The sequence below is a fragment of the Chryseobacterium urinae genome, from assembly GCF_030518295.1.
Taxonomy (GTDB): Bacteria; Bacteroidota; Bacteroidia; order Flavobacteriales; family Weeksellaceae; genus Chryseobacterium; species Chryseobacterium mucoviscidosis.
In genome coordinates, this window is the sequence record NZ_JAULSJ010000015.1 from 1 (window position 1) to 57,671 (window position 57,671).

The 57,671-nt window shown below is 34.7% G+C and carries 44 protein-coding genes and 1 pseudogene (1 of these 45 running past the window's edge); 16 read left to right on the forward strand and 29 right to left on the reverse strand.

The window, feature by feature from the left end; all coding sequences use genetic code 11:
• The first annotated feature begins 125 nt into the window (after positions 1-125).
• Positions 126-326 (forward strand): hypothetical protein, encoded by a 201-nt coding sequence (locus tag QWT87_RS11130; protein WP_302716139.1) that lies wholly within the window; start codon positions 126-128, stop codon positions 324-326.
• A 361-nt stretch (positions 327-687) separates the two neighbouring features.
• On the opposite strand, the gene QWT87_RS11135 is transcribed toward QWT87_RS11130, so the two are convergent.
• The 13 genes from QWT87_RS11135 to QWT87_RS11195 all read right to left on the reverse strand — a co-directional run bounded on the left by QWT87_RS11135 (position 688) and on the right by QWT87_RS11195 (position 20,441).
• Positions 688-1,014, reverse strand: a complete 327-nt coding sequence (locus QWT87_RS11135) for a VanZ family protein (protein WP_302716140.1) — start codon at positions 1,012-1,014, stop codon at positions 688-690.
• A 25-nt stretch (positions 1,015-1,039) separates the two neighbouring features.
• A complete protein-coding gene (gcvH, locus tag QWT87_RS11140) occupies positions 1,040-1,417 on the reverse strand; it encodes a glycine cleavage system protein GcvH (RefSeq protein WP_076395258.1) in 378 nt (125 codons plus the stop codon).
• Positions 1,418-1,528: 111 nt separating this feature from the next.
• On the reverse strand, positions 1,529-8,629 hold the full coding sequence (gene sov, locus QWT87_RS11145; protein WP_456237183.1) for a T9SS outer membrane translocon Sov/SprA: 7,101 nt from the start codon (positions 8,627-8,629) through the stop codon (positions 1,529-1,531).
• Positions 8,630-8,635: 6 nt separating this feature from the next.
• Positions 8,636-9,220: a Holliday junction branch migration protein RuvA gene (gene ruvA / locus QWT87_RS11150; protein ID WP_076395252.1), complete on the reverse strand. Its 585-nt coding sequence runs from the start codon at positions 9,218-9,220 to the stop codon at positions 8,636-8,638.
• A gap of 170 nt (positions 9,221-9,390) precedes the next feature.
• Positions 9,391-9,591: a bacteriocin-like protein gene (locus QWT87_RS11155; RefSeq protein ID WP_087710599.1), complete on the reverse strand. Its 201-nt coding sequence runs from the start codon at positions 9,589-9,591 to the stop codon at positions 9,391-9,393.
• Positions 9,592-9,844: 253 nt separating this feature from the next.
• A complete protein-coding gene (locus QWT87_RS11160; protein WP_076395247.1) occupies positions 9,845-12,139 on the reverse strand; it encodes an NADP-dependent malic enzyme in 2,295 nt (764 codons plus the stop codon).
• Between the two features lie 21 nt (positions 12,140-12,160).
• The gene (locus tag QWT87_RS11165) at positions 12,161-13,012 is read right to left on the reverse strand and encodes an ATPase (protein WP_076395245.1); all 852 of its coding nucleotides are present in this window, start codon (positions 13,010-13,012) and stop codon (positions 12,161-12,163) included.
• A 724-nt stretch (positions 13,013-13,736) separates the two neighbouring features.
• A complete protein-coding gene (locus QWT87_RS11170) occupies positions 13,737-14,486 on the reverse strand; it encodes a hypothetical protein (RefSeq protein WP_302716142.1) in 750 nt (249 codons plus the stop codon).
• Positions 14,487-15,109: 623 nt separating this feature from the next.
• The gene (locus tag QWT87_RS11175) at positions 15,110-15,508 is read right to left on the reverse strand and encodes a WG repeat-containing protein (RefSeq protein ID WP_302716143.1); all 399 of its coding nucleotides are present in this window, start codon (positions 15,506-15,508) and stop codon (positions 15,110-15,112) included.
• A 78-nt stretch (positions 15,509-15,586) separates the two neighbouring features.
• Positions 15,587-15,976: a WG repeat-containing protein gene (locus QWT87_RS11180; protein ID WP_302716144.1), complete on the reverse strand. Its 390-nt coding sequence runs from the start codon at positions 15,974-15,976 to the stop codon at positions 15,587-15,589.
• A 444-nt stretch (positions 15,977-16,420) separates the two neighbouring features.
• On the reverse strand, positions 16,421-16,855 hold the full coding sequence (locus tag QWT87_RS11185; protein ID WP_302716145.1) for a hypothetical protein: 435 nt from the start codon (positions 16,853-16,855) through the stop codon (positions 16,421-16,423).
• A 1,019-nt stretch (positions 16,856-17,874) separates the two neighbouring features.
• Positions 17,875-18,408: a hypothetical protein gene (locus QWT87_RS11190; protein ID WP_302716146.1), complete on the reverse strand. Its 534-nt coding sequence runs from the start codon at positions 18,406-18,408 to the stop codon at positions 17,875-17,877.
• On the reverse strand, positions 18,384-20,441 hold the full coding sequence (locus tag QWT87_RS11195; RefSeq protein WP_302716147.1) for a hypothetical protein: 2,058 nt from the start codon (positions 20,439-20,441) through the stop codon (positions 18,384-18,386). The genes QWT87_RS11190 and QWT87_RS11195 overlap by 25 nt, the downstream gene beginning before the upstream one ends.
• Before the next feature lie 106 nt (positions 20,442-20,547).
• Between QWT87_RS11195 and QWT87_RS11200 the strand changes: the two genes are divergently transcribed.
• Positions 20,548-20,916, forward strand: coding sequence for a helix-turn-helix domain-containing protein (locus tag QWT87_RS11200; protein WP_185209503.1), 369 nt, complete (start codon positions 20,548-20,550; stop codon positions 20,914-20,916).
• Positions 20,917-21,031: 115 nt separating this feature from the next.
• On the opposite strand, the gene QWT87_RS11205 is transcribed toward QWT87_RS11200, so the two are convergent.
• On the reverse strand, positions 21,032-21,298 hold the full coding sequence (locus QWT87_RS11205; protein WP_087710611.1) for a hypothetical protein: 267 nt from the start codon (positions 21,296-21,298) through the stop codon (positions 21,032-21,034).
• Between the two features lie 233 nt (positions 21,299-21,531).
• On the opposite strand from QWT87_RS11205, the gene QWT87_RS11210 reads away from it, so the two are divergent.
• From QWT87_RS11210 to QWT87_RS11275, 14 genes and pseudogenes are all read left to right on the forward strand, one after another.
• Positions 21,532-21,990, forward strand: coding sequence for a GtrA family protein (locus QWT87_RS11210; RefSeq protein WP_076395241.1), 459 nt, complete (start codon positions 21,532-21,534; stop codon positions 21,988-21,990).
• Between the two features lie 3 nt (positions 21,991-21,993).
• Positions 21,994-22,722 carry a lysophospholipid acyltransferase family protein gene (locus tag QWT87_RS11215; protein WP_302716148.1) on the forward strand — a complete coding sequence of 243 codons (729 nt, stop codon included), beginning with the start codon at positions 21,994-21,996 and terminating at the stop codon, positions 22,720-22,722.
• A 41-nt stretch (positions 22,723-22,763) separates the two neighbouring features.
• Positions 22,764-24,212: a sugar MFS transporter gene (locus QWT87_RS11220; RefSeq protein WP_302716149.1), complete on the forward strand. Its 1,449-nt coding sequence runs from the start codon at positions 22,764-22,766 to the stop codon at positions 24,210-24,212.
• 91 nt (positions 24,213-24,303) lie between these two features.
• On the forward strand, positions 24,304-25,263 hold the full coding sequence (locus QWT87_RS11225) for a DUF3810 domain-containing protein (RefSeq protein WP_302716150.1): 960 nt from the start codon (positions 24,304-24,306) through the stop codon (positions 25,261-25,263).
• A 551-nt stretch (positions 25,264-25,814) separates the two neighbouring features.
• Positions 25,815-27,335: a thioredoxin domain-containing protein gene (locus tag QWT87_RS11230; protein ID WP_302716151.1), complete on the forward strand. Its 1,521-nt coding sequence runs from the start codon at positions 25,815-25,817 to the stop codon at positions 27,333-27,335.
• Positions 27,336-27,440: 105 nt separating this feature from the next.
• A complete protein-coding gene (locus tag QWT87_RS11235; protein WP_185209507.1) occupies positions 27,441-27,620 on the forward strand; it encodes a bacteriocin-like protein in 180 nt (59 codons plus the stop codon).
• Between the two features lie 20 nt (positions 27,621-27,640).
• Positions 27,641-27,841, forward strand: a complete 201-nt coding sequence (locus QWT87_RS11240; protein ID WP_185209509.1) for a bacteriocin-like protein — start codon at positions 27,641-27,643, stop codon at positions 27,839-27,841.
• A gap of 80 nt (positions 27,842-27,921) precedes the next feature.
• The gene (locus tag QWT87_RS11245; protein ID WP_302716153.1) at positions 27,922-30,114 is read left to right on the forward strand and encodes a peptidase domain-containing ABC transporter; all 2,193 of its coding nucleotides are present in this window, start codon (positions 27,922-27,924) and stop codon (positions 30,112-30,114) included.
• Between the two features lie 70 nt (positions 30,115-30,184).
• Positions 30,185-30,364: a bacteriocin-like protein gene (locus tag QWT87_RS11250; protein WP_407933587.1), complete on the forward strand. Its 180-nt coding sequence runs from the start codon at positions 30,185-30,187 to the stop codon at positions 30,362-30,364.
• A gap of 28 nt (positions 30,365-30,392) precedes the next feature.
• Entirely contained in the window at positions 30,393-30,623 is a 231-nt protein-coding gene (locus QWT87_RS11255; RefSeq protein WP_302716154.1) for a bacteriocin-like protein, read from the forward strand.
• Between the two features lie 24 nt (positions 30,624-30,647).
• Positions 30,648-30,845, forward strand: a complete 198-nt coding sequence (locus QWT87_RS11260) for a bacteriocin-like protein (protein ID WP_076395219.1) — start codon at positions 30,648-30,650, stop codon at positions 30,843-30,845.
• Between the two features lie 79 nt (positions 30,846-30,924).
• Entirely contained in the window at positions 30,925-32,223 is a 1,299-nt protein-coding gene (locus QWT87_RS11265) for an HlyD family secretion protein (RefSeq protein ID WP_302716155.1), read from the forward strand.
• 491 nt (positions 32,224-32,714) lie between these two features.
• Positions 32,715-32,942: pseudogene (locus QWT87_RS11270) on the forward strand (Arm DNA-binding domain-containing protein); the annotation flags it as partial.
• Positions 32,943-32,960: 18 nt separating this feature from the next.
• Entirely contained in the window at positions 32,961-33,929 is a 969-nt protein-coding gene (locus QWT87_RS11275) for a tyrosine-type recombinase/integrase (protein WP_302716217.1), read from the forward strand.
• 61 nt (positions 33,930-33,990) lie between these two features.
• Here the strand turns inward: QWT87_RS11275 and QWT87_RS11280 are convergent, their stop codons facing one another.
• The 15 genes from QWT87_RS11280 to QWT87_RS11355 all read right to left on the reverse strand — a co-directional run.
• A complete protein-coding gene (locus QWT87_RS11280; protein ID WP_302716156.1) occupies positions 33,991-34,167 on the reverse strand; it encodes a histone H1 in 177 nt (58 codons plus the stop codon).
• Between the two features lie 130 nt (positions 34,168-34,297).
• A protein-coding gene (locus QWT87_RS11285; protein ID WP_456237184.1) for an IS1 family transposase occupies positions 34,298-34,995 on the reverse strand; the annotation gives its coding sequence in 2 pieces (ribosomal slippage) (positions 34,298-34,854 and positions 34,854-34,995; 699 coding nt in all).
• Positions 34,996-35,189: 194 nt separating this feature from the next.
• Entirely contained in the window at positions 35,190-36,944 is a 1,755-nt protein-coding gene (locus tag QWT87_RS11295) for a TonB-dependent receptor (protein WP_302716158.1), read from the reverse strand.
• An 8-nt stretch (positions 36,945-36,952) separates the two neighbouring features.
• On the reverse strand, positions 36,953-38,314 hold the full coding sequence (locus tag QWT87_RS11300; protein WP_302716159.1) for a PKD domain-containing protein: 1,362 nt from the start codon (positions 38,312-38,314) through the stop codon (positions 36,953-36,955).
• Positions 38,315-38,346: 32 nt separating this feature from the next.
• Entirely contained in the window at positions 38,347-41,574 is a 3,228-nt protein-coding gene (locus tag QWT87_RS11305; RefSeq protein ID WP_302716160.1) for a hypothetical protein, read from the reverse strand.
• 11 nt (positions 41,575-41,585) lie between these two features.
• Positions 41,586-43,691, reverse strand: a complete 2,106-nt coding sequence (locus tag QWT87_RS11310) for a fibronectin type III domain-containing protein (protein ID WP_302716161.1) — start codon at positions 43,689-43,691, stop codon at positions 41,586-41,588.
• Between the two features lie 70 nt (positions 43,692-43,761).
• Positions 43,762-45,198 (reverse strand): hypothetical protein, encoded by a 1,437-nt coding sequence (locus QWT87_RS11315; protein ID WP_302716162.1) that lies wholly within the window; start codon positions 45,196-45,198, stop codon positions 43,762-43,764.
• Between the two features lie 25 nt (positions 45,199-45,223).
• Positions 45,224-45,928: a hypothetical protein gene (locus QWT87_RS11320; protein WP_302716163.1), complete on the reverse strand. Its 705-nt coding sequence runs from the start codon at positions 45,926-45,928 to the stop codon at positions 45,224-45,226.
• 13 nt (positions 45,929-45,941) lie between these two features.
• Positions 45,942-46,655 (reverse strand): hypothetical protein, encoded by a 714-nt coding sequence (locus QWT87_RS11325; protein WP_302716164.1) that lies wholly within the window; start codon positions 46,653-46,655, stop codon positions 45,942-45,944.
• Positions 46,656-46,659: 4 nt separating this feature from the next.
• Entirely contained in the window at positions 46,660-47,358 is a 699-nt protein-coding gene (locus QWT87_RS11330) for a hypothetical protein (RefSeq protein WP_302716165.1), read from the reverse strand.
• Positions 47,359-47,373: 15 nt separating this feature from the next.
• Positions 47,374-48,093: a hypothetical protein gene (locus QWT87_RS11335; RefSeq protein WP_302716166.1), complete on the reverse strand. Its 720-nt coding sequence runs from the start codon at positions 48,091-48,093 to the stop codon at positions 47,374-47,376.
• Position 48,094: 1 nt separating this feature from the next.
• A complete protein-coding gene (locus QWT87_RS11340) occupies positions 48,095-48,541 on the reverse strand; it encodes a DNA/RNA non-specific endonuclease (RefSeq protein WP_302716167.1) in 447 nt (148 codons plus the stop codon).
• Positions 48,542-48,651: 110 nt separating this feature from the next.
• Positions 48,652-49,260, reverse strand: a complete 609-nt coding sequence (locus QWT87_RS11345) for a hypothetical protein (protein WP_302716168.1) — start codon at positions 49,258-49,260, stop codon at positions 48,652-48,654.
• Positions 49,248-54,467, reverse strand: a complete 5,220-nt coding sequence (locus tag QWT87_RS11350; protein ID WP_302716169.1) for a fibronectin type III domain-containing protein — start codon at positions 54,465-54,467, stop codon at positions 49,248-49,250. Before QWT87_RS11350 ends, QWT87_RS11345 begins: the two co-directional genes overlap by 13 nt.
• Before the next feature lie 67 nt (positions 54,468-54,534).
• Positions 54,535-57,671, reverse strand: the 3' portion of a protein-coding gene (locus QWT87_RS11355; protein WP_302716171.1) for a hypothetical protein. It continues 1,609 nt past the right edge of the window; only the last 3,137 of its 4,746 coding nucleotides appear in the window; its start codon lies off the right edge, out of view — the gene reads right to left on this strand; it ends in the stop codon at positions 54,535-54,537.

Here is a 57,671-nt window from a genome sequence, read left to right on the forward strand (position 1 = left end):
AACTCTCGTTTTCAGTGGGGCAAAGATAGAGACTTTAACCTTCTTCTACCAAATATATTTAACATAATATTTACACTGGAATGCTTATTGTGGGTAAATTTATATCATAAAACACTGGTTTATTTATGTTTATATGGGTATTCACAGTTTTCCACATTAATCGATTTGATATTTTTAGTTCTGGAAAAACCGTTGAACGGGCAGTGAAATCATGGAAAAAGACGAAAATATTGAGTTCTGAAGAAAAATTCTATTGGATTGAATGGGAAAATGGAGGGTTTGAGGAAGTGTTGGAGAGAAAGGAGTTTGTGGGGAAAAAGAGTTAAATAGGAAAAGTATATTTAAAAAGTGAGGTATTGACTTTTGAGATCGTCTCTTTTCTTTATTATATATGTATTTAAAAATCCAGTATAAGAGAATCTCTTGAGGCACCTACAAATGAAAAGTCTGTCGGTATCTTAGTAAGGCTTCTGAAATTCCTAGCCCCGATAGAAACGGCATCCTTTTGGGTTGCGGGCGGAGCGAAGCGGAGCCCGTAACCCAAAAGATACAGTGGATAGCGGGAAATAGCTTCTTACAAAAAGAAAGAAAAGTATAGATTTAGAAGGTCTTTAAAACAACCGTGATATTTCCTGAGATTTAATAGCCGTTTTCTGACCGCAATAATAACGGAAATATTTTTCGAAATTAAAGAAATCGCTTTTCTAAGAACTTATATATATAGTAGCCGATGAGACAACCAAAGGTGTCTGCCACAATATCTAAAGTTTCCATTGATCTTCCCAATCCCATTTCTTCCTGAAGGATCTCGGTAAGAAATGCATACAGCAGAATGATCTGGATGAAATAGTAAAATCTGATTTTTGGAAAAGCGGCAATGAAGAAAAAACCTAATGCCGCAAAAATGCTTAGATGCAAAATCTTGTCAATACCGCTGAACATAAACCAATACTCATGGTTTTCTTCTCCCGGTCTGAGAAGCATATAAGTAAGAAATGCCCAATAAATGGGCAATATCTTACTGAATATTTTTGAAATCTTATCCAATGATTGCCTGATATTCTTCCGCAGAAAGTAATTCTGAATGATCTGCACCTTCAGCAACTTCTAATTTGATGATCCATCCGTTCCCATAAGGATCTGAATTTAACAATTCCGGCTGGTCTTCCAATTCTGAGTTGAATTCGATCACTTTTCCTGAGATAGGCAAGAATAGATCTGAAACTGTTTTTACAGCTTCTACACTTCCGAAAACCGCACCTCCTTCAAGATCATCATCTACAGTGTCTACATCTACATAAACGATATCTCCCAGCTCTCCCTGTGCGAAGTCTGTAATACCGATTGTAGCAACATTTCCTTCAATCTTGATCCATTCGTGATCTTTCGTGTACTTTAATTCTGATGGTGTGTTCATTTTTAATTTTTTATTTGTACAAATGTATTCAAAATTCCAGAAGGTTCAAATATCGGATATAAAAAATGTCCCTCAAAAACTGAGGGACATTTAAATTTATTTTCGTTCTAATTAGAAACCGCCTGAGTCTCCGAATGTAAACGTGGCAGAAATACCTGCTCTGATTGTTGACAGCGGGAAGGCTGTTGAGATTTTATATTTAGAAGTCATCTGCTCATAGAATACTCTAAGATTAAGGTTCTGTGATACATTATAATCTGCTGAAACTTTAATGTTCATCAATCTCTGACCTCCTGTAACCTGAGAATCATCCAGTAAAATGTTGGTGATGCTCGTTTTGCTGTCTCTCAGCGAGAAATCTCCTCTGATGTTCAGGTCACTTCCTTTTGCTTTTCCTCGTCCTCTCACATTCGTCATTCCTAATCTGAAGTTTCTGATGATATATCCTACTCTCACAACATATTCGCTGTTTGAATCTTCTGTTAAGGTATGGTTTACTAATCCGAGTAACAATGTTCTTAATCTGTTGTACTGAATACCCAACTGAATATTATTTCTCATCGTCATGTCTACTCCGATCAAAGGTGAGAAGTTTTCTACGTAACCTACCTGAGCAAAAGTGAACGGATTGATATAATCATCATTAATATCTCTCTGCGTTGCATCGTAAGCATTAAGACTGTTGAAATAATCGATACTCGACTGAATTCCTGTTGCTGTATAAGTCGCCTGATAAGAATGTAAAAGATCAAACTTTGAGAACTGTGCGTTGATGATCGGGATATTTCTCAACCCTGAATAAGTGATCTTCCAGTTTGGAATCGGAAGTCCTGCTTTTTTAGGGTTCGTCATTTCTTTTACTGTTTTTCCTTCCACCGCAGCTCTGAATGCAGGAATCAAAATATAGGCATTTGAAATTCCATAACCGTCTTTGAATCCGTTCGGCTCTAAAGCACCCAGTTTCTGCTGAGATAAAGCCTGTGCATTCTGTCTGATTGCCTGATAAATTGCCGCTCCGTCTTTAAATGCCGTCTTCAACAAGACCACCGAGTTGGAGTAGGTTACCAAATCATTTGCAAATGTATAGTTCGGATTGGCAACTCCCGTATTCGGATCTCTGTAATTAAATCCTGTATGGGTAAAGTTTCGGTTGTAATTATGCAGTGCACTGATGTCTATTCTGAGATCGTTCATCGGCATAACCTGCAAATTAGCCCGCAGCTCGCGTGTCGACATTCGTACATAAGGATCTGTCATAAATTCGGAATCACTTACCCATCCGTTTTCCATTACCGTTCTTCTGATGTCTGCCTGAGAACCGAAAAGGAATCCGATGGTTGGACCTCCCAAAGTCTGTCCGTAACCATACCAGTTCGGAGCCGATAATAATCCAGGAAGCACTGTTCCATTATTTTCAGAATAATTGATATCTAACTGCTTCATGGAGGTTAACAAATACGCCATGCTCTGAAGCGGAGTCAGTCTGTTTTTAAACTTATATCTTTTATAAGCATATCTGTTTTTCTCCCACTGCTGCGTATATGCATTGTTTAAGGAATCTATTTCCTGTTTACGTTTCTGCAATTTTGCCGAAATATTTTTGAAATACTTAAACTGTCCAAAGAACTTGGTGAAATCTGCCGTTCCGGTTGCCTGAATGACATTTGTATTCTGACCGATTGAACCTAAGCTTCCGTCCGGACTTGCCAGTAACACGGTAGATCTTGCATTCCAGTTGTAGGTAAATCCGTAACCTAATTCCGCATCGATGAAATCGAGATATGGCAGATACTGGAATGGTAATTTATAGTTCAACTGAACTCTGTGGTTATATAGTACAGGTCTACCCGCTCTTAATACATTTCCGAAAATAGAACTGTTGTCCATTGTATTAACGTCCACATTGTCATTCAATGTTCTGGTTGCCGAGTTAATTTCCAGTTTTAAAGATTTGGTAAAATTAAATCCTAAACCATATTGCCATCCGAAATAGAAGTTTCTGTTTTTAATCGCTGCAAAGTCATCCCCATAGTTTCCTGTAAGGATGGCATCGATATTTCTAAACTGCAACTCGTTGTAATTTCTGTCGATTTCTGTTCTGAAAGAGAATCTTGTAGGAACAGGATTAAAGTTAAATTCTTTTACCCATCTCAGATATTTCGTAGACTTCGCCGTATCGCTGATCATTTTATTGAACGGACGGATTACCCAAGGTTTGAATGTGTAGTTGTAATCTACATACCCTCTCAGATACTGTCTGTAATTTTTCTTGGTATAAATATCTCTATAATAATCGTCGTTGTAAACCGCCGTTACCGATACGTTTTCGATATCGTAGAACTTAGGTTTCCTATTCGGATTCATTCTTTCTTTATGCATATTCACAACACCGATACTTCTTTGCTGTGTATAAGTTCTTGCTACTTTTTTAAGCTGCTCTTTGTTTGCTGCTTTCTTAAACTCAACATCCGTATCCAGAGGATTGTATTTCGGATCTTCAATAGTCTGCGAATAAGAATAGTTTACCGGAATTTTAACTCCTGTTTTTTCAGGTAAAAATTTATCTACATTTACTGCGGTATTGATGCTGAATGCAGACTGAGTCGACTGGTTTCTCTCGGCTGGTTTAGAATCAATGTTTCCAAATCCTACTGAAGTATAAGAAGCACTTGTATTCACGGTTGCAAAGTCTCCAAGGTTGAAGTTTAAGCTGGCGTTTCCTGCATACCCTCCGTCGTTTTCTATTTCGGAAAGACGGATTTCGTTTACCCAAAGAATTCTGTCGAGCGCTACGGATCCGGAAGACCCTCTATCAAAACCGTTTCTGACACCAATCATGATGGTTGTAATATTTCCTAAGCTTGGACGTCCCTTGATGTAAAGACTTTTAAAAGTATTCCCCGGATCAAAAACCTCATCTTTTAATCTTTGTACAATTTGCGTAGGGTGATTTTTATCTCTTCTTATTTTAGCATCAACAAAATCCTGAATATTTAAATCCACATCATTTTCCATCGGCCAGATTTCCATAGAAGCCGTTGCGTTCGCTGGAGTAATCTTTAATGAGGATTCATATTCGTAGTAGTTATCCGTAGCATCACTACCCAAACGGATGAAGAATTTAGTTTTCGGATCAATTTGCCCAATATTCAAATCAGAGTTTTTAGGATCATGAGCATGTACAAAAAGTTTTAATTTTTTGTATCTTCTCATATCCAGAGAAGTATTTTTAAATACACCTCTTGCTTCAGATGGAGCAAGGGATGTCGTTTTTAAATATAAAGAAGCTTCATTCTGTCTTTGTGCACCTGCATTACCGCTTAAAATCTGTCTGTCGATTCCCGGAGGCAGAACGTAAGGTGGCTGATTCAGTGCATTTTCTTCAATATTTACACTTCCCACTTCGAAGTTATTGTTGTCTGCAGGAGATGTTCCTTCATCTGTCGCACCAGAATTACCGGTTGTGGCAATATTTTTAGGATATTTTCTCCAGTCTGATCTCACCAAATCCATGGTTCCGAATCTTAACGTTGAAGTCTGGTCGAAACCTGTTAATAATAATCTTGCAAATCTTACATTATTCAAAATAGAAGCATCATGATCTCCTGCCGTATTTACGTACTGGGAAACCGGAATTCTGAACAAATACCATTTTACCTGAGAAGTCTGCCCATTCTGGAATGATGCCTGAACTGTTTTAACGTCTACGATATTATTCTGTCCTAAAGTAAGGCTTCCCGGCGTTAAGCTTACCTCATACTGGTTGTAGCTTTCTGTCTGATCTAAGTTGTAATCCTTATTAATATCTTCCGCATCCGGGGTCTGTGAAGCCACTTCTAAAGAATTGCTCTGAGAGTTCCCTTCCGGATTTCTGAAATACTTGTATCGCTGAACCAAAGATGATGCCTGAGTTCCTGTGAACTTTTCAGACATATAGAATACAAAATCATCTACTGCAGGATCGGAAACATTGGTAACCGGATTGATAAATGTATTTCCGAACAATGCCGCTTCCTGATCCGAACTTAAACCGTCATACCCCAAATCCTGAGCGGTTCTGTCTGCTCCTTCACTTGAGAATGCATAAAGAATCGGTGGCTGCTTTGGCTGTGTTCCCCAGTTTGAAGCCGTAGTAGTAGACGGAGCTGAAGGCGTTGGCAATCCGTTTTCGTACTGCATCTGTCCGTCTTTCAGAATATCTTCCGAAACGTTTCCTAAATGCAGTAAAAGTTTTGGATTGGTACCCAAAGTATTTCCGTCCGCATAAGGATCCATCATCCAGAATTCAACATATTCGATGTTTGAATTCACGAAATTGGAAACGCTGATCGGTCTCATGATTCCCGCCCATCTCTGTGCGGTTGTTTCTGTAGCCGGATTGGAATTGTAAGGCCCTTTCTCTGCCGGATAATACGAAATATCAAATGTATTCGTATACGTCTGTTCTCCTGCTACGAAATCTCTGTTGTTAAAAATTTCTGAGAACTGAACCCTTCTTGAAGCGTGATTGGAAACCGACTGCGGCGTGATTCCTGTCGGAGCTTTTCCTCCCACACCGTAAAATCTCGGATCGATATTATACCATGACAGCAAACCTCTTCCATAGCCTTCTGTTATGTCGTTATTTTTTCCAGCTCCTTGAAATACCAAATCAGATTGATTTTTTTCTGGCTTTGAAGCTAAACTCCACGCTGTAGGTTCTTTTAAAGTAATTTTTGAAGTGGTCTGTTCAAAATCATCAATATAAGACTGGTCGTTGATCCCTTTATTTAACCCTGGAAGTAAATAAGCTGCCTCCATTTTGAAATTCAGATTGGAAGGTGCTTCTGTATTTACCAAAGGTATTTTATCTGTTAATCTCGTAAGGAACGGAAGCTGATTGTTGTACATCAAATTGATTCCTGCCATTGTATTATTAACAGCTTCCTGACCATAGTTTACTTTTTGAGTAAGCGGAGATTCGGAATAGTTTACAACGGTTCCTCCCAAGATAAAGTTTTCATTGAATCTTCTTTCTAAATTCAATCCCATGAATCTCTTTCTTTGGGTATTGAATGTTAACTGGTTTTCCAGTGAAATATTAATTGCCTGCCCGGATTGTTTTACCTGCTCATTGATGATGGTAACGGTTCCCAACATATAATCTACGGTGTAGTCTATGCCTTCCGTAAGCTGAACTCCGTTCGCAGAAACTTTTACGGAACCTTGAGGAACGTTAACTGCTCCCAGAGAAATTCCCTGTCCCTGAACGCCTTTGTAACGACCTTCGATGGTATAACGCTGTGCCAAGTTACTTGATGTAGCAACCTGTTTTTGCTGGCTGTACAGATCTGAGAACACGTACTGTGGATCGTTACTTCCGATGACATTCTGGATATAGTTTCCAAATGGCTGAACTTTAGTAAAGATCACTCTTCCTGTTTCCGGACGTATGGTAATTCCGTTAACAAAGTCGAAAATACCGTCTCCTGTTGAAGTTCCGTTGTTCTGTAAATCTCCGTTCGCATTCAGTCTGTCCCAGTTTAATAATTTAATTAATGGAACATTGTTTACCTGTGGATTATTGGCAACCGGAAGATAATTTACTTTACCTCCGGATTGTGGATCTCTGTATAATACGTTCAGGATGAATCCGTCCTGATTAACCTGTCCTGCATCCAGAGAATAGATGTTTTTCATCATCAGATTCCACATTGGCGAAGTTGTTTTTACTGTTGTATTCGGCTTCAGAAGTTTCGCCATTAAAACCGTACTTTCCTCAGAGAATTCTCCGACTTTGTACACCTGATTGCTTCCGTTCACCGTGTAGGAGAAAGAAACCGCCAAAAGCTGATTATCGTTCAGTTTCTGGTTTAATGAAATGTATCCTAACTGCGGTTGTAAGGTATATTCGTTGGTATTTAATCTTCTTGCTTTTTTATTGAAGATAAAGTGTTCACCATCCTGATAAACTTCTGTTGTTCCTGTCGCAACAGGAAGGTTCTGCCCTTTGATGGCATTGTATGCGGTACTCGCATCTCTTAAACCCGGTAATCCGTTGATCGTGGAATACAGGTTGAAACCCGGTTGATTATTATCCGGAAGAACTCCCGGAGCGTCCCCCAAATCTCTGATCCCGACAATACTTTTCTGGTACTGCAAGTTGCTGTTTCCCTGATCCAGAACCCAGACTTCCAATCTTGTAATGCTGATCTTCGAATTGATCTGAGGATAATTTAATAAAGCGCCGTCATATTTATCTAAGAAATAATGTCCTAAAAAGTAGTGTTGGTTGTCTTCGTAATCAATTGCATTTAATTTAAATGTATTCATGACACCGCCACCCTGAACCGTAATATTCCTTGCTTCACCCTGTTGTTGGGAAAGTACGACTGTTCCGAAGGTTTTACCTAACTGAAATTCTGTTTTAACCCCGAATAAAGACTGTGAACCACGGATGAGACTGGTGGAAAGCGGCATATTAACGTTACCGAATTCTACTCTTTTGATGATTTTGTCCTCTCCTCCTGCACTTGGCTTATCTACATCCTGCAAACCTTTCTGCTGAAGGTCTTTCCAGCTTCCTTTTGCCTGCCAGACGAGATTCATTCTGTTCTCAAATGCGAAACCGCTCTGGGTGTCATAATTGGCTTTTAACTGAAGATTTTCTCCCACTTTCCCCAACAAACCAAGCTGAATTCTCTGGTCGATATCAAACGTAAAACTCTTTCTGTTTTGCGGTAAAATCAATGGATTATCAATCTTCTGATACAATCCGGCTAAATCGAAAGAAGCATACCCGGAAGGAATTATTTCGATTTTATTGCTTCCGAAAATGGTTTCAAAAAGCCTGTTGTTGATCTGTAATGAAGGAATTAAACCTTTTCTCGCCGCATCGCTTTTATCTTTCCGGAACATGAGGCTGTAACGGTCTGATTTTTCTTTATAGTAAGCCTTTGTCTGCGCTTCCATCATGAATTCTTTGTAATCTTCCGGAGACATCGCAGTCGGCTGTCCTGTTATGGTATTTCCTACTTTAGGATATACGAAATACATTCCTGTTTTTATATCGTAGTAGGCTTCATACTGTGTAGGATCTGCCAACTGATAATCTTTTTTGATAATTGCGGTATCGCTTACCTTTGCTGCAGGCCGTCTTTGTGCAAATGTAAATGTAGACACAAGCAAAAACGACAAGAACAGAATTATATTGAAATATTTATTATTCGCCACCAAATGTTAAATGTTTTTTAAAATTTGTTTTACCAACTCTTCTACTGAAATATTAGGATCCTGCTTCATGATTTTATCCGCAAGTTTCTCGCTCATTCGCTTAGGAATGCCCAAAACTTCTAATGCAGATAACGATTCTTCCTTGATTTTATTATTTGCAAACGTGGAAATGTTTTCTTCGGGATTGCTGAATTTCTGTACTTTATCCTTAAGATCCACAATGATTCTTTCGGCTGTTTTTGCCCCGATTCCTTTGGCTTTCTGAATAAGTGCGCTGTTTTTTGAGAGGATTGCCGAAGCGATCTCATCAAGACTTAAAGTAGACAGTAAAATAAGTGCTGAAACAGCTCCTACTCCATTAACGCTTATTAACAGATTGAACATATCTTTCTCTGAACGAGTGTTAAATCCGAATAGCAAATGAGCGTCTTCCCTGATGATCTGCTGAATAAAAAGAAAAGTTTCTTTATTGGTTGTGAGGGTTTGTGAGGTCATTAAACTGATACCTACATAGTAACCAACTCCTTGTACGTTGATTACTGCGTAAGTAGGCGTAAGTTCCTGAACAATGCCTTGAAGTGAAAATATCATTATTAATTTTTATAACTCCCAAATATAGTAATTTAAACTAAGTTATGTTTTCATTTCACGCGCGAATGATTTTTAACTTAATTTTTAACTGTAAATGCAATAATTTCTCAAAAAAACGAAACCTATCCAAATGGACAGGTTTCATTTTCTTACTTTAATTTTACAAAAATCTACACCGGATTTATATCCAGACACATGCTGATGTTGCAGGCTCCGTTTACGCAGGTGGGTGTACATCCTACCAAACATAACTGTCCCTGAGAAGGAAGGCAGTAATACCCTCCGTCCGGAGACTGCAATGGCTTTCCTCCGGGTCCGCCTCCTGCAATCTGTCTTAAATTTTCTCTTGAAAGTTTTTTGAAATTTTTCATAATGTAATTTTTGGTTCTCCTAAAGTATTTAATTTATCTACCTGTTGAACAGATATTTAAATAATTAATTCTGAAAATGTATTTTACAATTTATTTTACCCCTAGAAAATTTAGTATTCATAGGTATTTCAAAAGATTTTCAAAATACAAATTTACCTGTCCTAATATCACAAAATTGTGAAATTAGGACGCAAAAAAAAGCAGTACACCGTTATTTTGTGTACTGCTTTCTATCTTAAGAACAGATTTTTTATTATTTCTTATCTTTTTTCTCTCTTCTCTGGGCATCCAGAACGGCAATGGTTGCAAGGTTTACAATCTCATCTACGCTTGAACGCATCTGTAAAACGTGAACTGGCTGTTTCAGACCCATCAAAATTGGTCCTATTACCTGTGCTACTTTCATTCCTCTGATGATCTTGTAGGATAGGTTGGCGCTTTCAAGATTCGGGAAAATGAATGTATTGGCAGGCGTTGTTCCTAATTTTGAGAATGGATAATCGCTTAAGTGATCTGAATTCATCGCAAAATCCGGCTGAATTTCTCCGTCCACGATCATTTTCGGATATTTTTCGTGAAGGATGCTTACTGCTTTTGCTACTTTCTTTGAAGTTTCGGAGATGGCTGCAAAGTTTTCAAATCCAAGCATGGCGATTCTCGGTTCGATGGCAAAAGATTTTACGGTAAATTCTGCCATTTTAGCAATATTTACCAAATCTTCCGCTGTAGGATTCTGATTGATGGAGGTATCTGCAAAGAAAATTGGTTTCTTTTCAGACAAAATCATCATCATTGCTGCTACTTTATCAACCCCTTTATCTTTTTCAATTACTTCTAAAACAGGTCTTAGAACAGAAGTATAGTTTTTAGAGAAACCAACGATTAATCCATCTGTATCGCCATGTTTCAGCATCAAAGGACCGAAATAATCTCTCTGGCGAACGAATCTTTTTGCTTTGTATTCGTTCATTCCCTTTCTCTGGCGAAGTTTCCAAAGTGTTTCTCTGTATTTTTTTCTGTTTTCTTTCTGATCGTCGTCGCTTGGATCAATAATCGGAATATCAAGATTGATCCCGAAATGTTCCATCTGCTCCTTAATGTATTTTTTATTTCCTAAAAGACTCGGATAGGCAATTCCTTCTTCATATAGAATCTGTGCCGCTTTCAGAACGTTGTATTCTTCCGCATTTCCTAAAGTAATTCTTTTCGGATTGGCTTTTGCACGGTTCTGCATCATTCTTACCAGCTTCTCGTCTCTTCCCATTCTGTCGAGAAGGCTGTTTTCGTATTCTTCGAAATCGGTGATTGTCTTTCTGGCAATTCCGCTTTCTACAGCAGCTTTTGCTACCGCACTGGATACTTTTGTAATTAAACGGTTATCAAATGGTTTTGGAATAAAATATTCTCTTCCGAACTGCAGATTCTGAATGTTATACGCTAAAATTACCGCCTCCGGAACAGGCTCTTTTGCCAGATCTGCAATGGCATGAACAGCCGCCAGTTTCATTGCTTCATTAATTCCTTTTGCCTGAACGTCTAATGCTCCGCGGAAAATATATGGGAAACCAAGAACATTATTAACCTGATTAGGATAATCACTTCTTCCTGTTGCCATGATGACATCTTTGCGGGTTTCAAGGGCTACATTGTACGCAATTTCCGGATCCGGATTTGCCAATGCAAAAACGATAGGATTTTCATTCATGCTCAGCAACATTTCCGGCGTCATTACATTTCCTTTTGATAATCCGACGAAAACGTCTGAACCTTTTACGGCATCTTCCAATGTTTCGATGTCCGTCTGAGCAACAAAATCGATTTTTTCGGGAGTAAGGTTTTCTCTTTTGTGGTTAATCACTCCTTTACTGTCGCACATCAATACGTTTTCTCTTTTCAAACCAAGAGAAATATAAAGATTGGTACATGCAATGGCTGCTGCTCCTGCTCCGTTCACCACCATTTTTACTTCTTCGATCTTTTTATTGGCAATCTGAAGCGAATTGATTAATGCTGCTGCAGAAATGATCGCCGTTCCGTGCTGATCGTCGTGCATCAAAGGAATATCCAGTTCTTCTTTTAGTCTCTGTTCGATATAAAATGCTTCCGGAGCTTTAATATCTTCCAGATTGATTCCTCCAAACGTGGGAGCAATACCTTTTACAATTTCTATGAATTTATCAGGATCTTTTTCGTTGATTTCAATATCGAAAACGTTAATGTCCGCAAAAATTTTGAACAAAAGACCTTTCCCTTCCATTACCGGCTTTGAAGCTTCTGCACCGATATCTCCCAAACCTAAAACTGCGGTACCGTTTGAAATAACAGCTACCAGATTTCCTTTTCCTGTATAATCGTACACCGTTTCGGGCTTATCGTGGATTTCCATACAAGGAACTGCAACCCCCGGAGAATACGCCAATGACAAATCTCTCTGAGATGAGTGTGGTTTTGAAGGGATCACTTCGATCTTACCTTTAGGTTCGGCTTTATGATAGTCTAAAGCCGCCTGATTAAAGTTCTTTTCGTCGCGGTGGGTTTTACTTGACATATAATGAATTTTGTTATTTAATTATAATATATATTGAATGTGGTAGCTTACGAGACTTTCGATAGGCTTCTGAACAATCTGTCCCACATTAAGATTAAGCTCTGCCGCTGCAGAACGTAAAACATCTTCGTAATAATAGGCTATTGATCCGATGAAATTGATCTCGGCATCTTTGGCTTCTACATAAGGAAGCACCTGATAATCGAAAAAATTAAGCATTTCTTCATGCACCATTTTCTGTAAATACGGATGATCTTTTCTTTCCACTACAAATTTGTTGAAATCTGCTAAGTACGCATTGGGTCTTGGAGTGTGATACATGTTTTTCAATGCTTCCTCCACAGTCAGCTTATACGTTTCTTCAAACTCCGATGAGAGATCTGCGGGAAGTTTCTGCATAAAGAATCTTCTTACCAGTTGTTTACCGATTGCGCTTCCGCTTCCTTCGTCTCCTACAAGAAATCCGAGAGAAGGCAACTGAATCTTAATGGTTTCTCCGTTAAAATAGCAAGAATTGGAACCGGTTCCCAAAATACAGACAATGGCGGGCTTTCCTCTGTAAGCGGCATAAGCTGCTGCTGTGAGATCCTCTTTAACAATAATTTCTGCGCCGATGAATACTTTTCCCAGTTCTTCTATAATGATATCACAATTTTGCTGAACACCACATCCTGAACCATAAAAAAAGATTTTCTTAATCGAATTTTTAACGGTGGTAAGGCTTGTATTTTTTTCAATTTCAGGAACAATAAGTTCTTTGTTGATGAAGTTTGGGTTGAAGCCAATGGTTTCTGTTTTCAGGAAGACCTTTTTAAAATCGTCCAAAATTACCCAGTCGGATTTTGTAGAACCACTATCAACAATAGCAACCATATTTTACATTTTAGTTTAAGGATGCTAAATTATGAATTTATCTTGTAAGATGACGGATTCTGAACATGACATATGTGTTATTTGTGTTGTGAGAAGGTATTTAATATTTTGTACAGGGCAAAAAATATGGGGGAAATTGCTTTATATAACTTAGACGATCTCTTATATATTTCAGACGAGTCAATAAATACTCCGGACAATGTCTTATATATTCCGGACAAAGCTTTATATACTTTGGACAACATTATATATATTTTAGACAAGGCAATAAATACTTTGAACAATGTCTCATCTATTTCGGACGAAGCTTTATCCATTTTAGACAATACATCATTTACTTTTGACAAAGTTTTATATATAATGGAGGGTTTCTTTATATTTTAGAAATTATCTTATATGGTATTTATTTTAAGCCATTAAGATCATTAAGGTGTTAACAGCTATTAAGAAATATCTTTGATATTTTTAGAAAGGTGAATGACCTCAACTGAACGGAAATATACAATATCTAATTAATAAAGATTCTTCATTTCATAATGCTTCGCAAAATTCTATTCAGGATGACAAACAGAGTCTATGGATCTATAAATTGTTTTTGTTGGAGATTTTTTCTAAAATTTCTAATAGACTGCTTAGATCCCTACGGGATGACAAACAGAGTGGTGAACTGAAAAGAAGATTTTAAATGCCTCGAAAACAAATTAAATTTTTAAGTAAAAAGAGCCTATACAAATGTATAAGCTCTTTTGTTTTTAACGTTTTTTGAATTTATTCTTGAGATTGCTTTGTACTCGGGAGAGTTGCTTTCTAAAATAGTAAAGAGATAGTCTTTGGCTCTATTGAATATATCTATAAGGTTATCTTCCGAATTGTAAACTGTACTATTCCTTAAACTTCTGGCTGCATTCAGAGGGATAAATGCATCTGCAACTGCCTGTGTTGCCTGTAGCATCTGGCTTTTCTCCTGCTGTAAAGTTATTACCTTATATTCTGCTTCGTTGGGATTGTAGTTTGGAGTGTTCTGAAGAAGCGAGATCAACTGGTCGTAATTATTGGTTCTGAAATCGTATCCCATCTGTGAAACGGAATTTTGCTTCTGCTCCTCTTCCGTATTTGTAGTAGCTATAGGTTTTACTTTTCTTACTCCTTTCAGTTTTCTGGCAATAGTCATAAAATCTTCCAGCTGAGCCTGCGTAACTCCTTCCGTCGCTTTATACATTTTGCGAAGCTTTGTAATTTTCTTGCCTATGGGAGCAAAAAGCGTCTCACGATCGTCTACCGCCAAAGAGTATGGTGCTACAGAATTGTTTACAGCTTCCTGACTTGCAAAAGCGGAATTGTAAAGGGTCTGAAGATTTGCTAATGATAGTTTTGGATTGCTAGGATTGTATTTTGCTCCTAAATCTGCGATGTGCGAACACAATAGATTGGCATTTGCAATGTTTTTTGCATGCCCGTTTTCATTTTTTGACATAGATGTGCTTTTTAACTGAAGTAAATTTAGAAAAAATCTTCATATTCGTATGTAGATATATTTCTACAAATATGGTTGATACTTATTAGTAGTGAAAATAGTAATACTACTGTTACGAAAATAAAAGAATTGATACTAAATATAATTTTAATGACATCCTAATGCAGTTATTGGTTTTTTATCTTGAGATAATCTTTTACAAAAATGACAATAATATTTCAATTGATCATTTTTAGATTGACAAAAGAGTTAGTCTCACAGCTTTTTAATGTTGCTTAAGATTCTATTGTATAAAAAGTATTTTCATCAAGAAGTAGAGAAAGACTTTACCATATATCTCCATAATTTAATATTACATCATTGCTTAATTCATCATTATATAGACCAAAATTAACACGGATAGCAAAAATAGACCAAGGAAAAAGTAACCAAGAGATTTATTTCCTATTACAAATGCCCGAATGGAAATTGCTAACATTGACGAAAAGAAAAAGGCGACACACAGTATTATTATTAATGCTACAACAACCAAAAGTAAAAATACTATGCTCACAACTTTTTATAATTTATTATTTACAAAACCGCAGAAAATTTCCTGCGGCTTATTAATTTGTAGATAATTTTCAATTCATATTATTAAGATGTTTTGTAACTTCTTCGTACGAATCGTTTGGCTGTATTACTACTTTTCCTTTTGTATTTATAACCAGCCATTTTTTATTTATTGTAACAACTGATAAGCCATTGATAAATTCCTCGCAATAATCATATCTAATAGGAATTACAATTTCACCTAATTCATTAATAAATCCAAATTTATTACCTATTCTAGCCTTTGCTAGACCATCATGAAAATCTCCAAAAACCATATAGATAAAATCGGTTATTTGGATACCGTTGTAATTGAACAATGCAAATAAATTATTTTTTTCTACAACAATTAAATTTTCATTTAAATAGGATATTTGATCATATATACATGGAATAATTTCTTTACCATCAAGATTGAATAGACCATACAAACTTTTTACTGATCGCAAATCTCCTGAATCGTTTGACTTTAAAATTGTGTCGACATTTTTAGTAACCTTATAGAGGTTTTATTTTTTTTGTATATAATAAAAGCTTTCTGGAATTATTATTTTTAAATTTTTATCTATTATTCCCATATTATATTCTCCAAAATATTTTGTATGATATCCAAACAAAAAATGATCATTTTCTATGTATTGAATTAGATTGTATTTAAAGGGAATGATTACATTATTTTTTTTATCGATAATTCCTGCAGAATCATTTTTATAAACGACAGCATAATTATCCACTAATTTTTTCGCAAATTGATATTGAGGCTTTATAATAATATTATCCATTCTATCTTTATATCCCCATAATGTATCCTGATTAAAAACAGCCAACTCTTGGCTTTTTAAAATTAATGGCATAAGCAGAAGAAATAATGATACAAATAGAAGTCTATTTCTTTTCATAAATCCATTTTTTAAAAAAATAGTAAATAAAACCTGAACAGCCCAAAATGATCAGAATTGATCTAATAATACTATCAATTCTTTCATTTTTCGCAGTAAAAAACTCTGCTGATAAATAAAAGGCAATTGTAAAAAAAAGTACAAAAATATAATTAAGTCTAATAATTTTATTTTTAAATAAATAAAAAATAATCATTAAATAAAAAAAGATATATATAAAGAAATACGTTATTAGGATATAAAAAAGCCAATAAACATTTATAAAAATATCTATCAAACTCCTTATTAAAATAAAATTCATATTACAAATTACCACCCATGATACCACTAAAATAGTTAATAAAGTAACTTTTAGTATTTCTTTTATTTGCATCCTAATGAGCTTATTTTATTGGTTCTTCCTTTTTAAGTAATTCTTTTGAAAGTTGACCGTCGAATCTACAATTATTTCTTGTCTATTGATGTTGCATCACTAATTATTTCAGGGAAATTGGGATGCCGTATATAGATTTTTCCTTTTCCTTCTGAAAATTTAAACTCTATCTCTGATTTTTTTTCTTGATAAGAATCTGTTTCTTCATCATACGTCAATACTTTATACTTCATATCACAATCGTACATGTTTTTAAAATCACATTTTAAAGTTTCAATTATTTTAAATCGAATATATAACTCGTCTTTATTGTCTTTTCGAATCTTTAAATCTATAAATTCTTTTGTGATATTATATTTAATAGGCACATACCAATCTATTCCGTCGATTGGTAGATTATATGCAAAGAAACTTATTTCTTTAGGGCAATTAGTATTTTGAGAAAATGCTTTTTGATAAGCAAAAAACAAAGTAATTAAAATGAATATTTTTGTTTTCTTTTTCATATCTTGAATTTAATCCATTTTTTTAGCAAGTGCCAATTCATAGTACCCAATAAGATTGTAATAATAATAAAAGACATTAACATTTCTATTATCAAAATAATATAATGGCTACAAGCTTCAGAAGATTTAATAATTTCATAACATTCTAATTACTAGAAGCTTAGAAGACACAACATGGCATTACCTCTCATATAACATAACTTTAGTATAGTTTATTTTCATTAATTTATTTTTAAATTCCATACTTTTTTTAAAATTGCATACCACAATAATATCGCAATTAAATAGGAGATAAAATAAAAATTTTGATCAATTGGCTGGCTTTTGTAAACAAATAATACTCTTAATTCGTGATCATTTAGTATTACACCTAATATAGTACTACTCAAACTAATAAAAGCTAGATTTCTAGATCTTTTAAAATAAAATGTAATTATATCTAATAAAATAAAATGAAGAGTAATACAAAATAAATTATAGTATTCAAAAATGTGACTTGTAATTTGTATTATATATAGAAACAAAAATTTAGGATTAATGTTCATAATGCAAACCATTGTAGCCATTATTATTGAAAACGATAATAATATAAATATATAAGCTAATGACAGTAATATTGTATACAGTTTTAATGACATCCTAATGCAGTTATTGTTTTTTTATTCTTGAGGTAATCTTTTACAAAAATGACGATCATCTTTATATTTATGAAAGTGTTAATTTGATGAAAAAAGAGGCAACACTCAGCATTTTTATTAAAAAGATAATATGTAATTATTTTAAGATTCCCACCTAAGAGCATGTTTAAACAAAAAAAATACTTTTTATTTTGAAAAAATGCTGATCAGTATGAGCTTTCGAAATCTTTAATTTACTCAAAAGTATAGATAAAATTGTGAAAAAACGCTTCAAAATAAAGAATATTTGTTATTACGGTATAATCAATAAAACATTCACAATAAAATTAAATAATTAATGCGAATCTTTTTTTTAAACATGCTCTAAATGTAAACTTTCTATTATTTCTTAATTTGATTAAAATAATATCTGTACTGATTATGGTCAGGATCACCTGTAAAAAAACAAAATATAAAACTGCTGTCACTTATCTTCATCTGCATTTCTTGTATTTCTAAAAATTTATTATTTTTATTTAAATACTTATCGTATTTGTTATATTTATCATATATGCCAGTATATTCCATGATTATAGATGTTGAGTAATCATTTTCTTTTGAACTAATAGGATTCTTTATCAAGCTCCATTTTCCTTCTGCGTAAGGAATAAATTCAAAATTGTTGTTATAGTCATTACTGTCTAAGCTTAAAAAATTTCTGACTTTAAATTTACCGTTTGCATTTAGAACTAAAACTATTGAGTCACTTGGTAATTTATCTTTTTCGTGAAAATGTCTATCTATTAAGTAAGTTCCCGCAAGTTCTTTAGTTTTAGGTAGCCAGTAAACATTCGTATACTCTTTCTTATTATCACTTAAACAAGAAGTGATAATGAGTGGTAATAAAAGTGTTAATAAATTATTGTTTCTTCCCATGTAAATGTGTTAATTAAATTACCTCCTAAGTGAAGCCCTTCTCCTATTTCTTTGTCTGGTACAAAACCTATTGTTTTTGGTCCATTCTGTACAAATCTAGTTGCTGATTCCCAACCTAAAATATTATATATATAAAACTGTACTACAGCTACACCGTTACCTTTAGATATTATTTTTGCTCTAATAGGATATGAACCTAACATTTGTATCCCTATATTTTGATTTGATAGAGTAGCATAGTATTGTGCAAAATCATATTTAAAATATCCATTTAATATAGAACCGACACCAATGCTATTGTTAGAAAGAGAAGCTTTTAACTTATTAATTAAAGGAGTTTTGTTGTGCGTTACAGAATCTTCATAATCTCCTTTCGGAAATGTATATACCGCATTAGTAGTTGCATTATAAAGTGTATTTCCGTTTATAACATTAGAATTCCACGTAAAACTAATACTACTATAAGGATTTGGCATTAATTCAAACAGCCATATGTTAAACAAATCCTGCCATTTCATTGTATCTTTATTCATATTCGTAGTCTGTTTTATTTCATTTCTAAGGGAATCAATATAAGCATTTAATACAACTCTTGTTGCAGCATTATTAATATATGGATCGTCAATTACTTCATCATAATAAGTCTTTACAACTTTTGCCGTTTGATGGATACCTTGCGCGATAGAATTTTTAATATTTTGTTTAATTTTTTCCCAATTAGGCCAATTTGCCTGTAGTTGGTTTAATGTATTATTTTGATTTGCTACTAGTAAATCATGTGATAATGCTGATAAATTTCCTGCAAATTCAACATCTGAGCTATTTTGATAGTCTAATTGTCCTTTTAAAAACCACTTTTCCAACTGCTCCCAAGTTACATTAGGATTGTTTGCTGTAAAAGATTTAAAAAAATTAAAAAGAGGTTGAAACTGCTGCCAAGATACATTAGTATTTTGAATAAGAAAATTTAAAACTCCCATTCCTAAATCAGGATTATGCTCAGCTAATATACTACTTATCAGCGTCCAATTTTCCTGATAACTCCCTTCCTGCTTTAAAAAATTTATAATAGTAGCATATAAAAAAGTATCTCCTGTGTTATTTGATGTTTTCATGTAATCAATAAGTGATTTCAAGAAATTCAGATGAGGGACAGAGCTATCTTCATTATACAGCTTCGCAAGATCTATTCCTAATACGGTGTGAGCATCATACCATGAAAGCTGTGCAACACTGAGCTTTAATCTGAATACTCTATTCATTTCTATCAATTCTGCCTCGCTTCCTATATACGGAGCTGTATCGTAGGAGCCGGAACTTCCATCATTCGGGATGTTAGGATTGGTATTTGGACCGTCTGTCTGATTGCTGTAATTGGAACAGATATCTTTTATGGCAATAATTGTAGGCTTGGGAGCCGCATTATCGCCTGTGAGTGTACAAGTATTGTCTCCATACTCATGATGATAGCTACTGGAGCAGGTTCCTGTTTCCCATGTAATCTCATAACATCCTACAACATCGGTTTGAATTCTCGAACTTAAATTAAGCTTATCAATATTAAAAATTTTTATTTTCGACTTAATATCCACATCGTGTCCGGAAATAAAAAGATCCCTTTCTTGTTTTGTTAAAGCATATTGTATAAGAAATCCGGAGTAAGTTTTATCTGCATTTTCTTTAAGTACCAGATTTTCAATTTTATCAGAATTTGTTCTGTATACAGGAAATGTGTAGGTCTTTTTTTCTCCTCTTTCTGCTAAAAGCACCTCGTCGGTATTGATAATTGCTCCTTCAAGAACAGAATCCTGAACAGATTTCCCAATAATATTATTTGTTTTAAATCCTTTAGATTCAATTTCCGAAAGCTTTGAGAGAAGATTTACCTGCTGATTTACCTGCTCTTTTCTGAGCAGAGAGAATTTAGCTTCCGTTTTGAATTTTTCATTTTCCTGTATTGTATCCAATTCGTTTCTACAGCTCATCAGGAAAAATACAAATGCTATTAACAGCAAAAAATTAGTTTTTTTCATCGTGTTTTGATTTAATATTTTTTTTGCAATATTAAAATAAATACCTTGATGTACAACTCACTTTTACGGAAAAATTATTACTTTTACGAAAAAGATCAGTACTAATATGGAAAAGATTATCAAAAAAATAGCGGAGATCCGCAGTAAAAAAGGTTTCTCTTATGAGAACATGGCTCATGATCTGGATCTGAGCGCTTCAGCCTACCGTAAAATAGAAACCGGAGAGACAAAACTAACCGTTGAAAGGCTTGTGGATATTTCTAAGATCTTGGAAACTCCATTGAATGATTTGCTGGAAACTGATTCGCAAAAAAATTTTAACCAGGAAATACGTGAAAATGGAACGGGTTATCAAGCTGTCGACAATGATAATATTTATTACGAATATTCTGAGATTTCAAAAAAATTAATTGAAGTTTACGAACAACAGATCAAGGATCTAAAAGCAGAGATTGAGGCATTGAAAAGTAAGTAGGTTTGTGATGCTTCGACAGGCTCAACATGACATTGCGAATACTAACTGAAATAATAAAAGAGAGCCCACTAATTTCGTAAAGCTCTCTTTTAGTATTTTTTTTTCAGATGCATTGTTATTGTTTTATGTCTGTGGTCTTTTTATCGTTAAACTGAATCAGCCAGTCTTCAATTTCATCTTCCAGATAAGAGGTCTGAAGAATCATCGCGTTGATGAAGTCATCGGGAACAGGTTCGTCTGTTGCATTTTCAAGATTCCAAAGTTCATTGGACATATTTTCATACTCGGAATAGACACGTTTGAAGCGTGAATTTTCTCTTTCTAGAGCTTCAATATTTTGTTGCTGAAGCTGGAATTTTCTGTATTTGTTTTGACGTTTCATACAAATATTATTAAAATGTGGTCGTAAAAATTTTTGATCGTATGCTTCTAATCACGCATTACAAGATAGAAAAAACCATCAACACAAATAGTTGAAAATGAATTTATTATCAGGTCAGTTTTACATCATTCTGAAAATTAAATTTAGAAATAATTTTGAATCTAAAAAAATATTTAACATCTTTTTTTACCGGTTTAACATATAATTATAAATTTGCATATCATAAAAATCGGATGAGAGATTTAATACTACGTCAGAAACAGGTTTTGTTCTTCATCATTGCAGGAGGACTCAGTGCGGTTGTAGAAATCGGGAGTTTTAAACTCTTCAGCACTTCCCTTCCTCAGTTCTTTCCGCGCGAAACCAATTTCCACGGAATCCATTATCCGCTGAGTAATATTTTTTCTACAAGCTGCGGAATCATCACCAATTATTTCCTGAGTATCTGGTTTGTTTTTGAAAGAGGAAAGCATTCCAAAAGAAAAGAATTTGCCTATTTTATGATGGTTTCTTTTATTTCAACATTATTAAGTCTCGGTTTTTTCCAGATTTTCTACAGCTATATATTTAAGGATAATATAGATTTGATTATTTATACGCTGAGTCCGGAAATGATCAGTAAAATTGCTGCCATTCTGTTGGTTTCGGTTTTAAATTATTCCATCAAGAAAAAAGTAATCTTTAACGGATAGGCTGTGACGAAAGTTTTAAATTACCTCTGGAGATTCTGGATGCTGATTTTAGCATTTGTCTTCACCATCCTTTTCGGAATTCCGGTTTACATTTTATCATTCAATAAAAACCATTATAAATATGCTTACCGGTTTGTACGATGGTGGAGCTACTGCATTTTTTTCGGAATGGGTCTGCGGTACGATCTTACGAAGCTTTCTGATCAGAAATTAGACAAAAACCAACAGTACGTTTTCATATCTAACCACACATCGATTATGGATATTATGCTGATGTGTATTTTGTGTGCAGATCATCCTGTTTGTTTCGTAGGAAAAAAAGAACTGGTAAAAATTCCGATCTTCGGAACCATATATAAAAGGATCTGTGTAATGGTAGACCGTAAAAGCGCGAGAAGCCGCGCCGATGTTTACCGGAGATGTGCCGAAAAAATGGAAGAAGGAAACAGCATTGTTATTTTCCCTGAAGGCGGTGTTCCGGATGATACGTCCATTATTCTGGATGAATTTAAAGACGGTGCATTTACGCTTTCTTCGAAACACAACTCTCCTATTGTGGTCTTTACTTTCATCGGATTAAAGGAAATTTTTCCGTTTGATAATTCCAAAGGTTATCCCGGTAAAGCAAAAGTTTATTTCAACGGAATTTTAACTCCTTCAGAATCACCGAAAGACCTTAAATCGTCCTCTTTTGAGACAATAAAAAAAACTCTGTTAAAACACTATAATTAATAGAAATAATATATATTTGTTTTCAGAAATTTTCAACAAATATGTCAAATTATTCTAAACAAACCAATTGGGGACAATTTATCCCATTGGTTACTGTATTTTTTTTCTGGGGATTTGTGGCGGCAAGTAATGACATTTTGATCCCGGTTTTTCAAAAAGCCTTTAATTTATCTCAAACCGAAAGTATGCTTGTGCAGATATGCTTCTATGTGGCATATACAGTGGGCTCTTTGATTTATATGCTGGTCTCTGCGGGATTAAAGCAGGATCTGGTAAATAAAATAGGCTATAAAAACGGGCTTATCGTAGGGCTGCTTATTTCCGCAGCGGGAACTTTACTGTTCTATCCGGCTGCGAATATGCATTCCTTCCCTTTAATGATCTCCGGATTATTTATCGTGGGGCTGGGCTTCTCATTGCAACAGATTGTAGCCAATCCTTTAGCGATTGAAGTAGGACCTTCGGAAACAGGTTCTCAGAGATTAACAATGGCAGGAGGAATCAATAATCTTGGAACCACAATCGGGCCCCTTATAGTTTCTTTTGCGATCTTCGGATCTGCAGCAGCAGCGAATAATGATGTAAGTGTTGAAAGTGTAAAAGTTCCTTATCTTATTCTTGGGGTTGCGTTCGTTTTAGTTGCAATTATGCTTAAATTTTCTTCTCTGCCGGCGGTAACGCCTACCAATACTGAAGAAAGTAAAGAGGATCTTATAAAAGGAGATCACAGAAAATCAGCTTTTCAATATCCTCAGCTAATTTTAGGGATGATCGCAATTTTCGTGTATGTAGGTGTAGAGGTTTCCACAGCATCTAATCTTCCTGCGTATATGGAAAAAAGCTTAGGTTTCGAAACAAAAGATGTAGCACCTTATATCTCTTTATACTGGGCTTCTTTAATGATTGGCCGATGGACTGGTGCCGTTGAAGCTTTTGACGTAAGTGCAGGTTTCAAAAAAATCTTAAGATTTTTAGCTCCTTATCTTGCATTTGGAGTATTCTTACTGGTAAATGCCATTGCAAAGCACGATCTGTCTCATTTCTATGTTTACGGATTGATTATTATTGCAATGATTATCTGCGATATTATGAGTAAAGGAAATCCTGCAAGAATGCTTTTGATCTTTTCGGTTGCAGGTATTACCGCTTTACTGATTGGTATGTTTACAAAAGGAATGGTTTCTGTATATGCCTTCACCACTGTAGGTTTATTCTGTTCTACGCTTTGGCCTTGTATTTTTGCTCTTGCGATCAACGGTCTTGGAAAACACACCAACCAGGGTTCCGGATTCCTGATCATGATGATTATGGGAGGAGGAATTGTAAGCTTTATTCAGGGGTATGTTGCCGATATGACGAATATTCACTTCAGTTATATTGTAGGAGTAATCTGTTTTGCTTATCTTGCTTTCTATGCAATAAGAGTAAGCGGAATTTTGAAATCTCAGGGAATTGATCTTGACAAAATCACAAAAGGCGGTGGTCACTAAGAATACAAATATATTATATAAGAAAAGGTTTTGGGCAGGTTTATTACTTGCCCAATTTCTTTTGTTTTATGTCTTCTCGAAATCTGAAATTATGATTTCTTTTTTTGAAACTTTATTTGAATTTCAGAAAACGGTTCATCAGATGATCTTTTCATGGATTCCTTTTTCCTTTGGAGATGTACTTTATATTTTGCTGGGAATTTTTCTTGTGTATTGTATCATTACATCATTTAAAAAGAAAAACAGGAATTCTTCTTTTTTAAAAATATTAATGAGCATAAATATCTTCTATTTTTCGTATCAGATATTCTGGGGAATGCTCTATTTTCAGACTCCTATTATTAAAAAGCTACCAAGCCAGAAAGAACCTACTGTTGAAAAGGCAAAAGTATTGGCTTTAAAATATCTCGCGCGATGCAAGGAAACACGAAAACTGACTTCCGAAGATAAAAACGGAATTTTTATTCTGAAAGATTTAAAAGCCGTTCAGGAAGAAATTCTTCATCAGCAAACAAAACTTCCAAAAAACATTTCGGATAAAAAAGCTTCTGAAATTAATTCCTTCAAACCAAGTTTATTTAAGAGTGTGATGAATTTCACAGGAATTTTGGGATATTACAATCCGTTTACGGCTGAAGCGCAATATAATTCACAATTACCGAATACGCTTATTCCGTTTACTTCTGCACATGAAAGTTCTCATCAGCTTGGTTTCGCCAGAGAACAGGAAGCAAATTTCGTGGGATATCTCATCGGGATTCATTCGGAAAATACAGATCTGAGATACAGCACAGAATATTTTACCTTAAAAAGCCTGTTGAATTTTATCGCAGATAAAGATCCGGAATTTGTAAAATCTGTTTTGAAAAACTATTCTCCGGAGATGAAAAAAGACAGAGCTTATGAAAAGGCTTTTGTTCTGAAACATCAGGGATTGCTGGACGACTTTTTCGGCTTTACGAACAACCTTTTCCTGAAAAGCAATCAGCAGGAAGGTACGGTTACCTACTCCTATTTCATTGATCTTCTGATGAATTACGAAAAGGAATAAAAAACAAAAGAATCGTATCAGGCGATACGATTCTAAAAACACAAATGATGAAAAAAAATTTATTACCTTGACTTGTTCCCTCATTCAAGGCGATGTAAAAGTACGATATTTTTCAGAAATACAAAAGTAATTTTACTTTTTTTAAAAACTTTATGAAAACTTTATGAATTTTTAAGTTTTTTTGAGTTCATCTGATTTTTTTTGATTCAGAATAAATTTGTGAATGTGTTAAATATTTTTCCTATCTAATTTTTTTTAAATACTGATAAAATAAAAGCATCTGGATCCAAATGTTTTTATATTCAGATGAATTTCAGATTAAATCATGCAATGCCTTACACTGTTCTTCTTGATAACAATTCGAAGATGTTAAAGTTGACTGTCCGACTATCTTCAGAGAAAAATTTGCTGGATTTTATTAACAGTAAATAGTAAAATAGCACATATCATTTATAAAATTAAATATAAAACATTCATAAGCAATAAAATAACCATAAATCACGTTAAAATGAAAAAAGTATTTGTTTTTTTCAAACATCTGCTTATTTTAGATGAAAAATATTAATATGCTATTGGACAAACTCATTAACTATCTAAAACTCGACAAACAGGAGTTTCTTTTTCAGTTCAACTCACACCCAAATTATCCTTCTGCTTTAGCTTTCAGCGACACATTAAATTTCATGGGCGTACGAAATGATGCGTACGAATTAGATAAAGAATATTGGGATGAACTTCCTGAAGAGTTTATTACCATTGTAGATAATTCTTTTTCGCTCGTTAAAAAAAACGGCACACAATATTCCATTTATTCCGATAAAGCAAAGACTTTAAATAAAGAAGAACTGCACAAAAAATCCACAGATTTTGTTTTGCTGTTTGAAAAAGATAAAGTTGAGCAAAAATCAATGACAAGCTACAAACCTTATATTTATGCTATTTTTGCGGTTGTTTTAATCTATTCAGCAATTAATTTAGCTTGGTATGAAGCGGTTTTCAATGTTTTATCATTGGTAGGAGTGTATATTTCTTTAGAACTTTTCAATCAGAAATTTGGAAATACTTCTACCGTTATCGGAAGTATCTGTGGAGATACAGCAGGAAAACAGGCAGTAAATTCCTGCAGCAAAATCATTACTCAGGATAAGACAAGCATTTTAGGGCTAAAGTTCTCAGATTTTTCTCTGATCTATTTTGTTGGACTTACCATTTTAGGATTGTTTCTTCCTGCAACTTCACTTATTATTAAAGGTTTTACCTTTGCTTCGGTTATTGCAATCGGCTATTCTTTATATGTTCAGGGATTTGTTGAAAAAACTTTTTGCCGTGTCTGCCTTTTGATTATTTCTGTTTTAACAGCCCAGATTTTAATCAGTGTTTTGCTTTTTCCAATTATCTCTTTTGGTCTGAAAACCGCTTTACTTAGTATTATTTTATGGATTGCTGTATTTTCAATGGTTTTGTATTTAAACAATACACTTGAAGAAAGAGAAACCCTGCAAAAATCGAATGCAAAAAATTTAAGATTCAAAAGAAATTATGAACTTTTCAAAAGAGAACTATTAGAAAAAGAAAAAATAACATTTTCTGATAATGAAACCTTTTTTGTAGGAAACAAAGATGCCAAATTACATTTATCGATTGTTTCAAATCCATACTGTGGATTTTGTAAAGATGCTCATAAAATTGTAGAAACTTTACTTACTAAATATCCAAATGATATTTCGGTGCAGATGAGATTTAACTATTCTCCGGATAAACAGAACGAGAAATTCACGAATCTGATTTCAGATTTCATGTATACCTACCGAAATAAACCATCTCAGGAGTTTTTACAGCTTATAGAATATTGGTTTGAAAACAAAGACGAAAATAAAGTAAGACAAAAAGCAGGAACGAATTCCGCTCAGGAGGATCTTACTCCTCTTGTGGAAATGTCTGCCGAAAACAGAAATGCTGGATTAAATTTTACGCCAATCATTTTGATCAACGGTTATAAGTTTCCGGATAAATATGATCGTGAAGATATTTACTATTTTATTGATGAATTGTCTGAAGACGAAGAAATTTAACGGGTAATTAATTTTTGTAATGCAAAATTCACTAATTTAGGAAAAATTTAAAGCGGAATCCGAAAAGCTTAAAAAGAGTAGGAATTTAAAACAAATTATTATACAATGAAAAATCTAAAGAAAATTTCAAGAGAAAATTTGAAATCTGTAAAAGGAGGAATTACCAAAGAATGTGCTGATGGACAAGCTGCGTCTGTAAAATGCTATATTTCACAATCTGAATGTACTAATGATCCTGATTCCGGAGGTTTCTGCATTCGCTATTGTAATAGATACTGCTATTAATTTTAACTAATAATTAAAAAATGGAAAATCTAAAAAAACTTTCAAGAGAAAACTTGAAATCTGTAAAAGGAGGTGTAAAAGAAGGATGTCCTGGACCAAAATCACCATATTATCGTCCATATGCTACACAAGCAGAGTGTGAAGCAGCCACAGGAAAAACCTGCTCATATTCAGAAGAAAGCTATTGTTTTCCTGCAGGATGGAATGCGGATCTTCTATAAAAATTAATCAATTAATTTTTTGAAAGAAATAGTTGTCGTCGAACCGGCGACAACTTATTTATAAATAAAAACGTCAATCATTGAAATCTTTTCCTTTCTATCGTCAACCAGACTCCAAAGACTGCGGTCCTACCTGCCTTCGTATTGTAAGCAAACATTATGGCAAAAGTATCTCGCTCCAACAAATTCGTAACCTTTCAGAAACGACAAGGGAAGGAAGCAGTTTACTCGGATTGAGTGATGCTGCGGAAGACCTTGGTTTCCGCTCTTTAGGAGTTCAGATTAATTTCGAATCTTTAGCGGAGGAAGTTCCGTTTCCGTGTATTGTTCACTGGAATAAAAATCACTTCGTAGTTGTTTATAAAATAGACAAAAACAACAGAGTTTACGTTTCTGATCCGGGTTATGGACTGATTACTTATACCAGAGAAGAATTCATCAAGTTATGGATTGGTGAAAATGCCAATGAAAAAACAGAAGAGGGAATTGTACTTATTTTAGAAACCACCCCTGCTTTTTTTCAGACAGAATTTGATGATCAGGAAAGTAAAGCCAGTTTTTCTTTTCTTTCAAAATATGTATTGAAATATAAATCACTGGTTATCCAGCTTGCAGTAGGGCTTTTGGCAGGAAGTTTACTTTCTCTGATTTTTCCTTTCCTTACCCAGAGTATTGTAGATGTCGGTATTCAGAATCAGGATCTTAATTTCATTTATCTTGTCCTTTTAGCACAGGTGATGCTTTTTATGGGAAGAATGGGAATTGAGATGATTAGAAGCTGGATTTTGCTTCATCTTTCAGCAAGGATCAATATTTCTATTATTTCCGATTTCTTTATCAAACTCATGAAGCTTCCGATCAGTTTCTTTGATACGAGAATGACCGGAGATATCATGCAGAGAATTAATGACCATCACAGAATCGAGCAGCTTCTCACAAGTTCTTCGCTGAACACCCTGTTTTCATTAGTCAATCTTATTATTTTCAGTATTGTACTGTTGTTTTATGATTACAGGCTGTTTATCGTTTATCTTATCGGAGCGGCAGCTTACATCGGATGGATCAGTTTTTTCCTGAGTAAAAGAAAAGAACTCGATTACAAAAGATTTTCGCAGGTTTCTCAGGAGCAGAGCAAAGTAATTGAGCTGATCAATGGAATGCAGGAGATTAAAATGCATAATGCCGAGAAACAAAAAAGATGGGACTGGGAATTTCTACAGGTGAAATTATTCAAGCTGAGAATAAAATCTTTGTCTTTGGAACAATGGCAGTCCGTAGGAGGAAACTTTATCAATCAGATGAAAGATATTTTTGTGAGTTTCCTTTCTGCAAAATTAGTACTTGACGGAAATCTTACCTTAGGAATGATGCTTTCTGTTCAGTATATCATCGGGCAGTTAAACAGTCCATTGCTTCAGCTGATCGATTTCATTAAACAATTTCAGGATGCTAAAATTTCTTTGGAAAGATTGGGTGAAATTCATGATAAGGATGATGAGGAGAATAAGGAAGAGCAATATTCCCACGAAATTCCGGAAAAAGATATTCTGGTGGAAAACGTTTCATTCAGATATACCGGCTCCGATGTTCCGGTTTTTGAAAATCTTACATTGAGCATTCCTTTTCAGAAAACGACAGCCATTGTAGGAGCCAGCGGAAGCGGAAAAACGACACTTTTGAAACTTTTAATGAAATTCTACGAACCTTCTCAGGGAGAAATCCGATTGGGAAATACAAAGCTTAACAATATTTCCCCTAGATTCTGGAGAGACCATTGTGGAGTGGTTATGCAGGAAGGCTATGTATTCAATGATACTATTGCCAATAATATTGCTGTTGGGGAAGATTATGTGGATAAGCAAAAATTGAGGAGATCCGTAGAAATTGCCAACATCAAAGAATTCATAGAAGAATTGCCTTTAAGCTACAACACAAAAATCGGAAATGAAGGTTTGGGAGTGAGCGGCGGGCAAAAGCAGAGACTTTTCATTGCAAGAGCGGTTTATAAATCTCCTGATTATATTTTATTTGATGAAGCGACTTCAGCACTCGATGCAAACAATGAAAAAGTGATCATGGAAAATCTCGAACAGTTTTTCAAAGGAAAAACAGCAGTTGTGATCGCCCACAGGCTTTCCACTGTAAAACACGCTGATAAAATCATTGTTTTGGATAAAGGAAAAGTAGTAGAAGAAGGGAATCATGCGGAATTGGTTGCTCTGAGAGGAGAATATTACCGATTGGTGAAGAATCAGTTAGAACTTGGAAATTAAATTTTAGGTATATCATATAGCGAAATCCGAAAAGCTTACAGAGTAGGAATAATTTAGAAAATCAAATTTTATGAAAAAAATGAAGAAACTAACAAGAGAAAATCTCAAAAATGTAAAAGGAGCAGGTGGTCCCACATATCCGGACGACTCTATTTATTATTGCCACTGCGGCGGTACCGGATGGTACATCGTGGAGGAAAAATCATGTATGGATATTAATGGGAACTATTTTCCACCTATTTGCCAGTAATTCAATTTAAATCACATTTAAAATTACTATGAAAAATCTGAAAAAATTATCACGTAAAAATCTAAAAAATCTGAAAGGAAGCGGAGGCGGATTTTCGGGTGAAGGTTTAGGAGGTGGAGATTGCGGAGATTATTTCCCACAAGATCCTCCAATGCCGGGAGAACCATATAACTGCGGCTGCAATTACCTTGCATGGTGCGAAAAAATGTCTGCCTGCGTACACATGAATTTTTATAGTGCAGAAAATTGTCATCTTTAATACAAACTAAAACAAATTTTAATTATGAAAAATTTAAAGAAATTAACAAGAAAAGATTTAAAAGATCTTAAAGGAGGAGGATTAAACGATTGCGGAGCATATTTCCCGCCAGAACCACCTCTTCCGGGAGAACCGTATGATTGTGGCTGCAACCTTATGTGGTGCTCAAAAAGAAGTGCATGTATTCATCAGAATATGTACTCTCCGCAAATCTGCGAATAATTTGAAAATTTTAGATTTCAACTTAAATCTAATATATAAAACAGCAATCTTCTTAACGGAAGATTGCTTCTATTAAAATATGGAAAAAGACATTTTAGATAATATTGAGCTTCGTTCTGAAAGTGTTCAGGATATTCTTACCCACCCTCCTCATTGGATGATCCGTTGGGGAAATACCATTATATTTTTGATTTTAGTGCTTATTTTAATCATGAGCTATATCATCAAATATCCGGAATTTATTCCTGCGCCTATTATTGTGACTTCACAAAATCCACCGGAAAAATTAGAAGCCAGAACCAATTCTAAAATTGAAAAGATATTTATCAAAGATCATCAGGAAGTTAAAAAAGATCAGGTATTGATGGTCATGCAGTCATCTGCAAACTATAAAGATGTTCTTGCATTAAAAAAAATAATAGATTCTTTATCTCCGAATCAAATATCATCATTCCCACTCAGTGAAGCCTCTCATTTCAAATTGGGAGAACTTCAGGGAGATTATAACAGTTTTGCAAAAGCTTTTCAGGATGAGGCTTTATTTACGAGATTACAGCCTTATGCTCCGGAAAATCTTGCCGCTAATCAAAGCCTTTCCGAATATAGAGTAAGAATTGCTACTACCAAACAGCAAAAAAGCCTTGAGCAGGCGAAATATGAGTTGACCAAAAAAAATTACATCCGTTCTCAGGAGTTATTCAACCAGGGAGTTATTTCCTCCATGGAGCTTGAAAATGAAAAGATAAAATACATACAGGCGCAGCAAAATTTAGAAAACATCAATATTTCTCTTTCACAGATGGAAGAAGGAATTTCTAATTTAAATAAAACAAAAAGCGGAACAGCGATAAATACAGAAAAAGATAAAATTACCTACTCTTCCCAGACTTTACAGCTTTTTGAACAATTGAGAAAATCGCTGAAGCAGTGGGAGCAAAATTATCTTCTTATTTCGAATACGGATGGTATTGCCAGTTTCCAACAGTTTTTCGGAGAAAATCAGTTTATAAAAGCAGGAGATGCCGTTTTATCTATTCTTCCTAAAAACCGGGAAAAATTAGTCGGCAGAATGTCTGTTCCGGCAACAAATTCTGGTAAAATTGCTTCGGGTGAAAAGGTATTAATTAAACTCGACAATTACCGCTATCAGGAATATGGGATAGTAGAAGGAAAAGTACAAAATATTTCTCTTTCTCCAGATAAAGATGGAAATTACTATGTAGATGTACTTCTCCCGAAAGGATTAAAGACCAGTTATAACAAAAATTTAGTTTTTGATAAAGAATTAAAAGGAAGTGCGGAAATTGTTACTCAGGATCTGAGATTGATTGAGCGCTTCTTTTATCAGATGAGAAAATTATTAGGATATCAAAGCTGATACAAATATAGAAACCGGAACGCCATTGTTTCGGTTTTATTTTTTGTATTTCGTTTAAAATAGCTGATTTTTATAGATAGAAAACTATGGCTTATCAAATAAAAAGGTTTCAAGAAATATCTCGAAACCTTTTATTCATCTGTAGCGAAGACGGGAATTGAACCCGTGACCTCAGGGTTATGAATCCTATTTATCTTGGTCTGTTTTGCCCTACTTTGCCCTAAAATGGGGCGTTTTCGCCAACTTGAACTTCCAGCATAAACCAAGATAAACCATCATAAACCGCCATTTGTTGTACCCATGTTGTACCCAAAATTCCGCATTAATTCGACATTTTCTCTTGCAAGGATAATTTTTGTTGTGTAATTTAGCTGTATAATAAAGCCGTGGAATACTGAATATTTAGTCAAAATATCAACCACAATCTTTATAGAGTTTTAACTCTTTTAATTAATTTTTTAAAAGTTTCAAACACTTAAATACTTTTATTTATGTCGACTATTAGTGCAATATTACGAAAAAAAGCCAACAAGCAAGGGCAATATCCCATTTATCTTCGGGTTACCAAAGACAGAAAATCTACTTTCATTAATCTTGAACAATACATCAACAAATCGGATTGGGATGAAAAAACAAAGCGAGTCAGGAAAAGTCATCCAAATTCTGTCAGGCTTAACAATTTAATTTCAAAAAAAATTGCAGAAGCTGGAGAGAAAATCATTGAAATGGATGTCGGAATGGAAAAACAAAAACAGGATGTTAAAGCCATTCGAAAAAAACTGATCAATGCAGATAATGATTTCTTTACGGTTGCCGAACATTATCTTAACAATTTGGAACGACTGGAAAAATTCAATCAACTGAATGCTGATAAACCTAGAGTCAATTGTTTCAAATCCTTCCTCAAATGCGAGAAGTTTCCTTTAGAACAAATTACTGTTCCGCTTCTCAAATCTTTTCAAACCTATCTTCTTCTTGAAAAGAAACTCTCCCAAAGAACCATCACTAATTATTTAATTATCATCCGAACCATTTATAATTCTGCGATTAGCGACGGAATTGTTGATGTGAAACACTACCCTTTCGGAAGAAATAAAGTTCAAATTAAATTTCCTGAAACTCAAAAAGTAGGCTTAACAGAAGAAGAAGTTAAAAAATTTGAAGATTTAGATTTGGAATTGGGTTCTAAAGAATGGCATGCCCGAAATGTTTGGCTCTTTAGTTTTTATTTGGCGGGTATTCGTGTGGCTGATGTTTTGAAAACAAAATGGTCTGAAATACAAGATGGAAGATTACAATACCGAATGAATAAGAATCAAAAATTGGTATCGCTTAAAATTCCTGATAAAATTTTGATGATACTTTCTTATTATGAAAAAGACAAAACTACGAAAGACGATTACATTTTCCCTGAATTAAAAGGCATTGACAAGAAAAACAAAAAAGCAATCGTAAGTACTACGAGTAATGCTGATAAAAACCTCAATAAGTATTTAAAACGAATTGCGAAACTAGCTGGAATTGATAAAAAAATTACGATGCATATTTCCCGTCATACTTTTGGAAACATATCGGGAGATAAGATTTCAATTCAAATGCTTCAAAAATTATATCGCCACTCCTCTATCACAACGACTGTGAATTACCAATCTAACTTTATTCATAAGGATGTGGATGATGCTCTGGAGAATGTGATTGGTTTTTAATTTTTCTCTTCCAAAACAAAAATCCCCATTTTAAAAATAGGGATTTTATTGTAGTGAATTTTTAGTTCTTTCCTGCTTCAACGCTCACTTTTCTAAATTCTTTCATTAACTTGGACAGTTCCAGCGCCGATTTTCTTGCTCTTGTTCCTGCTGCTTTGTTTCCTTTTCCTGATTGCTGTTCTGCTTCTTTAGAGAACGCTTCAAACTCTGCGTTGATTTTTTCGATTAATTCTTTCATTGTTCTTGATATTAAAATTTAAAATTGGATTGCAAATATAGAATATTATGAGAATTTTCTATTTCATTGCAAGGTAATTTATCCATTTTTACGTTTGTAAAATTAATACTCCATTGAAATATAATAGGTATTATCCCCAAAAATAAATTTTCAAAATCGCATTTAGAATATATAGACTTTTGCTAAAACAAATAGTTTTTCTGTTAAGTCTTTTCAAATGGGTTCTTAATGTTAGATTTTTTCGTTCAATGTGATTAATTCCTCTAAACTTTGTTGAATGAATTTCGGGTCTTATGAGATAATTGTAATTCTTGAGCTTATCTGTAATATTTTTTTCAGCTTCTGAAAGCTCCAAACTTGTTATTACTTTCTTAAGAGTTTGATTGGTTCTTCTTCCTACATGAAAACTTACAACTTTATTAGTTTGCTTTTCTAATGCATACACAATCCAGATAAGTTTGTCTTTTCTTTTAACATAAGTTCTCATTTCATCTACCTGATAGGTTTTTCCTTTTGGAATAGAAGGTTGAACAATCTTTTTAGCAATCGTGATAATTCTAGTCAATAAAGTGGTTGGGGAAATTTTCAACAATCTTGCAGTGCTTCTTATACCCGTTCCTTCCTTGGTCAATGCAATAATATCATGGTCAATTCCAAATCGATATGCTTGATAAGTGTAAAAATCCAAAACCTTTTGTTGCAATTTTTACAAAAGTATTGTTGCTTTTTGGTTTTTGTTTTTCCATTTTTAATAATTTTTGAAGAGTAACAACTAGGGCAAATTTTGGTGTCACTAACTTTGGAACACCTATTATGGTTTTCAATCATTTGCGATATGTATCTTCAACAAAATAAACGAGAGCAAGGTTATCTTACTCTCGTTTTTATAAATCAAATCTCAATTAACATTGAAAATCAAATGATTATATTTATAAAATTAAATATCACTAACTTTGAAACACTACCGAATTTCCTCTTTCATTGCAAGATTAAATTTCTTTTCATTTCTCATTATCTATACTCTAAAAACTATAATTGTAGCCAAAAGTACAGGTCATTTCATTTAGATTTGGGTTTTCAATTGCTTGATCTGTATTCCTGAACATTTGGATAAAGTTCAGATTAAAATTATGCTTTTTCCAAGGCATATAATTCGCACCCAATCTAAAATTCATTACGTTAATATTAGCAGTCGAGCTTCCCGAATGGTTATAGGATGCTCCAAAATTAGTTTTTAGCTTTTCATCTTTCAAGAAAGATTTGGTTACATTTATACCAGGCCCCCAAATGGTTGAAACTTGTGAAGCAGCGTATGTGTGGGTAAAATTAAAAGAAGTCGCAATATTCATTTTCTTTTCAGGAAAACCTAAATTGTAATTCATATTGGCATTATGAAATCTCGACAATCCGCCTCTTCTTACGATACCGTTTTCTCTATTAACCATATCATTCAATGAGTAATTAAAATTAATATTCTGAACTTTTTCTTTCGTGTTGGAAAGGATATAATTTACATTGATATTGGTATTCTGTGAAATCTGTTTGTAATCGATTGAGTCTTTTGGCTGTTGGATGATCAATGGATTATCATTGATCGTATTGAACTGATTCAGTTGTCTGCTGGTAAACATGGTGAAATTAGAATAACTTGCGGTAATCATCAATTTATCCGAGGCTTTCAGATTGGCATTAATCGCACCTACCCAGCGACTGGTCTGCTTTGCTTTTTTGCTGTCCAAATTATCTCTTTGTCTTCCTATGTTTGCAGAAAGTGATAATTTATCTTTCAACATCGTGAAAGAAGAATTGAGCGTAATGTTTTCTAAATCATTATTAAAATAATAAGCTCCTAATGTTCTGTATCCAGGATCTATTTTTTCGTATCGGACGCCTATCATTCCTTTTTTCAATTTGAGATTAACCCCTCCGTTATAAGCGGAATAGCTTTCCATAGAAGAATTGGGAGAAAGAAATTTAGAAGCAATTCCTTTTTTTATAGTACCGTTTGGTGTCGCTCTTAAATCATTAATGACAGAGGTATTGGCATATTCTCCGAACGCCTCAAGATTTTTATCTAGTTTAAAACTTCCGGTCATTGAAAGTACCAAGTTTTCCTGTGGCAAAACTCCTTTTGCATCAGGTGCTGTGTTCAGAGAACCTACATCATCTTTTGCATAAAATCCAATTAATCCTAGCTTATATCTTTCCTTGTCCCATTTCAAATGAGCACCATATCCCATTCTTTTGTACGCAGGAATGGTGTTGGGATTTCCGTTATCTTCTACAGCTTTGTTGAGCCTTCCTGTCATTAAAGCAACTTTCAATGGTATTTTCGGAGTCAGTTCCAAACCAGCACCAGTAAATAGCAACCCATTGAATGTATAGGGAGAAAAAGTCATATTGGCATCTCCAATATAAGCTTTTACCCATTTGTATTTTGGGGCAATACTAATACGATTAAACTTAAATGGCACCTGATAACCCAATTGGCTTCCCTGATTGGTAAAGCTGTATGATATGGGCATTGACCATTTGTACAAGCCGAGATTCAGATTTCCGTTCAGGAAATACGTAAACGGTTCTCTTCCGCTGTATACATTTGAATTATAAAAAACAGAATTAGCCGAAATCCCTCCACTGATTTTAAAAGGATTTTTCTTCAGTTCTTCTTTTGTTTTTTTTCCTAAATTTTCTAAATCTACTTCCTGGGCTTTATAAAAAGTAGAAGCTGAAATTAACAATAATAATGCAATCCTTCTAGTATAAATCTTCTTCATAAAAAACATTATGGTTGTTTTTGAACTTTAATATCAACTAATATGTATGAGCTTGCTCCTGCCTGTACAAAATCTTTAATTTTTATTGCTCCTTTTCTGCCGTCCTCTGTTTTAAACAAAATCACTCTTGGAACTACTGTATTATTAAAAGGTGTTTTTCCTGCATTAGTTTCATTTATAGTAATGGAATTAAAGTCACTTCCCTGATTAATCGCACCAAATCCCGAACTGGTTAGTTGTGTTCCTACCAATTCTTGTGAATTGACGATTTTACTATGAGTAGCATTCGGAATTGAAGCAAACGCTGTATTCTGAACTTCGTCTGGAGATACAAACTGATTGTAACTAAACGAAGAATTTAGTCCGAAAAAACCAAAATCTATTTTAGAGCCGTTTGTCGCAGTAACCTCTCCTTGTTTAATAACTGTACCTAAATAGGAGGAAAAAAAACATCCTACCGTAGAATGAGCAGTACTAATTCCTAATTTTATGTTGTTGAATGAAAGCAAATTGGTATTTGGATGTATAGTAACCTGCTTTTGAAGGATTTTGGTTTCTTTATCATTCGTCGCTTTTAAAATAATGCTGTATGTACCAGCACTTCCGAATTGAATATCAGGATTTGTCGCTGTAGATAAAGAGGGTGTTGCTCCTGCTATTTCCCATTCATAGGTATATGCATTAGTTGACAAATTATTCAGATGAAGCAACAGAGGTGCTTCATAGTCATTGTCAATAGGATCTACACTCCAGTTGAAATCTACCGTCATTGCGGGTTGTATGGTTACTGTTTTTTGAGTGGAATAGGTTTCCAATCCATTAGAAATTGTCAGTTTGATAACATGATCTCCCGGTGTTGTAAATACCACACTCGGATTTTGAGCATTAGAAGTTGCTGGATTTCCGCCATCAAACTCCCATAAGTATTGCGTAGCTCCTAATGATTTGTCTACCATCTGCAAAGTTACCGGAGAAATATCGCTTCCCTGCATCTGCCATTCAAAATCGACTTTCATAGCAGCATCAGCTTTTACCTCTATTGTTTTTTCTTCTTCATTGCCGTCTTTGTTGGAAGCTTTCAACTTTATTTTATACACTCCTGCCGCAGCATACGTAATAGGTTGTGGGTTTTTCTCTGTGCTACTCGTAACCGTTGCTCCTTCAAATGACCATTCGTAAGTATCGGCTCCTGTAGATTTGTTGGTAATTTCTACTTTTACGGGTACGGAATAATCATTGTTAACCACTTTTATAGTGAAATCTGCCTTTACTGGAATTCCTTCTTCAACTGCACATGAATTGAATGTGATAGCGAGAATCACAAAAAGAATAACAGAATATATTGTCTTTAAATATTTATAAAAATTCATGGTTTGTATTTTATCTTTATCATCAATTATTTTTATTGTACAAGCATTCTTTTTACCAATACTTCATTACCTGTTTCCAGTATAATCAGATAAGTTCCTGCGGGAAGAGATGTATTAAATGGTACAACGAAATAAGCAGCTTTCGGCTGAGTAACCGCAGGATAGGCCTCATGAGAAACCATATCCACAATTCGGATTTTGATAGGATTTTGTACTCCCAGACCTACTAAAACTTTGAAAACTCCATTATTCGGATTTGGCAGAAGTGTGAATTCTGTTATATTAGAGGCTTTTGTAGGATTAAGTGTAACTCCTGAAGTATTTTCTTCAACAATCACTTTTTTGTAAAACGTTTTCACACATTCGCCCTGAATTCCTTTCAATCCAATTTCATAAGAACCCGAAACTGAGAATTTAAGTTCTAAAAGGTTATTTGTTTTCTGAACAACCTGAATATTATTACCCGTTGGAATTATCCATTCTACTGCTTGTGGCTGAGTTGGTGAAGTATTAACCAATACTACACTCGCTTCTGAATAAGCATGAGTTGCCAGCATAAACTGAGGATTCAACACTTCAGATGAATTCTTAATTTTTACACTGTCAGTCGCTGTACATCCTTTAGAATCTGTAATGATTACAGTATATGTTCCTGCCGCAGATAAAGTAATGGTTGCCGAATTACCAATCACATTTCCGTTCTGGTCTTTCCACTGGTAAGTAGCGAGAGGATCGTTAATTGCAACGTTATAGGTTTGTGTATCTCCTAAACATAAGGTAACATCTGCACCTAAATCTACGGTAAGCTGCACAGGATCAGTTAAGCTATATTGCTTGGTTGAAATACATCCATTCGCATCAGTAACAGTCATCGTATAAGTCCCAGCTGGAATTCCGATATTGTCTGTTGTGGCAGCTCCGTTAGACCAACTAATGGTATAAGGAGCTTTGCCTCCTGTAATATTGGTTTTAATTTCTCCGTTACTTGCTCCAAAGCAGATAGGATTTTGAACTAAAACATCTGTGATAATAATTTGGTCAGGCTGAATAACCTGTACATTACCTTTCACTTTGCAGTTTTTGGAATCGGTCACCAACACAAAGTAATTTCCTCCCGGCAGTCCTGTAACCGTTGGCGTGGTGTGCATCGTGTTCCATTCATAAGATAAACTTCCTGTTCCGCCCGTTGCATTCACCGAAACCATACCTGTATTCTGATTGTAGCACGAAATGGTATTGGCAGACATCGTAATGGCTAATTGTGGAGGAAAGGCAAAAGTATATGAAGCATCTGCTGTATTATTGTTCACATCATGTACCAGAACCTTGTAGGTTCCGACAGATTGGTTGCTCAGAATTTGCTGGGTTGCTCCCGGAATATCTTGGAAAGCTCCTCCATTGAGTACCTGCCATTGATAGGAATACGCTCCTACCCCTCCTGTAACAACCGCTTTCAATTTACCATCTTCAGCTTCATCAGGAACACCATTGTTGTCCAAATCTAACTTATAAGGGTAATCATTCGCAAAATTACAGGAAATCTGCTTTTCAATTTCTATTGTAGCAACTAAAGGAAAAGGTTGTTCTACAATAAATTCCTGCGAAATAATGCCACAATTGCCTAATTGGGAAGTAGCATTGACGTAATTTTTATCTTTTACGGTTAGGTAATAATTTCCGGCAGGAAGATTTGCGAGTTTTATGGTGTATGGATTATTTACCGCATCGGTTGTAATTCCTGTAGAGATAATAGTTCCGGTCGGGCTGTCTTTTCTCCATTCAAAATTATAGCTTCCATCGGTATTTGGTGTTCCACCTGTTACTCTTACCGAAATATAGCCATTGCTTAGTCCAAATCCTGTAGGCTGAACGATTTCAATATCAGTAGTTGGTAGGGAAATGGCTTCAGAAGGTTGAGTAATGGTAACGGTAATTTCTTTTTCTACACTCGTATTGTTTGGATCTTTCGCTACACATTGGTTAGAATCCCTTACTTTTATTTTATAGATTCCTGCACTTAGATTCTGAATTGCAGTATTATTTCCATTACTAAAATTAGTCCAATCCAAGAAAGGTTGTCCATCCTTTATGACTTTATACTGGTATTGATTTTGTCCGCCACCTGCGGTAAGATTTATAATACCGTCATTTCCCTGAAAACAATACACATTGGTTTGTGAAGTCATAGAAAAAGTAACCGGTGTAGGTTTTGTAATCTCAAAATTGATGGTATGGGTAGGACTGTCGGTATACGTTGCATTACCATTATATGTACCGAGTATATCCAATTTATACGTTCCCGGAGGAAGGTTTTGCAAGGTGTAAGAAGTGCTGGTCTGTAAATTACTGGTAATATCCTGATTAAGAACAGCTGCTCCTGTTACGGTATTGACCAAAGAGATTTTTAAAGTTTCACCAGAAATCAATGTTCTGTCAAAATTCAGTGTTGCAGTACCATCAGTAGTATCAAAACATCTCGTGGGTGTTACAGAACTTGTAGGAATATGTGGAGCAGACTGAATAAGTGTTAAAACTACGGGAGGAGAAACCGAAAGATAGATTCCACTAGTTAAACAAGATACTACTCGGAAATAAATATTCTGTCCTACATATTGTGTGTAATTTGCTCCGAAAAGATCTTTTGCCGAAACGCTTAATTTATTTAAGAGTGATAAAGAAGAATTAATATCCACCCAATTGATATTATCTACACTGTACTGATAGGTATATAAATTAGCCGCAAATCCTTGTCTTGCGTATAGATTTACCTTATCATCACTAGGTAAAAAAGTATTTGTGGCTCCTGTATCCGTTAAAGATAGTAAAGTATGAACAGGAGTAACTCTTGTTTTAAAGGTAATCTCAGACATTCTCGGAGAATTACTTGGCACTAAAAAACTCTGCAAGGGACAAGTAGTCAAAGTATTAGTGACATCATAGTTCGCGTCAGTACCTGATCTGAAGTTTACAAAACCAGACACACGAATTGAGACTGGGCGTTTAGACCTAATTATTGGTGGATTTAAATTCCAGTCCCATTCATCGTGTTCTTCTTCTGTAATATTTCTATAGTAAATTTGCTCTTCTGAATTATCTTCGTATTTAAGGGTAAGAGTTACATTAGAACTTGTGCTATTTTTAACCGGTTCTCTGATCTCAAACCTTAAATTATACAATTCGAATTTATATTCTGCCTGTCCTCCTTGTCCCCAAAGGAAAGCAGTATTCATAATCAATAATAAAAATAAAATCTTTTTCATTTTGGTGTTTTTTAATATTCAATGGTTATTTTTTCGGTTTTTGTAACCTGATTATTCTTTAACATAGGTTTTAGGAGATAGGTGTAAGAGTTCCCCGTTTGTACCGATTTGTCTTCCAAGAAATTTTGAGAACCAGTTAATGTACCCCAATGCGTTGGTTTTTCTGATCCTTTTTGACGGTATATTATAATTTCTCCGACTTCTTTGCTGCCAATCTTCCACAGCAATTCTATCAGTTTTTTGTTTCTGTTGGCAGAACCTGATAAATTGGTTAAAACAGATTGCGCTTCAAAACTGTTGCTTCTTAATGTAATTTCGGGCGATTTGTCAGATTTCAATTTGTTTTTGTCAATCGCTAACAGATAATAAGCATAGCGTTTATCAACTTCTACATTTTTATCGGTATAAGTGAAATTGGGTTGAATATCTTTCGTTTCATAGATCATTTTCCAGCTTTTATCTGCTTCGTCTTTATCCTGACGGTACAATTGGTGCAATGCAACATCATCACTGTAGCTTCGTAGCCAGTGAAGGGTTATTTTTCCGTCTTCTTCAAGCTTGTATTCTGTAAAAACAGGAGATTGAGGTTTTACTTTATCGGGTTTTTCCAATTCCAGAATGACAGATGGCTTAGACTGATTTTTTCTAATATCTGTTGCCGTTACATAGTAGTAGACTTTTGAGTTTAGGTTTTCTAAAACTACATTGTCTTTATATTTGTTTTTCGAAATGGCTTGTGGGGTAATTCGTACCATCTCATCTCCTTTTTGGATTCCCCTGAAAATGTGATAGCCTTCCAAATCCTTTTCTGTATTGGCTTTCCATTCCAGATGTACAACTCCTAAAGAGTCAATTTTTCCTTTAAATTCTAAAGGAGTTTCCGGAGGCGTCATATCATTTGGCTGAGCAAGAACTGAGAAAGATTCTCTTTTGTCTTTATTCTTTCCTATTGCCTGAATTTTATAATAATTAGATGGCGCCAAACTTTTGGTCACTAATGTTCTTGTCGTAACAGGGATTTTATTCTTAACAACTTTATAGGTATTCTCCAAATCTGTTTCGGAGTGGAGGAGTTCAAAAGAAGAAATGTCTTTTTCGGCTTCCTGTGGAAATTCCCAATTGATGGTAATTTGTTCGTCTTCAGCAATCTTAAAATTTGAAATTCTCGGAGTTTTTTCAAGGCTTTTCTTTCCTTCTCCTGAAACAGCATCGGAATAAGGTCCGTAATCTCCAAAAATAGTTTTCCCTCTGATTCTGTAGCTGAATTTTGAATTATTTTGAGCCAATGAGTCCACAAATGTCATTCCCTGTGCCTGTCTTCCATCCGCATCATTCATATTCATTACCGGGAGATCTCCCAAAGATTTAAAAGGACTTCCGTTCTCCGATTTTTCTACGTAGTACGAAGTGTAGGTATCTCTTAGTTGTAAATATTCCCATGAAAGAGTGACGGTTTTATCTTTAAAAATTCCGATAAAATCAATCGGTTTTGGCAAATCAGTGTTGTTGGAAACCTCAGCGACAGCATCCCCCTTCATTACCAAAGCCGAAACTCCGGAATTACTGTTTTGATTAATGCTTACTGAATAGAGATATCTTTCATTAGATTTTACATTGACGTCGGTATAAGCCCAGCCTGCCAATTTTGCAACTTCAAAATCTAAATCCGCAGCCATTAATGCATAAGCGAAACGCTGTTCTACTTCCTGAGATTTGTTGACTACTCCTTCAAGTTTTCCCTGCTTTTCTCCTATTTCTACTTCAAAACTATCTCCGAATAGTGATTGTGCCACAATAGCGGCATTGTTGTTCTTTTCGACAACCTTTTTCCATTCTGCTTCGGAAGCGGGCTTGAAAATTCCCAAATCTTTTTCTTCGGGCTTCTGAAGGAGTTTTCCATCTCTTGAAAGGGTGTATCTTTTTAGTACAAAACCTGTCTTGTTTGCTTTTTGCCAAGATATTGGTTCGTCTACTGCCCATCGCAGCGAGATATGATCCTTCTTACTGTCGGCTTTCAGACGGATATGCGGAACAATAGTTTTTTCTTGCTTTTCCTGTGAAAAAGCAAAAACTGAAATTATCAGAAAGCAAAGACTCAATAGGTATTGTTTATTCATAAGACATAGGAATATAATCTTCCTGTGAGAAAATTAACTTCTCCACAGGAAGATGAATAATTAATAAGATTTATTTTTTACAACTTGAAGTATAGTCTGCAAGAACCTGAATCAATCCTTCTTTGGTCTTGGTATCATATTTAGAAAAATCCAAAGACGGACAACTTAGATATTCATCAAAAGCTTTTTTGATTTTCTCAGGTTTTCTCTTTCCGAAACCACCTTTTTCACCTAAATAAACTGCTTTAGGCTGATTGGCTAATTTTATAAAGTAATCTTCCGGAGTATTTATATCTCTAAGAACATAGTTTCCTTCTTTTTCTGTCATAATTTCAGTAAAAGCACTTCCACCAAGCATATTGGTGCCCAATACACTAATAAAACATCTGTCTCCTGCGCAAAACCGCACTTGGTCTTTTGCTTTGTAAGTTTCTTTTTTACCATCAACTATTATTGATACCGAAGGTGTAAAACCACTAATGCTTGAAACATTTTTTTCTCTTCCTAATTTTACATCTATGAACTCAAATTCGGCTGTGATGACTCCCTCTTTTTTGTTTCCATCTTTATCAATTACATATCCCTGTACATCATAAATATTTTTGGAATTGGCTTTTGCGCTACTTTCTGCATCATTATTCTGTTGGTTAATAGCATCTGCATTTTCCTGATAGGCAATCTCGGTCATCGCTTTCATATCGCCCAATTGGTAACCATTGGCATACAGCTTTTTAACCACTCTTGGTGCAAGCTCATCGTATTCTAATCTTTCGGAAGTGTAATTCGCTAATTTAATCGGGAAAGATTTTCCGTCAAACGTTTTTACTTCCAATCCGCTTTTCACATTTGCCTGATCCCAGCTGGAGAAATTGATTTGTGCAACGGGGATTTTGTTAATATCCAAAACCGTATAGGTAAGGAATTGTTGCACCATATCTTTTCCAGTCACTTTGCGGACAATGTAACCAATTTTTTGATTGTTGGCACTGATGATTCCTACGTTACTAATTAAGATTTTGTTGTCAGAAGCTATGGCGTCTTCTGAGCTATTAATTGCTTTGTATTCTTCTATCCTGTCATCTTCGGCTTTGGAAATGCTTCTATCCTCGGTCTGGAAAAAACTGTTAATTTTGTTTTCATCAATGCCGGAAGCGGGTAAAAGTGGGTCAGTACTTTTAGTCAAATTTTGTGTAATGGGTTTTTCAAATCCAAAAGAGAAACTGGTTTTGTCAATCAGTTCCATTTCTTTTACTACGCCATTTGCTCCTGTGAGTTGAAGCCAGTATTTAGAAGCGTAATTTTTTAAAGGTGTTTGATTGGTAATGGTAGCTGTAAATAATGCTTTGCCTAACAAATCGCTGATTGTATAATTGTTTTTCTCTTTGTCGATCTTAGCAACCGATTTCCCGTCAATCTGGATTTCGCCTTTCTTTACTTTTACTTCCTGTGCGTAAGCAAATGTGCTTACGGCTACCATTGCGATTGGTAAAAATTTTAATCTCATCATTTTTTTGTTTTTTTTAATTGTTTAATTATTCTAAGGTGTAACTCACAAATTCATCTACTTTGTCATAAGGAATACCAGTATGAGGTGACTTAATTATTAGTGTATTCCAAGGCTTCCATTCATCTGAAAGCTCTGTATTAGTTATTTGGCGGTGTTCTAAAATCCCTTCTATAAAATAATCTTTTAATGGCATTTCCAATACTCTTTCAACACCATCTTTAGTAAGAACTATTTTATATTCCAGCCTTTTTTTCTCATTAATATGAAAAGAAAATACACCACTATCCCAAGAGCTCAAATATTCTAATTCATCATCACTATCATATTGAGTCGGGAGTAAATTATTCTCTTGTTCAAACTCAAAAATCATTGACATCATTCTGTCATTTGTCCATTGGAAAAATACTTCTGCTCCATTTAATATATCCCGCCTTTCTTTGAGTACGTCCCACCAATATCTTTCAGAATAAGTCCCGTCAATATTAATTTCTATTCGTACACGATTAAATTTTTGAGCAGAATTTATTTGTTCTTCAAATTTATCTGCCATTTTTCTAACCTTATTTCTAATAGGTCTATTGGAAACTTCCGTGTTTCTATATTCATTATTTTTTTTATACCTAACTATAAAATTATAACTACCCTGTAATGTGAACACATAATCAACAATTAACCTATCATATTCAAATTCATTATAATAAGTTCTTATATCTAAAATCAGATCATCCATTCCAATTAATACTTTATTCTAAAATATAACTAACAAACTCATCCTTTTTATCTGAAGGAATATCATTATGTGGCGATTTCAAAACCATAGTATTCCATGGTTTCCATATATTAGAAAGTTCTGTGTTCGTGGAATGATAATGTTCCAAAATTCCTTTAATAAAATAGTCCTTTAAAGTCATTTCTAAAACTCTTTCAACTCCATCTTTGGTTAGAACAATTTTATATTCCAATTCATTTTTATCATTAATATGAAAAGTAAATACCCCACTATCCCAAGAACTCAGATATTCTAAATCTCCATCATTATCATATCGTGTTGGGACAAGACCATTATCCTTTTCAAATTCAAAAATCATTGACATCATTCTGTCGTTTCCCCAATGGTAAAAGACGTTTGCATAATCTACCAAGTTTTCGTTTGCATTTTCACTTTCCCATTGATATAAACTCGAGTATGTCCCATCTTTTTTGATATTATAGATTACCACATTAAATTGCTCTTCCGTATCAATTTTAGTTTTAAAAAATTCGTAAACTTGATGCTCATATTTAAATAATTCTCTCCCATCTAATGAAGTATCTTTTTTATCATTATTTTCGAGGTACGATATGAAAACATCGTAGCTACCTCCAAGAGTAAATACAAATCTCACTTCTAATATGTCGTAAGAAAATTCTTTGTAATACTCGTAAAAAGCTCTAGTTACAATATCCATATTTGTCATAAAATTATTCTAAAATATAACTCACAAATTCATCTCTCTTGTCATAAGGAATATCATAATGAAGAGACTTTAATACCATAGTATTCCAAGGTTTCCATTCATTTGAAAGTTCTGTATTGGTAATCTTATGATGTTCCAAAATTCCTTCTATAAAATAATCTTTTAAAGGCATTTCTAATATCCTTTCTTTACCATCTTTTGCAAGGATTATTTTATATTCTAACTCATTTTTATCATTAATATGAAAAGTAAAAACGCCACTATCCCAAGAACTCAAATATTCTAACTCTCCATCACCGTCATATTGAGTTGGTAAAAGATTATTATCTTTTTCAAATTCAAATATCATAGACATCATCCTGTCATTTGCCCATTGATAAAATACTTGTGCATAATTTAACAGGTTTTGCTTTTGTAGACCAGAATCCCACCAGTCATGTTCTGAATATGTTCCATCGGGATAAATCTCAATTTTAGCCTTGTTAAATTTTTCTGATGTATTTAATACTCCTTTTTGTCTTTTATGTATTATATCAGCTATGTCAAACAATTCAAACTCTCCCCATAAAGTTTTTTCTTCACCTTTAATTACGGTAAGTTGTGGCTCGTAACCTCCTGCTTCAGTAAAATTTATTTCAATTAAAATTTTATCCCAAACTTTTTCTTTGAAAAATTCATCTACAATGGTTAATATTTTTTCCATACATATATCAATTGGTTATTCCAAAGTATAGTTCACAAACTGGTCAACCTTGTCATAAGGAATACCAGTATGAGGTGATTTAATTATCAAAGTATTCCAAGGCTTCCATTCATCTGAAAGTTCTGTATTGGTAACCTTATGATGTTCCAAAATACCTTCTATAAAATAATCTTTCAAGGGCATTTCCAAGACTCTTTCAACTCCATCTTTGGTAAGTACTATTTTATATTCCAATTCATTATTTTTATTGATGTGAAAAGTAAAAACGCCACTATCCCAAGAACTCAAATATTCTAACTCTCCATCACCGTCATATTGAGTTGGTAGTAAATTATTCTCTTGTTCAAACTCAAATATCATTGACATCATTCTGTCGTTTGCCCATTGGAAAAATATTTCAGCACCTGCAAGCAGATCATCCTTTTCCTTACCCTTATCCCAAAAATGATTCTCTGAAAAATTCTTATTATTATCTATTTCAATCAAAAACTTGTTAAATCTCTCGACAGTATTAATTGTATTCTCAAAATATTTAGATATTATTTCTATTTCATCATCAATTGGTCTCGGGCTTTTGGTCGTAGAAACTACATCTCCCGAATCCATAATATATTTTACAAAAAACTTATAGCTTCCCGATTCTGTAAACTGATACTCAACAATTATTTTTTTGTATTCATACTCATTGTAATAGTTATAAATTGCATTAACTAATGTTTCAATATTTATATTCATCTTATGGATTTTTAATTTTCCTTACACTTAAACTCTCACTATAATTACCATTTGTATAGATATCCACGCCAACTTCAAAAGGTCGCTTAGAGTCTCCTGAAAATTTAAAATAAATTTCCGCTTTAACTTTTGTACTTGGATTAAGCTTTTTAAAATCCGAAACAGCCTTTTCCATATTATACCATTCTCCACCAGCTCTGTTTTGAGCTGCATTTTGAGAGAAGTAATTAATTTGCTCACTCGGTCCACCCCATTCATTTCTAAAGATATGTCCTCCGTCATCATCCGGATGTCCATCTTTCACTCTTTTAGTTTCCTGCTGGTAAGCCTCATTTCTTGCTCGTGAATGAAAATCTAAATCTTCCATTACTGCTTTATTTACTCTACCAAGCTCATCAGTTTCAAAAATGTATCTGCCATTATCAACCACATATCTGAAGTTTTTCATCAGTGGCGGTGCAACATTAAGGAATTTATTCCATCCCTGTCCGGCATCACCTGCTGTAGCACGTATTTCATTATTTAAAATTTCAGCCCATCTTTTGCCATCTTTATCTACTAATCATTGTTTATATTAATTTCAAGTTTTGATACAAATTCTGCATTTATATCCAAAGTATTATGTTGCAATTTTAAACTACTTTCTATAAAACTTTCAGATCTATTAATGTAAAATTTCATTATACTCTTAATTTTCGCACTTTCTAAAAATTTCAAAATATTTAAAGTAGTTATATCTTTCTTGAAACTTCCAATTTTAATTTCTTTTTCATGTAAACATTTCTGTAAAATATTTTCTATTTCTAATTCACTAAAATTATCTGTACGAAAGAAAAATGGAACTCCCAAATTGTTTCTATTATTATAGTTTACATCCATAAAAAAATCAGATTCTAGTTTTCCTATTACTATAGTACTCTCATAATGAGTAAACTCTTTAATACAAATAGATTTAAGTGATTTTTCATTCTTATCTAGAATGTAAATTGCATATAAATCAGACGTGTCAAAATTCTTAAAAAATGAATTTAAATAATCCGTATTTATAACATCTACTGAAATATCATAGCTAAAATCACTTTCATATTGTGTTTCAATAAAAGGAATGCTGTCACACTTAGCAACAAGATTTTGAGATATTAAATTATACTTTCTTAATCTGTCCATATTATATGTTCATGCAGTTTATTATTTTCCAAATTTATATCGTCAAATTGATCTAAAGAGAATTCACCGAAATTAAAATGTTCCTTATTAACTCCTCCTCCAACTAAATTCTCTGGAATATCTGGTAAATCTTTTCTAACTAATAAAACATGACTTTCATCTTTACCCGTTAAGTAAACTTTAAGTTCAAGTTGCTTTCCTGTATATCTATCTGTTATATATTTAGTTTCAAGATATTTTGCATCAAATTTCTTAATTAAAAAATTAGTTGCTTCTTGCTCACTCTTTACGATATTATAAGCTCTATCTAACTTTGCCTTATCTTTTACAACTTTTATAGCTTTAATATCACCTACTACATCTTCTTCGACACTTCCAATATTTATGTCAAGAGTTTTAATCCAAGGAATTAAATTTTCAATTTTAGTTGCTAAGTCATCAGAAATATTATTTAAATACTTTTTTATACTGAAATAAGCCCCCATTGTAACACCGTTACCAGTACAGTTCACACATTCTGTAACAGGTGGCTGTATTTTGGTGCTTGTACCATCAGGATTAATCTGATACCACTCTGAACCATCTGCACGACGGATACCGTTTTCAAAGATCGTCATAGGACCATCAGTAGTATATACTTTTTTACCAGTGACTGCCGCTAATGCTTTTGCAGATTCTAAATCGTTGCAAGAAAGTAAAACTATATTTTTGTTGGCATTTCCCGTCTCTTTAAGCTTTTTGGTAATGTACTCACCAAATTCTTCCGGGCTTAGTTCTATTCCGTCTACAATAAATTTACCTTCTGAAGTAGCGTGCAGAGAAAGGTGAATTTTGTCTTTATTCAAAAGCTGAGCTACATATTTTGAAACATTTGAACGTAATTTTTGGCTTATTGCAGGTTCCAGCTTTATTAGAGGCTCTATGATAAATTTACCTGCTTTCGAAACCACTGGTTTTATAACAAAGCGCCCGGTAAACTTTGCAAATTTACCAATCATTTGCCCCATTACATCAAGCTTCTCCATTGTCTGCACAACAGCAGTTGCTCCTTTTATCTCTCCTGCTCCTATAAAGCAAGATGCTACTACGAAAGTTACTTCACCTGCTCCATAAGATACCATACAAGGATTGGAAGTGTATTTGTTCCACTGTTCACCTACCATTCCTTTTACATCTTTCCACTGTATTTTGGAAATCGTTGTTGCAAAATTGGTTCTGGCATCATTCTCATTCGTAATCATTTTGATTAAGAATGAACCTCCTTCAGGAATTGCTGCAGCCGTTCCGACCAATCCGTTCCAAACTCCGCAAGTGAATGCAAAATCTACACGGCTTGGTGTATATTTCTCTCCCATCGGAGATCCAATTAATCCGCTTAGTTCATCATCAATAACTTTTAAACTTACATAAGAATAAATCTTTGCAGGGAAAGGATTGTAGTCTGTATTATCAGGATTATAATACTTTTCAGGAATTTTAGCTTTGGTCAATAACTCCGATAGACCGTCTAGAATTGCAGTTAAAGGATTGAATTTCATCAACCAGAAATCATCTATCCACGCTGAGTTCTGTTTTAGCAGTAGTTCTATATCCTTAGCAGATTTTCCTGCATATTCCGGAAGACCACTGCCAACATTAATCTTGATATCGTATTTCTTAGTCTGACTGTTCACATTCAGCCAGATTACCATTTCCTTAGCTTCAGGCTGATTGTATCTTGCTTGTACTTTTTGTAATACCGACGCTGCAGTATTCTCGTCAGTAATGAAGATCTTCCCTTTGATCCCAGTTGAATTTTTATTAGAAACAATGCTTCCTAACATTGCCTGTATTTCCTCGGCAGTAAATCTTCCTGTATAGTCTACAACATCTTTTGATTCATCTGTTGCTGTACCATCACCCGTAGAAGGTCTTTTGTATAAATCATCTACAGACTTCAATCCATTTCCACTTCCAGAACCTGAACACGCTATAAATCCAGAATAAACCGGTTTAGTATTGTCTTCAATTTTATCGTATTGAGTAATATAATCTGCTAGGGCCTGAACTTTATCTGTCTTAGATAAAATATTTGAAACAGCATTTGCATAGCTTGTTTTTATGAATTTAGATTTTCCGCAAACTGCATTATGATCATATATTATCCAAACAGCACTATTATCTTTAGGTGTTTCATTAGAGTTGTATTTTGTTTTAGATGTATCACCATTAGGATAATAACCCTTCTGAGATTCAACCCATTGATATTGTATTGTATTTTCAACAAATCCAGGTAAAAAACCTTCTCCAACAGAAACAATTCCGTGTAATGCTGTCGAAGTATTAGCTTTGATTAATTTAAAATCAGGTGTCAATCCAAAACCGCCAGCTAACTCTCCACTACTTTGCCCTTGGAATGCATATAGCTTAAACGCAGGATCATTTACCTGTTTCCAATCCAAGTGAGACAATTCTTCTCCTGTGCTATAATCCATCAAAAGAGGAGTTGCACTTTGCGTAGTTCCGTAAGTTTTCCACGGGTGTTCCAATTTAAACACACCGTGACCTAATTCGTGACCTCCTGTTTTGTCTTGTGCATTGTTGTACACATACCCAAACTGACCGTTCAGACGCATATAGCCTTTTTGCCCTGTGGAAGATTTTTTATCCGTTACAAACAATACATATCGAGCATCAGTGCCTTTATAAAGTGCATTGATTTGTTGCTGTTGCGGACTGTAGGTACTCATCAAATCGGCATCTTCACTATTAATCGTATCTCCGCTTACAATACTGCTGATGTCTAAAACAGGATCTTTCGTAACATTGAAAGTAACCCCTATTTTTTTGTAAATCTGATTAAGCTTATCACCTTGAGATTGTAGTTTAGACTGAGAATTAGCATCCAATGGTACTAAACTTACATTCACCGTTTTCGGGCTTAAGTGTACCAATCTGAAACTGCTGATGATTTTTTGCTTAGAAATACTGTCTTTCGGCATTAATACCGCAATCACTTCCTCTTCAGCGTAATCAAATGCACCAATTAATTTTAACTGATAGTTTCTTTCTGTATCGGTTTTATTAATTTCTGTAGCTTCAATGGCTTTACCGATGCTCAATGTTTTGAAGATGATGGTAGCATCTTTCAAAGCTGGATCGGTAATGCTTACTTTGGCATCAAAGAGTTCAGTTTTTTTATTGACCGTTGCTTTGTAAGGAACATACACAGTATTGTTCTCCGAATCTTTTACCGATGGATATTTGTCTTTTGGTAGTTTGGTTTTCTCTGCGGTATCATAGGCAAATTGTCCGTTTACGTTTTCCTTCCACTCTATTTTAATACCTTTTGCGGTATACTGGTTTATGGTAGCATTGCTTCCGCTTCCTGTTACGCCATCGGTATTGGTAGAGGTAGATGCTCCGCCTTGGGCAACGGTTCCGCCTTTGGTTACGGTTCCATTTTCATCCACTGTCCAAATAACTCCGTTAGAGTCAGTAAACGTGTAATCTTTACCGCCCGGATATTCGGTTGTACTTCCTGTTCCACCGTTTCCATCACTTCCTGTGATGGTTATTTTTCCAGGAGGAGGTGTAGCCGAATAAATGATATTGCCAATTGGGAAATTCACAAAAACATCTTTTACACCTTGGTCTCCAAAAGTTTCTCCAAGTCCGGCAGAAGCATAATTTACCGCAGTTTCATTAGGATCATATGTGGTTTCAATAACGCCTTCAATCAGTTTCTTGTCGGTATTCAGCATGATATTATTGAAGCTCACTTTTACCTTGGTTTGGGCTAAATAAGGAACTTGTATAAAACCTGTACCAGTGTAGATACCGTTGCTACCCTGTGCAGAAAGTACCGTAACAGGGAAATCGCCTGCCGTAAATACTTCATTAACGCCCAACATGGTCTGTAAAGGATTTTTGTTGGCGATGTCGACCGCAGGCATTATTCCGCATTGGTAGTTATTGTCTACATCATTGGCATTGGTGGTAAAATATTGTATGGCACTGTAAGAATAGGCATTTTCGTTAGAACTTTGCACCTGCCCACAAACAGAACCCACACGGTATTCATATTCCGTAAGGTCTTCCAACCCAGTCAAAATTGCCGGAGACTGATAACTTTGCTGGGTCATCCATTCCGTATTGCTGTTCTTTTTACGGTATTGTACGTTGTACAAGCCTGCTGGCTGTCCGCCAAGGCTCCAGCTGATCTCCACTCTTCCTCTACCCACATTTTTTGCCATCAGGAGTGTAGGAACCGTACAGTTTTCTACATAATCAAAATAGTAAATCTCAGAAAATCCGTTGTTTTTATAAACACCGTTGTCTTCTGTAGGGTTAGCTCCTAATACGGGATTTCCGCTTTTTGCCTGAACTTGCCACGCATATCTTTTCCCTGGAATGAGCTGGGTTTTATCCAATCCGTAATACAGTGTTGGTGCATAGGTTTCTTCCTGCCAAAGTGGTGGAGAAGATAAAAATCCCGAAATGGGAGATTGTCCTGCATCCCACAATTCTTTAAGTGTGAAAATGTATTTTGTGTTAGGAGCAATCTGTCTAGGCATCCACTGAAATACGATTCCGCTTCCTCCTGCATACGGAGACATTGCCTGTACTTTTTCTGCATTTTGCGGAAGATTAAGCATTGGCGGATCATACTGCGTAAGAAATACCGTAGCGCAGGTTTTGGATGAAAGATTGTTTTTCGTGTAATAATCATATGCCTGAAAACAGAACTGATAAACTCCGTCTGAAAGAGGTTGTGCATATTGCACTGCATTAATGCCTCCTAAATTCTGTAATTCAAATAATGCTCTTAAATCTACATTGGTAAGCGTAACATTACTTCCAGGATAAAGAAGAAATGGGTTCATTCCTACAACGAATTCATTGCTTTGCGCAAAAGGAACGGCGTTTAATCCTGCTTCTAAAGTAAATTTAATACCTGTTTGGTGTTGCGGTTCCATCAAATCGGTCATCACAACCTGTAGTTGTAATTTATTATCCGTAGATGTGGCGTAATCTCCCAACTTCATACTGTATGGAGGGATTACCACGGGTACTAATTTTACAGGATATTGCTGTGACTTTATAGAGATAGATTGTAAACCGAATAACATAAGCATTACAAATGCCCAAGCTTTAATTCCGAAATTTTTAAATTTCAGCCTGTTATTTGGATTAAATTTCCTTTTATTGATATATGAATGGCTCATCACTCTGTTTTGTATTGTTGTGTTTTTGTCCGCGTAAAATTTTCTTATTTAAGTTTGAAGTTCAGAATTATTTAAATTCATAATCAATCTGCTTTTCTGAACCTGCTTTATCTCCCGGTAAGACGTATTTTGCTTTTACTTTATATTTTGTAGTTGGTATTGTTCCATAAGTTGATTGAAGCAAATTATTAATGGCTTGTGGTCTTGCATTCATAGGAGTTCCTACATATTTGGAAGCAGCTTTGGACAAAAGCTCATACCAATCAGATTTGTAGAAACTGAATAGATCATATTTGTATGGGAAAGTTTGTTTCAAAAATCCATTCCCTTTGTCACTTCCCAAGTATTGCAGATATGATGTGAAAACAGGGAATGCTTTTACAGGTGGGATTCCTGCAAAATCTTCTTCGTTTTCTGCTCTGTCTAATGTCAATTGATTAATAGGATAGGCATCATAGAACAAGCCTTTGAATTTACCTGCAAAAGAATCATCCATTAAAGCGGTAAGATTGATAAGTGGCTTGTTGTCTGTATATTTCGTTCCTGTAAGTTCGGCAACATCAAAATATTCATCAGCATTCATATTATTCTGAAGCATTATGACATCCGAACTTAGTTTGATCCATAACGGATTAAAATTCAAAGAGGATAATTTATCAGACATCTTGTTGTATTTACTTGTTCTGAATACAAACGATAATCTGTCGATTTCACCGTCTTTGGAAAGGTTTTGAGCGGTCTTGGTTTCAGTTGTGGTGGTAACTGAGCTATCTTCGTTTGTGTTCGCATCAGGATTTGAAGTGTTATTATCAACACCTCCTGTAGAGTTTAGTATATTCCCGGATTGTCCACTATTTGTATTTCCATCTGTTTGACCGGCATTCTTATTTTTAGCAATTAAAGCAAGAGTATAATCTTTCTGTTTATTAAGATTTGGAACATTGAACTTTACAATATTGTCATTCTCATCATAAGAGAAATTACTTTCTGTTTGAGAATCGGCAGCGAAAACTGCTTTTGTAGTCCAGTTAGGGTCATCAAACAAATAATCCTGACCTCTTTTCAACTTGATGTATCCGTTGTTACTTTCCTGGATATAATAATTTTCCTGTTCAACTACAGGATAAGCGTACTTGATGTTCGACAACGGAATAACATTAGGAGCCGTTCTGGTAGTGAAAGTACGTTCTTCAACTTCTATCGCTTTTTGTCCGTCTACCATTACTACTTCATACATTCCGTTCTTTTTCTCCATAAAGCTGACCTGTGCGATTGCTTTCAATGTTTTGCTTGGCGGAAGAATATCATCTGAAACAAAATTGGCAACATCTTTAGAGTTTGCATATTCTATGACTCCTTTTATTTCTTTTCCTTGATCATCAATAATCGTCATTTTTTCAACCACAATTTTGTAGGTATGGTCGCCATCATCTTCCGGAATAACAATTGGTTCATTTACTCTCATTGCAAATGTTGCCTGAGGAATGGCAAATACATCCACATTGGTATCATCTTTTTTAGGAGTTAAATCGGTAATGATTTTCATACCTCCTAAAACAGACGCATTTTCTAGTACACATTCTTCTCCGAATTCCATTTTAAAACGGAATCTTCCTTTAATCATTCCTCCAAGTAAATTATAATATCCACCGAGATATCCTCTTACCCAATACGGATTCGGACCTTTTGCCTGAAGCAAAGAAGCAACACCCGCTTTAATAATTGGAATTTTCTTTCTAATGAACCAAAGCTTTATTTTGATTCCCAATTCTCCCTGAAGATAAACGTAAGCCTGTCCGTTGGCATACCATCCATTGATTCCTATTTGATCACCACCACGGTTTGAACATTTTGCGTCACCATAGTCCTTCAACATAATATCGGTTCCTAAACCTGCCTGAAAACGAGCATATAAGAATAACGCATTCATATCTCCTGTATCAAACTTAAGGTGGGTTCCAAAAGCAAACCCTTTTCCATCTCCTAAAGCATTTAAACTGCTCATATAATCGATATCGCTCAGTTGAAGTCCTAAAATTTGAGCAACTTCAGGTGGTGGCGGTGGACTTCCCGGAATACGGTTTCCGACCATGAAATAGCTGCCGGATTGTAAAGAAAAATTCCCAAAACCAACTTTCAGACCTATCATATCGGTTGGCGTCCCAATATGCATATACCATTCGCTTGGTGCAATGTGTACCACAGCCCAACCAGCTCTGCCATTGGGTCCGATACCAGAAATGATACCATTGGCAATATTTACAAAAACATCTAAGCTGGCGTGAAAAACACTGTTGTTGAAATCATAGTTCATTGCCAATTTAGCATAAATAGCACCTTTCACATCTTTGGTTATGGGATATTGATCATCCACTACTTGTGTATCTAAGAAAGAATTTACGTGGCTGTTATTTTTTAGATCATTTATGAATTTATTGTTCCCCGTCATCTCTTTGAACTTATCTTTAACTCCCGCTAAAGGATCTCCGGGAATCAGCTTGGATAAATCAGCCATAACCAATGCCTCTCCAATAAATCCAACATTGGCTAAACCTCCGTTTGGATTGGTTGACATATTGAAACCGGCCATAATACTGATTGCATTTTTGCTGGCGATAGATCCATAAATTCCAGCTCTCAATGCCAAACCAACCGAATTGTCTGGAGTTAAAACTAAAGCTTTGTCTTTATATGCAGGATCTAATGACATATCTCTGTTTGGAACCATTCTGTAAAATGCTCCTCCGGTAAATCCTGTAATCGTTAATGCAGATGCTTGAATTTTAAGTCCGTCTACTGAACCTTCAAATCCCCAATATCTAAAAGTACTGAATCCATAGGCTGCATTTACATTGACTTCAATATTCAACTGCTTTAACTTTGCATTCAAGTGTGCCGTAAAACCATCTCCGTATAATGGGTCATTACGCATAATCTGAAACTCTCCCGAAACTATGGCAACTCCTATATCTACATTTCTCAGACCCAATTTAGTAAGATTGAATCCGTTATACTTCCATCGTTGACGATTGTTTTCGTTGACAATCAAACCATTGATTTTCATCCCTCCTGTTGCGGAGAATCGCTCTTCTTGGAGACCTACTGTGATTTCAAAACCTAAATTGGCATAGCCATTATCTGCTTCTACGAATATATTTTTTATACTTGCAGGAAAGCCTACCAGTTTTTGTTCTCCCTGTACCC

Bases quoted from the DNA above. Each gene is read 5' to 3' on its own strand.
- QWT87_RS11305 (WP_302716160.1), bottom strand. From the start codon at position 41,574: ATGAAAAAGATTTTATTTTTATTATTGATTATGAATACTGCTTTCCTT.
- QWT87_RS11280 (WP_302716156.1), bottom strand. From the start codon at position 34,167: ATGAAAGAATTAATCGAAAAAATCAACGCAGAGTTTGAAGCGTTCTCT.
- gcvH (WP_076395258.1), bottom strand. From the start codon at position 1,417: ATGAACACACCATCAGAATTAAAGTACACGAAAGATCACGAATGGATC.
- QWT87_RS11130 (WP_302716139.1), top strand. From the start codon at position 126: ATGTTTATATGGGTATTCACAGTTTTCCACATTAATCGATTTGATATT.
- QWT87_RS11170 (WP_302716142.1), bottom strand. From the start codon at position 14,486: ATGTCAAAAAATGAAAACGGGCATGCAAAAAACATTGCAAATGCCAAT.
- QWT87_RS11325 (WP_302716164.1), bottom strand. From the start codon at position 46,655: ATGACAAATATGGATATTGTAACTAGAGCTTTTTACGAGTATTACAAA.
- QWT87_RS11220 (WP_302716149.1), top strand. From the start codon at position 22,764: ATGTCAAATTATTCTAAACAAACCAATTGGGGACAATTTATCCCATTG.
- QWT87_RS11320 (WP_302716163.1), bottom strand. From the start codon at position 45,928: ATGGATGATCTGATTTTAGATATAAGAACTTATTATAATGAATTTGAA.
- QWT87_RS11300 (WP_302716159.1), bottom strand. From the start codon at position 38,314: ATGAATTTTTATAAATATTTAAAGACAATATATTCTGTTATTCTTTTT.
- ruvA (WP_076395252.1), bottom strand. From the start codon at position 9,220: ATGATATTTTCACTTCAAGGCATTGTTCAGGAACTTACGCCTACTTAC.
- QWT87_RS11165 (WP_076395245.1), bottom strand. From the start codon at position 13,012: ATGGTTGCTATTGTTGATAGTGGTTCTACAAAATCCGACTGGGTAATT.
- QWT87_RS11335 (WP_302716166.1), bottom strand. From the start codon at position 48,093: ATGAATATAAATATTGAAACATTAGTTAATGCAATTTATAACTATTAC.
- QWT87_RS11155 (WP_087710599.1), bottom strand. From the start codon at position 9,591: ATGAAAAATTTCAAAAAACTTTCAAGAGAAAATTTAAGACAGATTGCA.
- QWT87_RS11180 (WP_302716144.1), bottom strand. From the start codon at position 15,976: ATGAAAAGAAATAGACTTCTATTTGTATCATTATTTCTTCTGCTTATG.
- QWT87_RS11315 (WP_302716162.1), bottom strand. From the start codon at position 45,198: ATGATGAGATTAAAATTTTTACCAATCGCAATGGTAGCCGTAAGCACA.
- QWT87_RS11275 (WP_302716217.1), top strand. From the start codon at position 32,961: ATGGAAAAACAAAAACAGGATGTTAAAGCCATTCGAAAAAAACTGATC.
- QWT87_RS11190 (WP_302716146.1), bottom strand. From the start codon at position 18,408: ATGGGAAGAAACAATAATTTATTAACACTTTTATTACCACTCATTATC.
- QWT87_RS11310 (WP_302716161.1), bottom strand. From the start codon at position 43,691: ATGAATAAACAATACCTATTGAGTCTTTGCTTTCTGATAATTTCAGTT.
- QWT87_RS11225 (WP_302716150.1), top strand. From the start codon at position 24,304: ATGATTTCTTTTTTTGAAACTTTATTTGAATTTCAGAAAACGGTTCAT.
- QWT87_RS11200 (WP_185209503.1), top strand. From the start codon at position 20,548: ATGGAAAAGATTATCAAAAAAATAGCGGAGATCCGCAGTAAAAAAGGT.
- QWT87_RS11345 (WP_302716168.1), bottom strand. From the start codon at position 49,260: ATGGACAGATTAAGAAAGTATAATTTAATATCTCAAAATCTTGTTGCT.
- QWT87_RS11240 (WP_185209509.1), top strand. From the start codon at position 27,641: ATGGAAAATCTAAAAAAACTTTCAAGAGAAAACTTGAAATCTGTAAAA.
- QWT87_RS11185 (WP_302716145.1), bottom strand. From the start codon at position 16,855: ATGAAAAAGAAAACAAAAATATTCATTTTAATTACTTTGTTTTTTGCT.
- QWT87_RS11160 (WP_076395247.1), bottom strand. From the start codon at position 12,139: ATGTCAAGTAAAACCCACCGCGACGAAAAGAACTTTAATCAGGCGGCT.
- QWT87_RS11295 (WP_302716158.1), bottom strand. From the start codon at position 36,944: ATGAAGAAGATTTATACTAGAAGGATTGCATTATTATTGTTAATTTCA.
- QWT87_RS11255 (WP_302716154.1), top strand. From the start codon at position 30,393: ATGAAAAATCTGAAAAAATTATCACGTAAAAATCTAAAAAATCTGAAA.
- QWT87_RS11350 (WP_302716169.1), bottom strand. From the start codon at position 54,467: ATGAGCCATTCATATATCAATAAAAGGAAATTTAATCCAAATAACAGG.
- QWT87_RS11265 (WP_302716155.1), top strand. From the start codon at position 30,925: ATGGAAAAAGACATTTTAGATAATATTGAGCTTCGTTCTGAAAGTGTT.
- QWT87_RS11250 (WP_407933587.1), top strand. From the start codon at position 30,185: ATGAAAAAAATGAAGAAACTAACAAGAGAAAATCTCAAAAATGTAAAA.
- QWT87_RS11235 (WP_185209507.1), top strand. From the start codon at position 27,441: ATGAAAAATCTAAAGAAAATTTCAAGAGAAAATTTGAAATCTGTAAAA.
- QWT87_RS11230 (WP_302716151.1), top strand. From the start codon at position 25,815: ATGAAAAATATTAATATGCTATTGGACAAACTCATTAACTATCTAAAA.
- QWT87_RS11340 (WP_302716167.1), bottom strand. From the start codon at position 48,541: ATGAAAAACTTCAGATATGTGGTTGATAATGGCAGATACATTTTTGAA.
- QWT87_RS11195 (WP_302716147.1), bottom strand. From the start codon at position 20,441: ATGAAAAAAACTAATTTTTTGCTGTTAATAGCATTTGTATTTTTCCTG.
- QWT87_RS11330 (WP_302716165.1), bottom strand. From the start codon at position 47,358: ATGGAAAAAATATTAACCATTGTAGATGAATTTTTCAAAGAAAAAGTT.
- QWT87_RS11260 (WP_076395219.1), top strand. From the start codon at position 30,648: ATGAAAAATTTAAAGAAATTAACAAGAAAAGATTTAAAAGATCTTAAA.
- QWT87_RS11210 (WP_076395241.1), top strand. From the start codon at position 21,532: ATGAGAGATTTAATACTACGTCAGAAACAGGTTTTGTTCTTCATCATT.
- QWT87_RS11205 (WP_087710611.1), bottom strand. From the start codon at position 21,298: ATGAAACGTCAAAACAAATACAGAAAATTCCAGCTTCAGCAACAAAAT.